The 57,671-nt window shown below is 27.7% G+C and carries 57 protein-coding genes, 4 tRNA genes and 1 pseudogene (1 of these 62 running past the window's edge); 48 read left to right on the top strand and 14 right to left on the bottom strand.

What is annotated here, in order from left to right; all coding sequences use genetic code 11:
* The 7 genes from HGAG_RS04670 to murJ all read left to right on the top strand — a co-directional run.
* On the top strand, positions 1–213 hold the end of the coding sequence (locus tag HGAG_RS04670) for an electron transfer flavoprotein subunit alpha/FixB family protein (RefSeq protein ID WP_019118128.1). The gene continues 792 nt to the left of window position 1, outside the view; 213 of the gene's 1,005 nt are visible here — the last part of the coding sequence; its start codon lies off the left edge, out of view; the stop codon is at positions 211–213.
* A gap of 144 nt (positions 214–357) precedes the next feature.
* The gene (locus tag HGAG_RS04665; protein ID WP_019118127.1) at positions 358–1,695 is read left to right on the top strand and encodes an acetyl-CoA hydrolase/transferase C-terminal domain-containing protein; all 1,338 of its coding nucleotides are present in this window, start codon (positions 358–360) and stop codon (positions 1,693–1,695) included.
* 114 nt (positions 1,696–1,809) lie between these two features.
* Entirely contained in the window at positions 1,810–2,652 is an 843-nt protein-coding gene (locus tag HGAG_RS04660) for a 3-hydroxybutyryl-CoA dehydrogenase (protein ID WP_019118126.1), read from the top strand.
* A 115-nt stretch (positions 2,653–2,767) separates the two neighbouring features.
* Positions 2,768–3,610: a 4-(cytidine 5'-diphospho)-2-C-methyl-D-erythritol kinase gene (ispE, locus tag HGAG_RS04655; protein ID WP_019118125.1), complete on the top strand. Its 843-nt coding sequence runs from the start codon at positions 2,768–2,770 to the stop codon at positions 3,608–3,610.
* Positions 3,603–4,352, top strand: coding sequence for a glutamate racemase (murI, locus tag HGAG_RS04650; RefSeq protein ID WP_019118124.1), 750 nt, complete (start codon positions 3,603–3,605; stop codon positions 4,350–4,352). The genes ispE and murI overlap by 8 nt, the downstream gene beginning before the upstream one ends.
* A gap of 320 nt (positions 4,353–4,672) precedes the next feature.
* The gene (locus HGAG_RS04645; RefSeq protein WP_019118123.1) at positions 4,673–5,680 is read left to right on the top strand and encodes a M15 family metallopeptidase; all 1,008 of its coding nucleotides are present in this window, start codon (positions 4,673–4,675) and stop codon (positions 5,678–5,680) included.
* A 213-nt stretch (positions 5,681–5,893) separates the two neighbouring features.
* On the top strand, positions 5,894–7,420 hold the full coding sequence (gene murJ, locus HGAG_RS04640; RefSeq protein WP_019118122.1) for a murein biosynthesis integral membrane protein MurJ: 1,527 nt from the start codon (positions 5,894–5,896) through the stop codon (positions 7,418–7,420).
* A gap of 66 nt (positions 7,421–7,486) precedes the next feature.
* On the opposite strand, the gene HGAG_RS04635 is transcribed toward murJ, so the two are convergent.
* The 3 genes from HGAG_RS04635 to HGAG_RS04625 all read right to left on the bottom strand — a co-directional run bounded on the left by HGAG_RS04635 (position 7,487) and on the right by HGAG_RS04625 (position 12,233).
* The gene (locus tag HGAG_RS04635) at positions 7,487–9,214 is read right to left on the bottom strand and encodes a vWA domain-containing protein (RefSeq protein WP_019118121.1); all 1,728 of its coding nucleotides are present in this window, start codon (positions 9,212–9,214) and stop codon (positions 7,487–7,489) included.
* Positions 9,207–10,115 (bottom strand): AAA family ATPase, encoded by a 909-nt coding sequence (locus HGAG_RS04630; RefSeq protein WP_019118120.1) that lies wholly within the window; start codon positions 10,113–10,115, stop codon positions 9,207–9,209. The genes HGAG_RS04635 and HGAG_RS04630 overlap by 8 nt, the downstream gene beginning before the upstream one ends.
* A 195-nt stretch (positions 10,116–10,310) precedes the next feature.
* Complete coding sequence (locus tag HGAG_RS04625; protein ID WP_019118119.1) at positions 10,311–12,233, bottom strand: acyltransferase family protein; 1,923 nt, start codon at positions 12,231–12,233, stop codon at positions 10,311–10,313.
* 353 nt (positions 12,234–12,586) lie between these two features.
* Here HGAG_RS04625 and HGAG_RS04620 point away from each other — a divergent pair, with 353 nt between their 5' ends.
* Genes HGAG_RS04620 through HGAG_RS04600 form a run of 5 tightly spaced genes read left to right on the top strand, consistent with a single transcriptional unit; the run spans position 12,587 to position 17,160 of the window.
* Positions 12,587–13,753 (top strand): ABC transporter substrate-binding protein, encoded by a 1,167-nt coding sequence (locus HGAG_RS04620; RefSeq protein WP_019118118.1) that lies wholly within the window; start codon positions 12,587–12,589, stop codon positions 13,751–13,753.
* A 53-nt stretch (positions 13,754–13,806) separates the two neighbouring features.
* A complete protein-coding gene (locus HGAG_RS04615; protein ID WP_019118117.1) occupies positions 13,807–14,694 on the top strand; it encodes a branched-chain amino acid ABC transporter permease in 888 nt (295 codons plus the stop codon).
* 1 nt (position 14,695) lies between these two features.
* Entirely contained in the window at positions 14,696–15,676 is a 981-nt protein-coding gene (locus tag HGAG_RS04610) for a branched-chain amino acid ABC transporter permease (RefSeq protein ID WP_004838209.1), read from the top strand.
* Positions 15,669–16,451 carry an ABC transporter ATP-binding protein gene (locus HGAG_RS04605; RefSeq protein ID WP_004838210.1) on the top strand — a complete coding sequence of 261 codons (783 nt, stop codon included), beginning with the start codon at positions 15,669–15,671 and terminating at the stop codon, positions 16,449–16,451. Before HGAG_RS04610 ends, HGAG_RS04605 begins: the two co-directional genes overlap by 8 nt.
* Before the next feature lies 1 nt (position 16,452).
* Complete coding sequence (locus tag HGAG_RS04600; RefSeq protein WP_004838212.1) at positions 16,453–17,160, top strand: ABC transporter ATP-binding protein; 708 nt, start codon at positions 16,453–16,455, stop codon at positions 17,158–17,160.
* 92 nt (positions 17,161–17,252) lie between these two features.
* Here the strand turns inward: HGAG_RS04600 and HGAG_RS04590 are convergent, their stop codons facing one another.
* On the bottom strand, positions 17,253–17,834 hold the full coding sequence (locus HGAG_RS04590; protein ID WP_019118115.1) for a DUF1700 domain-containing protein: 582 nt from the start codon (positions 17,832–17,834) through the stop codon (positions 17,253–17,255).
* Positions 17,831–18,166, bottom strand: coding sequence for a PadR family transcriptional regulator (locus HGAG_RS04585; RefSeq protein WP_004838217.1), 336 nt, complete (start codon positions 18,164–18,166; stop codon positions 17,831–17,833). Before HGAG_RS04585 ends, HGAG_RS04590 begins: the two co-directional genes overlap by 4 nt.
* 166 nt (positions 18,167–18,332) lie before the next feature.
* Here HGAG_RS04585 and trmB point away from each other — a divergent pair, with 166 nt between their 5' ends.
* Both trmB and rlmH read left to right on the top strand, forming a co-directional pair.
* Positions 18,333–18,965 carry a tRNA (guanosine(46)-N7)-methyltransferase TrmB gene (gene trmB / locus HGAG_RS04580; RefSeq protein WP_019118114.1) on the top strand — a complete coding sequence of 211 codons (633 nt, stop codon included), beginning with the start codon at positions 18,333–18,335 and terminating at the stop codon, positions 18,963–18,965.
* Positions 18,962–19,444, top strand: a complete 483-nt coding sequence (rlmH, locus tag HGAG_RS04575; RefSeq protein WP_019118113.1) for a 23S rRNA (pseudouridine(1915)-N(3))-methyltransferase RlmH — start codon at positions 18,962–18,964, stop codon at positions 19,442–19,444. Before trmB ends, rlmH begins: the two co-directional genes overlap by 4 nt.
* A gap of 52 nt (positions 19,445–19,496) precedes the next feature.
* Here the strand turns inward: rlmH and HGAG_RS04570 are convergent, their stop codons facing one another.
* A complete protein-coding gene (locus HGAG_RS04570) occupies positions 19,497–19,877 on the bottom strand; it encodes a VOC family protein (protein WP_004838221.1) in 381 nt (126 codons plus the stop codon).
* 314 nt (positions 19,878–20,191) lie between these two features.
* Between HGAG_RS04570 and HGAG_RS04565 the strand changes: the two genes are divergently transcribed.
* The 7 genes from HGAG_RS04565 (at position 20,192) to HGAG_RS04535 (ending at position 24,267) form a co-directional block, all read left to right on the top strand.
* Positions 20,192–20,267 (top strand) — tRNA-Phe (locus tag HGAG_RS04565).
* 8 nt (positions 20,268–20,275) lie between these two features.
* Positions 20,276–20,350: transfer RNA gene (locus tag HGAG_RS04560), tRNA-Gly, on the top strand.
* 4 nt (positions 20,351–20,354) lie between these two features.
* A tRNA-Cys gene (locus HGAG_RS04555) sits at positions 20,355–20,428 on the top strand.
* Positions 20,429–20,477: 49 nt separating this feature from the next.
* The gene (locus HGAG_RS04550) at positions 20,478–21,155 is read left to right on the top strand and encodes a DUF6873 family GME fold protein (RefSeq protein ID WP_019118112.1); all 678 of its coding nucleotides are present in this window, start codon (positions 20,478–20,480) and stop codon (positions 21,153–21,155) included.
* Between the two features lie 13 nt (positions 21,156–21,168).
* Entirely contained in the window at positions 21,169–22,467 is a 1,299-nt protein-coding gene (hisS, locus tag HGAG_RS04545) for a histidine--tRNA ligase (protein ID WP_019118111.1), read from the top strand.
* Positions 22,468–22,475: 8 nt separating this feature from the next.
* Entirely contained in the window at positions 22,476–23,342 is an 867-nt protein-coding gene (locus tag HGAG_RS04540; protein ID WP_019118110.1) for a DegV family protein, read from the top strand.
* 7 nt (positions 23,343–23,349) lie between these two features.
* The gene (locus HGAG_RS04535; protein WP_019118109.1) at positions 23,350–24,267 is read left to right on the top strand and encodes a DMT family transporter; all 918 of its coding nucleotides are present in this window, start codon (positions 23,350–23,352) and stop codon (positions 24,265–24,267) included.
* A 2-nt stretch (positions 24,268–24,269) separates the two neighbouring features.
* On the opposite strand, the gene HGAG_RS04530 is transcribed toward HGAG_RS04535, so the two are convergent.
* Positions 24,270–24,968: a hypothetical protein gene (locus HGAG_RS04530; protein ID WP_019118108.1), complete on the bottom strand. Its 699-nt coding sequence runs from the start codon at positions 24,966–24,968 to the stop codon at positions 24,270–24,272.
* Entirely contained in the window at positions 24,965–25,441 is a 477-nt protein-coding gene (locus HGAG_RS04525; RefSeq protein ID WP_004838245.1) for a YbaK/EbsC family protein, read from the bottom strand. Before HGAG_RS04525 ends, HGAG_RS04530 begins: the two co-directional genes overlap by 4 nt.
* Positions 25,442–25,543: 102 nt before the next feature.
* Between HGAG_RS04525 and HGAG_RS04520 the strand changes: the two genes are divergently transcribed.
* Together HGAG_RS04520 and HGAG_RS04515 are read left to right on the top strand one after the other, a co-directional pair.
* Positions 25,544–26,317, top strand: a complete 774-nt coding sequence (locus tag HGAG_RS04520; RefSeq protein ID WP_019118107.1) for an MBL fold metallo-hydrolase — start codon at positions 25,544–25,546, stop codon at positions 26,315–26,317.
* Between the two features lie 4 nt (positions 26,318–26,321).
* Positions 26,322–27,176 carry a DegV family protein gene (locus HGAG_RS04515; protein WP_019118106.1) on the top strand — a complete coding sequence of 285 codons (855 nt, stop codon included), beginning with the start codon at positions 26,322–26,324 and terminating at the stop codon, positions 27,174–27,176.
* A 124-nt stretch (positions 27,177–27,300) separates the two neighbouring features.
* Here the strand turns inward: HGAG_RS04515 and HGAG_RS04510 are convergent, their stop codons facing one another.
* The 4 genes from HGAG_RS04510 to HGAG_RS04495 all read right to left on the bottom strand — a co-directional run bounded on the left by HGAG_RS04510 (position 27,301) and on the right by HGAG_RS04495 (position 30,216).
* Positions 27,301–27,792: a hypothetical protein gene (locus HGAG_RS04510; protein WP_019118105.1), complete on the bottom strand. Its 492-nt coding sequence runs from the start codon at positions 27,790–27,792 to the stop codon at positions 27,301–27,303.
* Positions 27,793–27,934: 142 nt separating this feature from the next.
* On the bottom strand, positions 27,935–28,768 hold the full coding sequence (locus HGAG_RS04505; RefSeq protein WP_244263819.1) for a sensor histidine kinase: 834 nt from the start codon (positions 28,766–28,768) through the stop codon (positions 27,935–27,937).
* 223 nt (positions 28,769–28,991) lie between these two features.
* Positions 28,992–29,684 (bottom strand): VanR-ABDEGLN family response regulator transcription factor, encoded by a 693-nt coding sequence (vanR, locus tag HGAG_RS04500; RefSeq protein WP_019118103.1) that lies wholly within the window; start codon positions 29,682–29,684, stop codon positions 28,992–28,994.
* A gap of 172 nt (positions 29,685–29,856) precedes the next feature.
* The gene (locus tag HGAG_RS04495; RefSeq protein ID WP_019118102.1) at positions 29,857–30,216 is read right to left on the bottom strand and encodes a desulfoferrodoxin family protein; all 360 of its coding nucleotides are present in this window, start codon (positions 30,214–30,216) and stop codon (positions 29,857–29,859) included.
* Between the two features lie 110 nt (positions 30,217–30,326).
* Here HGAG_RS04495 and HGAG_RS10600 point away from each other — a divergent pair.
* From HGAG_RS10600 to recQ, 9 genes and pseudogenes are all read left to right on the top strand, one after another.
* Positions 30,327–31,456 (top strand): annotated as a pseudogene (locus tag HGAG_RS10600) (THUMP domain-containing class I SAM-dependent RNA methyltransferase).
* A 41-nt stretch (positions 31,457–31,497) separates the two neighbouring features.
* Entirely contained in the window at positions 31,498–32,916 is a 1,419-nt protein-coding gene (locus HGAG_RS04485) for a L,D-transpeptidase family protein (protein WP_019118101.1), read from the top strand.
* Between the two features lie 71 nt (positions 32,917–32,987).
* The gene (locus HGAG_RS04480; protein WP_019118100.1) at positions 32,988–33,821 is read left to right on the top strand and encodes an energy-coupling factor transporter ATPase; all 834 of its coding nucleotides are present in this window, start codon (positions 32,988–32,990) and stop codon (positions 33,819–33,821) included.
* Positions 33,818–34,675: an energy-coupling factor transporter ATPase gene (locus HGAG_RS04475; RefSeq protein WP_019118099.1), complete on the top strand. Its 858-nt coding sequence runs from the start codon at positions 33,818–33,820 to the stop codon at positions 34,673–34,675. The genes HGAG_RS04480 and HGAG_RS04475 overlap by 4 nt, the downstream gene beginning before the upstream one ends.
* Positions 34,668–35,462, top strand: coding sequence for an energy-coupling factor transporter transmembrane component T family protein (locus HGAG_RS04470; RefSeq protein WP_019118098.1), 795 nt, complete (start codon positions 34,668–34,670; stop codon positions 35,460–35,462). Before HGAG_RS04475 ends, HGAG_RS04470 begins: the two co-directional genes overlap by 8 nt.
* The gene (gene truA, locus HGAG_RS04465) at positions 35,459–36,217 is read left to right on the top strand and encodes a tRNA pseudouridine(38-40) synthase TruA (RefSeq protein ID WP_019118097.1); all 759 of its coding nucleotides are present in this window, start codon (positions 35,459–35,461) and stop codon (positions 36,215–36,217) included. The genes HGAG_RS04470 and truA overlap by 4 nt, the downstream gene beginning before the upstream one ends.
* Before the next feature lie 68 nt (positions 36,218–36,285).
* A complete protein-coding gene (locus HGAG_RS10595) occupies positions 36,286–37,071 on the top strand; it encodes a DUF4097 family beta strand repeat-containing protein (protein WP_019118096.1) in 786 nt (261 codons plus the stop codon).
* A gap of 26 nt (positions 37,072–37,097) precedes the next feature.
* Entirely contained in the window at positions 37,098–37,238 is a 141-nt protein-coding gene (locus HGAG_RS12015; protein ID WP_019118095.1) for a hypothetical protein, read from the top strand.
* Positions 37,239–37,278: 40 nt separating this feature from the next.
* On the top strand, positions 37,279–39,066 hold the full coding sequence (recQ, locus tag HGAG_RS04455; protein ID WP_019118094.1) for a DNA helicase RecQ: 1,788 nt from the start codon (positions 37,279–37,281) through the stop codon (positions 39,064–39,066).
* Positions 39,067–39,129: 63 nt separating this feature from the next.
* Here recQ and asnA read toward each other — a convergent pair whose 3' ends face one another.
* Positions 39,130–40,143, bottom strand: coding sequence for an aspartate--ammonia ligase (asnA, locus tag HGAG_RS04450; RefSeq protein WP_019118093.1), 1,014 nt, complete (start codon positions 40,141–40,143; stop codon positions 39,130–39,132).
* 166 nt (positions 40,144–40,309) lie between these two features.
* Between asnA and HGAG_RS04445 the strand changes: the two genes are divergently transcribed.
* The 11 genes from HGAG_RS04445 (at position 40,310) to HGAG_RS04400 (ending at position 49,581) form a co-directional block, all read left to right on the top strand.
* Positions 40,310–41,263 carry a substrate-binding domain-containing protein gene (locus HGAG_RS04445; RefSeq protein ID WP_019118092.1) on the top strand — a complete coding sequence of 318 codons (954 nt, stop codon included), beginning with the start codon at positions 40,310–40,312 and terminating at the stop codon, positions 41,261–41,263.
* A 146-nt stretch (positions 41,264–41,409) separates the two neighbouring features.
* Positions 41,410–42,270: a substrate-binding domain-containing protein gene (locus HGAG_RS04440; protein WP_019118091.1), complete on the top strand. Its 861-nt coding sequence runs from the start codon at positions 41,410–41,412 to the stop codon at positions 42,268–42,270.
* Positions 42,271–43,131 carry a phosphate ABC transporter permease subunit PstC gene (gene pstC, locus HGAG_RS04435; protein ID WP_019118090.1) on the top strand — a complete coding sequence of 287 codons (861 nt, stop codon included), beginning with the start codon at positions 42,271–42,273 and terminating at the stop codon, positions 43,129–43,131.
* Between the two features lie 9 nt (positions 43,132–43,140).
* Entirely contained in the window at positions 43,141–43,941 is an 801-nt protein-coding gene (pstA, locus tag HGAG_RS04430; protein ID WP_019118089.1) for a phosphate ABC transporter permease PstA, read from the top strand.
* 10 nt (positions 43,942–43,951) lie between these two features.
* Positions 43,952–44,803, top strand: a complete 852-nt coding sequence (pstB, locus tag HGAG_RS04425) for a phosphate ABC transporter ATP-binding protein PstB (RefSeq protein WP_019118088.1) — start codon at positions 43,952–43,954, stop codon at positions 44,801–44,803.
* Between the two features lies 1 nt (position 44,804).
* Positions 44,805–45,422 (top strand): phosphate signaling complex PhoU family protein, encoded by a 618-nt coding sequence (locus HGAG_RS04420; RefSeq protein WP_019118087.1) that lies wholly within the window; start codon positions 44,805–44,807, stop codon positions 45,420–45,422.
* Positions 45,419–46,078 carry a response regulator transcription factor gene (locus HGAG_RS04415; RefSeq protein WP_019118086.1) on the top strand — a complete coding sequence of 220 codons (660 nt, stop codon included), beginning with the start codon at positions 45,419–45,421 and terminating at the stop codon, positions 46,076–46,078. Before HGAG_RS04420 ends, HGAG_RS04415 begins: the two co-directional genes overlap by 4 nt.
* The gene (locus HGAG_RS12010) at positions 46,075–46,908 is read left to right on the top strand and encodes a PAS domain-containing protein (protein WP_244263818.1); all 834 of its coding nucleotides are present in this window, start codon (positions 46,075–46,077) and stop codon (positions 46,906–46,908) included. Before HGAG_RS04415 ends, HGAG_RS12010 begins: the two co-directional genes overlap by 4 nt.
* A gap of 2 nt (positions 46,909–46,910) precedes the next feature.
* A complete protein-coding gene (locus tag HGAG_RS12005; RefSeq protein WP_244263817.1) occupies positions 46,911–47,693 on the top strand; it encodes a sensor histidine kinase in 783 nt (260 codons plus the stop codon).
* A 65-nt stretch (positions 47,694–47,758) separates the two neighbouring features.
* Complete coding sequence (locus HGAG_RS04405; RefSeq protein ID WP_004838280.1) at positions 47,759–48,049, top strand: (2Fe-2S) ferredoxin domain-containing protein; 291 nt, start codon at positions 47,759–47,761, stop codon at positions 48,047–48,049.
* A 23-nt stretch (positions 48,050–48,072) separates the two neighbouring features.
* The gene (locus HGAG_RS04400) at positions 48,073–49,581 is read left to right on the top strand and encodes a 4Fe-4S dicluster domain-containing protein (protein WP_019118085.1); all 1,509 of its coding nucleotides are present in this window, start codon (positions 48,073–48,075) and stop codon (positions 49,579–49,581) included.
* Positions 49,582–49,999: 418 nt separating this feature from the next.
* On the opposite strand, the gene HGAG_RS04395 is transcribed toward HGAG_RS04400, so the two are convergent.
* Positions 50,000–51,214 (bottom strand): FprA family A-type flavoprotein, encoded by a 1,215-nt coding sequence (locus HGAG_RS04395; protein WP_019118084.1) that lies wholly within the window; start codon positions 51,212–51,214, stop codon positions 50,000–50,002.
* A gap of 366 nt (positions 51,215–51,580) precedes the next feature.
* On the opposite strand from HGAG_RS04395, the gene HGAG_RS11295 reads away from it, so the two are divergent.
* The 5 genes from HGAG_RS11295 to HGAG_RS04370 all read left to right on the top strand — a co-directional run bounded on the left by HGAG_RS11295 (position 51,581) and on the right by HGAG_RS04370 (position 57,519).
* The gene (locus HGAG_RS11295) at positions 51,581–53,512 is read left to right on the top strand and encodes an acyl-CoA dehydrogenase family protein (protein WP_004838285.1); all 1,932 of its coding nucleotides are present in this window, start codon (positions 51,581–51,583) and stop codon (positions 53,510–53,512) included.
* 12 nt (positions 53,513–53,524) lie between these two features.
* Positions 53,525–54,763, top strand: a complete 1,239-nt coding sequence (locus HGAG_RS04385; RefSeq protein WP_004838286.1) for an FprA family A-type flavoprotein — start codon at positions 53,525–53,527, stop codon at positions 54,761–54,763.
* Positions 54,764–54,856: 93 nt separating this feature from the next.
* Positions 54,857–56,671 (top strand): NAD(+) synthase, encoded by a 1,815-nt coding sequence (gene nadE, locus HGAG_RS04380; RefSeq protein ID WP_019118083.1) that lies wholly within the window; start codon positions 54,857–54,859, stop codon positions 56,669–56,671.
* Positions 56,664–57,455, top strand: coding sequence for a metallophosphoesterase (locus tag HGAG_RS11110; RefSeq protein WP_026074049.1), 792 nt, complete (start codon positions 56,664–56,666; stop codon positions 57,453–57,455). The genes nadE and HGAG_RS11110 overlap by 8 nt, the downstream gene beginning before the upstream one ends.
* Positions 57,446–57,519: transfer RNA gene (locus HGAG_RS04370), tRNA-Arg, on the top strand. The genes HGAG_RS11110 and HGAG_RS04370 overlap by 10 nt, the downstream gene beginning before the upstream one ends.
* Positions 57,520–57,671 lie beyond the last annotated feature (152 nt).

Genomic DNA, 57,671 nt, shown 5'->3' with positions numbered 1-57,671 from the left:
GGAAAAACTGTAGGACCAAGAGTTTATATAGCTGTAGGAATTTCTGGAGCTATTCAACACTTGGCAGGTATAAATGCTGCTGATAAAGTTATAGCTATAAACAAAGATCCAGATGCTCCAATATTTGGAAGAGCTGATTATGGTATAGTTGGGGACTTATTTGAAGTAGTACCAAAACTTACTGAAGCAATCAATAAGAAAAAAGGAAAATAATTAAATTAAATTTATAAATTTGGGTATATCATTATTAGTATCTCAAATTGATTTTAAGGATGAGATTACTCTCATCCTTAATTTTTATTAAAGATAAGATAAATTTTTCTATATTTTAAAATATAAAAGCAAATGGAGGATGATATGGACTATAGTAAGCTTTATAAGGAAAAACTAATAAGTGCAGAGGATGCTGCAAAACTTGTAAAGGACGGCGATTATGTAGATTATTCATGGGGAATAGTTTCACCACATGATTTTGACGAAGCTTTGGCAAAAGAAATTACTAATCTTAATGACATCGTTGTCAGGGGTGGAGTGGAGCTTGAAAAATTCAAAATATTTGATGCTGATCCAACAAATGAACATTTTGTTTATAACTCTTGGCATTCATTAGGACCTATAAGAAAATTAGCAGGAGAAGGAAGAGCATTTTATTCACCATTAAAATATTCAGAGCTTCCAAAATATTACAGAACATCAATAAAAAAACCAAATATTTTTGTAACTCAAGCAACTCCAATGGATGAGCACGGATTTTTTAACTTCGGAGCTTCAGCATCACATCTTTATGCTGCAATCGAAAATTCGGATATAGTAATAATTGAAGTGAACAAAAATGTACCAAGAGGACTTGGTGGATATGAAAATTGTGTTCATATTAAAGAAGTTGATTATATTATTGAAGGATCAAATCCTGAAATGATAGCTTTAGGAAAAGCACAACCAAGCGATTTAGATAAGGAAGTTGCAAAATTTGTAGTAGAAGAATTAGTTGATGGGGCATGTCTTCAAATTGGAATTGGTGGACTTCCTACAGCAATCGGAAAAGAAATTGCAAATTCTGATTTAAAAGACCTGGGCGTTCATACAGAAATGTATGTAGATTCTTTTGTTGAATTATCAAAGGCTGGAAAAATTACAGGTAAAAAGAAAAGCATTGATAGGGGAAGACAAGTTTATGCTTTTGCAGCTGGAAGCAAGGAATTATATGATTTTATAGATAATAATGAAGAACTTTGTGCAGCACCAGTAGATTATTGTAATGGTATTGAACAAATTTCTGCTTTAGATAATTTCATGTCAATAAATTCAGCCCTTGAAGTTGATTTGAATGGTACAGTTTCTGCAGAAAGTTCTGGAATAAAACACATTTCAGGTTCAGGTGGAGCTTTAGATTTTATGCTTGGTGCTTATAATTCAAAAGGTGGAAAATCTTTTGTAACCCTACACTCATCAAGAGTTGATAAAAAAGGAGTAAGACATTCAAATATAGTTCCAAGATTAATTGAAGGAACACAACCAACAGGTTGTAGAGCAAATACTCATTTTGTTGCAACAGAATTTGGAATGGTTAATCTTAAAGGACAATCATTGTGGGAAAGAACTGAGAAATTGATTTCAATTGCTCACCCAGAATTTAGAGATGATTTGATAAAAGAAGCTGAAAAAATGAGAATTTGGAGAAAATCTAATAAATAGTTAAAAAAAAGTCAATATTTCTTGATAAAACGGGAAAACAATGTTATAATATATGTATAAGTTATTAATTTAACAAACAAACGAAACTTTTTTAAAACACACAAAGGAGTAAATATGAAAATTGGTGTAATTGGATCAGGAATTATGGGTGGAGGAATTGTAGAAGTTGCTGCAAAATTCCACGAAGTAGTAGTAAGAGATATTAAAGATGAATTCTTAGAAAATGCAAAAGCTAGAATTGAAAAAGATTATGCTAAACAAGTTTCTAAGGGAAGAATGGAAGAAGATGCTAAAGAAAAAGCAATCAAAAACATTTCCTACACAACAGAAGTAAAAGACTTAGCTTATTGTGATATAGTTATAGAAGCTGCAACAGAAAATCCAAAACTTAAAAAAGAAATTTTCAAAGAATTAGATGAAGTAGTTAAAGAAGGAGCAATTCTTGCTTCAAATACATCTTCACTTTCTATTACTGACATAGCTGCATCAACAAATAGACCAGAAAATGTAATAGGAATGCATTTCTTCAATCCAGTTCCAGTAATGAAACTTGTAGAAGTTATCAGAGGACTTCACACAAGCGACGAAACAAACAAAAAAGTATTTGAACTTGCTGAAGAATTTGGAAAACAACCAATAGAAGTAAAAGAAGGTCCAGGATTTGTTGTAAACAGACTTTTAATTCCAATGATTAACGAAGGAATCGGAGTTTTATATGATGGACTTGCAAGTGTTGAAGATATTGATAAGGGAATGCAACTTGGAGCAAACCATCCAATGGGACCTCTAGCATTAGCTGACCTTATAGGACTTGATACATGTCTTGCAATTATGGAAGTATTATTCAATGAATTTGGTGATAGCAAATATCGTCCAAATCCATTATTAAGACAAATGGTAAGAGCAGGAGATCTTGGTAGAAAAACTGGTAAAGGATTCTACGATTATTCTAAATAAATTTAAATTTACAAATAGACTTTGCGAAAGCAAGGTCTATTTTTTGATTAAAATTTTTTATTTTTAAATTTTATTTTCAACAAATTCCTTATGGTATAATTGTAGTGAGGTAATTATGGAAAGAAAATGCTATGGAAAAATTAATCTTAGTTTAGATTCTTTGTATAAAAGAGATGACGGTTATCATGAAATTGATACTATTATGACTAGGATTTCTTTGTTTGATAAATTAAAAATTGAAAAAAATAATACTAATGAAATTAAAATTAAAACAAATAGCCAAATTTTATCAAAGGAAAATATTGAAAATAATTTGATTTACAAGGCTTGGGCTATATTAAAAGATAGAGTTAAATCATGTGGAGTAGATGTGTTTTTGGAAAAAAATATTCCCATAGCTGCAGGGCTTGCTGGTGGTTCTACAAATTGTGCTGAAATGATTTTGGCTTTAAATGAGCTTTGGAATTTAAATTTGGGTGATGATGAGATTTTTAAAATTGGGAAAAGTTTAGGAGCTGATATTCCGTTTTTTTTCTTGAAAAAATCTGCGAGGGCTCAAGGTATTGGAGAAATTTTATCGCCTTTTGATATAAATTTAGATATGAAAATTCTTTTGGTAAATGATGGGACAAGTATTTCTTCAAATTTTGTATATAAAAGATTAAAGGATTATGGAAATATTGAAACTGAAAAAATAATTGAGGGATTAAAATCTTCTGATAAAAATATTGTAAAATATTTTTCTAATGTTATGGAAGATGTGGTATATGAAAATTTTCCTCATCTTTATAAAATAAAAAATAGACTTGAAAATCTAGGGGCAGCCAAAGCACTTCTTAGTGGTAGCGGTGCAAGTATTTTTGCTGTATTTTTTGATGAAGAAAAAATCAATTATGCATTAAATGAAATAAAAAATGATTATAAATTTGTTGAAAGGGTGAATTTAATAGATGACTAATATTGGTGTATTTGATTCAGGACTTGGAGGACTTACTGTTCTTAAAGAATTGTCTAAAAAACACAAGGCAAATTATTTTTACCTTGGAGATAATAAAAATGTTCCTTATGGAGATAAGTCAAATGAAGAAATAATTGAGCTTTCAAAAAAAATAGTAAAATTTTTATTAAAGAAAGATATTGACTTTTTTGTGATAGCTTGTAATACAATTTCTACTGTTGCAATAGAATATCTTAGAAAAGAATTTGATAAAAAATTTATTTCAATTACAGACCAAGCAATAAAAAAATCCTTAGAATGTGAAGGGGATATTTTTGTTATGGCTACAAAGGCAACGTGCTTACAACATACTTATAAAATTAAAATTGAAAAAATTTCTAATAAAAAAGTTTTTGAAAAAGCTTGTCCATTACTTGTTTCCCTTATAGAAAAAGGAATAGTAAGTGGAGATGAGGTGGATAAGGCTTTAAAAGATTATTTAGAACTTGCAAATGAGAAAAAAATTGAAAATATAGTTTTAGGTTGTACCCACTATCCTATAGTAGAAGATGAAATTTTTAAAAATTTAAACTACAAAGCAAATATTATTGACCCTGCTAAGGTTTTGGCAAAAAATATAAAATTTGATGAGACCGAAAAAAAATATATAGAAATATATATGACAGATGTAAATGAAATTTCTCAAAAAATGACAAATAAAATAATGGGAGAAAAAATTAAAATCCAAAAAGCTAGTTTATAGTTAATTAATTAGCTTAAAAAATTTATTATAAAAACTTATAAGGTTTTAAAAAAGAGTAAAAAATTTTATAAAAATGTATTAAAAAAATCGCTAAAATTAAAAAAATTAATTTTTAGCGATTTTTTTCTAATATTTTACAAAAAAAATCATTTATACTATACATATTTTTTTATACTTGTGTTATAATGGAGTTAAGAAAATATTAAAAAGTTTTGTAAAGTCTTTTATTATAGATTGAAATACATTTATATGATTTTACAAACTATCCCACAGACGTAAATTTAGTTATATTGAAATAGATTTAAGGAAGAAAACTAAAAATGGCAAACAAAAGTATTAGAGATTTAAGACGTAAAAAGGTAAAAGAAAGAAAAATAAAAAGAAGAAATAATTTAATAAAAGTTGGAATTTGTGCTCTTTTGATAACAGGAGCTTTGAATATAGATTTTAAAAAAAGTAGTGATGATTTTCAAATTAGAAAACCAATAGAAAACAGATATGCCCAAGCTAATAAAAAACAAGAAAATGAAGTGCTTAAAGAAGAACTAAAAAATGCAAAAACTCAAGTAGCAACTCCTATTGGTTTTGAAAATGTAGTAATTAGTGATGGGGAAAAAATTGATGATGATGGATATAGTGATACTATGAAATCCTATGTCAAATCTCTTAAAAGTCAATATTGCTACCAAGAACCAAGCGATTTTACAAAAACTGATGTAAGCATTAATAATAACCAATACATAGAATATTTTGGTACAGAAAATTCTTTTTCAAAAATTAAAATTAATGATGAATTTTATTATGTAAATAAATATGGTCTTGGAAAGCTTAAAGATAGCGAAAATATTAGTGTAGTGAAGGGAGTTGTTTTTGTAAATGAATCAAATCCTTTGCCTAAAGATTTTAATCCTGGCGTTGATTCTACAAGCAAAAAAGCTTTTGATACTATGCTTATTGATATGCAAAGAGAAGGCTTGGATATAAAAATTGCATCTGATTTTAGGATGGGACAAAGTGAAGAAAAATTGGTAGATCAAAATAATCCTGATGCTGATTTGCCTTATACAAGTGACCACCAAACAGGAACAAGTTTTGATTTTTATACTGACCAAACAAAATATTCAGATAAATTTAAAGATACAAATGAATATAAGTGGCTAAAGGAAAATTCTTATAAATATGGATTTATTCAAAGATACACCAAAGAAAAAGAAGAAATTACTGGCAAAAAAGAAAGGTGCTGGGAATTTAGATATGTTGGTGTAGAAAATGCAAAATCTATGTATGAGAACGATCTTTCTTTGGAAGAATACTTGAAAATAAAATAATAAATTATAGCACAAGTGATAGCTTTATTTCTTGTGCTTATTTTTATTTTTAATTTTTTTAAACAATAAATAAGATTAAAGAAAAATAAAGAGTTTATAAAATTATCGTAAAATTTTCTAAGATAATAGACTTATTTATGGATAAATTTATCCATTGAAAGAAGATTTTTTACAGATATAATAAAATTTATAAATTAAAAAAGAGAGGTAATTATGGGACAAACTGCTTTTATGTTAATGCTTGTAACAATTCTTTCTAAAGTTTTTGGATTTTTGAGAGAATCTGTTATGGCTTATTTTTATGGAGCGGGGGATATAGTTGCAATTTATGCTGTTGCTAATACTCTTCCTGTAGTAATAGCAAATTTTGTTGCGTCGGGTATCATTTATGGTTTTATTCCAATTTATACCAAGGCAAAAAATGAAGAAGGCGAAGAGGTTGCTGAAGAATTCACATCAAATATTTTTAATATCTTGATGGTATTTGGTCTTTTAGCAGTTATTTTTGGTTTTATTTTTGCTGGAGCATTTTGTAAATTATTTTCACCAGATTTAAAAGGCGAACTTTTACATACTGCCATAGTTTTTACAAGAATTATAATGTTTGCAATATTTGCATATTTATATTCAGCTGTTTTTAGGGGATATTTAAATTTAAAAGGCAATTTTTTTATTCCAGCTGTAACTGGCTTGATTATGAATATAATTATAATTACATTTACAATTATAAGTGGACTTGCCAAAAATCCTTACCTACTTGCTATAGGTTGTTTGTTGGGAAATGTTTTGCAATATATAATGTTTCCTAAGGCAAATAGGGAGCATGGATATAAATACAAGAAAAAAATAGATATTCACAATAAATATATTAAATCTTTAATTATGATTGCAATTCCTGTTATAGTTTCATCAGCTGCAGGAGAGATAGCTCTTACAGTAGATAATTCTATGGCATCATACTTTTTTGGAAATGCATCAATATCATTTTTGAGATATTCAAAAACACTTTTGGCACTGATTACAGGAGTAATAACAGTTTCAGTTACAACTTCAATATTTCCTACCATTTCACATTTGGGACAAAAAGGCGATATAGAAAATATGAAAATTCAAATAAATTCAGCTATAGTTTTGACTATGCTTTTGGTAATACCAGCAACAATTGGAATGATGTCTTTGGCAGAGCCAATAATAAAATTGGTTTATCAAAGGGGAGCTTTTGATAATAAATCTGTAGTAGTTACAGCATCCATGCTAATTGCCTATGCGCCATTTGTTATTTTTCAATCATTTTCTGATGTAATCGACAAGGGATTTTATGCAGTTGGAGATTCAAAATCGCCAGTAATAATTGTAGTTATCCAACAAATAATAAATGTAATATTGAATTTTATATTGATACAATTTTTTGACATTCAAGGTCTTGCCCTAGCAACTGCAATTTCTGCTGCGGCTGGTGCAATTATGATGTTAATAAAATTTAGGAAAAATTTTGGAAGAATTAATTTTAAAAGTTCTTTAAAATCTTTGATAAAAATTACAGTTTTATCAATTTTAATGGGACTAATTGCAAGTGCAATTTATGGAAATTTGAGTGGGAAATTGTCATATCTTCTGGCTATGTTTATTGCAATAATAATAGCAGCAATATTTTATGCGCTTACAATTTTATTTGCAAGAATTCCTGAAGTTATGAAAATGGTAAATCGTCTTTACCATAAATTTTCTAAGAAAAAATAAAAAATAATTTAAAAGGCTGGTAAAAATTATAAATTATTATAGTTTATAATTTTTTGCCAGCCAATTTTAATTTGCTATTAAATTTTTCATATAAATTGAAACAATTTTGGAGAAATTGTCTAAATTTTTTATCCTACAAAAATCTGCTCCATAGATTAATTTTGCATTTTCTATATCTTCATCTTCTCCAGTAAAAACTCCCAAAACTTGGATTCCATCGCTTTTTAATGCTCTTATTTCTTTTGCAGTATCATCAACCGCCTTTTTGTCTATATATTGATCTTTGATTTTTGCGTTTACTGTATTTATATTGTGTTTTTCATCGTTTGGGCGACCGTCTGATAAAATTATTAAAATTTTTCTTACGCTTTCATTTTTATCTTCATTGATTAATTTGTGGATTGTTTTAAAGGCAAGTCCATCTCTGTTTGCACCGGAAGCGAAAAAATTATAAATACTTTCATTATTGCCCTTGTCTTTAAAATCTCTGTACATATTAAAAACTGTATAATCTCTCAAAGTAGAAAATGAAGAAACTCTTATTGGAATATTTACCTTATCCATGGCATTTGCAATTATAAAAGCCTGGTTTGCTACGAGATTTTGCCTTTGAATTTGGCTTGCTGATCCATCAATTAGTAAATCCATTTGAAATTTTGGTTTTGGGTCTTTGTTATTTGAAAAAAACACTTTGGATTCATTTAATACAGGAGCTCTCCAAACATTAACAGAATCTAAAAGTCCATAATTTTTTCTGTAAAGTTCATCTTCTTCGTGATTTGCCAAAGAATTTTCTATAGTTCTTGTAAGCTCATTTACAGCTCTGTTGTTTATTGAAAGATTATTTTCAATATATTCTTTTGTTTTTTCCTTTTGTTTTTTTCTGACTTTCTGATTGAATTTTGCATTTGGAGAATCGGTGTATTCTCCCTTGGTAAAATATAATTTTTTTGACTTATGGATACCCTTGGCAAGTTCTTTTTCCAAAAGTTCTTGTCTTTTTTTGCTTATAGAAAGTTTTCCATAAAAATCCTCTATAAAGGAATCTTCTCTTTTTTCTTTTTCCTTATCGGATTTTTCAAAGATAAATATATCCTTGTTCATATCTTCTTTTTTTTCTTCGAAATAAATATAACCATTAAATTCTGCAGATTGGATTTGAAATTGGTCTTCAATATTTTTTTCAATATCAGCATCTTCCAAATCATCATGGTCAAAATTTTTAGGTTTTTCTTCCTTTACCATTTGATCAAAAAGTTCGTTGTATTGGTCAAATCTTTCAAAAAGAAAATATTTTTTAAAAAGTTCATTAAGTTTGTCAATTATTTCACTTGATTTATAGGTATCAATAGAAAAAAGTTCAGCATAAAAATCTCTTACAAGTTTAGCTTCTGTTATGGGTTTATTAAAAATTTTCCCATAGTAGGCCTTTTCAATTTGTTCGGAAACATTGTCGGTTTCTTTTTTGTATTGGTATTTGTCGAGAATTTTTTTGGCGTAAGATTTTCTTAAATCTTTTATTACAAGATTAGTTTTTTCTAATTTTCTGTAGGCTAAATCTTCCAACAAAAGAAGGGTGATTGCCTTAAATTCTTCAAAAAAAGGGTTGTCTTTTTTTAAATAAGAAAAAAATGAAGAAAATAAATCAAGCCTAAAATTTTTAAACTTGTATCCTTCAATTATATTTTTGTAATTTTTATCCATGGGATAGTAGGATTTTGGAAAAATTTTATAATCATCAGCAAAATCCCAAATCACATTCATAGCCCTTAACTTTTCAAAAGTATCAGTCATCAAATACACTCTCTTTGATTTCTTTTGGAAGTTTTGAGTCAACGCTATCTCTTACAAGCTCTCTTTCAAATTCATCAAAAGATTTATTGATAAGTCCCATTTCAATTGCATCATATGGATTAAGTCCAATTTCCATAGTTTCAATTGCAGAAATTAGTCCCCTAAGGTCGACTGATTTTGTAGAAATTTCTGAATTTTCACTTTTTTCTTGGAGAGATTCAAAAATGTCTATAAAAGTATTCATATATTTTTCCTTTAATTTTGGAAATTTATCCTTTAGTAAATGTTTTAAATTTTCTCTCGTAATATTTGGCATATTTATAACCATAAATCTTGATGCAAGTGCCTCATTTACTTCTCTTGTTCCAACATAACCATAATTCATTGTTGCAATAAATCTTGTCTTATCGTCAAGTTTTATTTTGTCATAGCCTGGGATATCAATAACACGTCTGTGGTCTAAGCTTGCATGAAGGACAGAAATCGCTTCATTTTTTGCCATATTTATTTCATCTAAAACTCCAAATCCACCTTTTTTTGCACATTCATAAACAGGACCCTTTCTAAAAACAACTTTTCCGTCTTTAAAAGTGTCGGCTCCAACCAAGGAATTGTAATCAGTATTTACATGAAAAGAAATATCCCATGATGGACGATTAAAAATATAAGAAAGATTTTGAGCAAGAACATTTTTTCCTGTAGCTTTTGGGCCAGAAAGTAAAATATTTTTTCCAGAAAGAATAGCAGTGATTGCTTTTTTCAAAACATCTTCTCCATAATATTTAAATTCTGGTTTAACAATCCTATCCTTGTCTTCTTCATCTATATTTGCTTTTCTAAATTCTATTATTTTATCTATTAAATTTTGATCTAAATTTATTTCTTTTAAATAATCTATCATAATTCACCTCATTTGCTATTATACGACAAAAATATTCTTAGGCTATTGATAAAGTCCATTTTAAATTTGTAAATTATTTCAAATAATTTTTTTATTAAAAAAGTATAGAGATTTTAAAATGAAAATTTTCAAAAAAATAAAAGCGAAGAAAGTCATCTAAGACTTCTACGCTTTTAGATCTACATTATTTAATTGTTACTTAGCAAAAGAATTTATTATTTCTCTTTCAATTAGATTTCTATAAGCTTTTGCACCTTCAACTTCTGGATGAACCATATCTTTTGCAAATAAATTTGCTTTTTCCTTTGCAAATTTATACCAATCAACCATGTAGGCATTTTGGTTTTCATCGCAGAATTTTTTGATTTTAGAATTAATAGTCATCTCCCAAGATTGACTATTTACAGTATTTACAAAATAAACTTTTCTTCCTTCAGAAATATTTAAAATATCTACCATGTTTTGCTCGCTTAAAGTTCCGTTAGAACCAAGGCTTACAAGAACAATATTGCCAAGGCCGTTTTTATTTTTTATATCCTGCAATACTTTTGGACCATCGGTCATTTGTCTGCCAACTTCTCCATCAAGGTAAAGATTTGGATTAAATTCTCTCAAAAAAGGATCAATATTAATCAAAACAGAATCGCCAACAGCAGTAATAGAAGTATTTTTTAAAAATTCTTTTTCCTTATCGGTAAAGTTGAAATCATCATAAGCTTTCTTTTCAAAAGCAGGCTCTTTATTTTCTTCTTTATTTTTATTTTCATCTTCTTTGTTACTTTCATTTTGCTTTGGCTCTGTTTCTTTATTTTCGTTTGAAAGCTGATTTTTAGATTTTTCTAAATTTTCTTTATTCTCTTTTTTCTTTTGTTCTTTTACATATTTCTCATTGTTTTTCTTTATATTATCTTGATTTTCACTAATTCTTTTTTCAAGCTCTTTCATATCTTTTTCCTTAGGATTTGGAATAAAAAATGCCAAAGCATTTAATCCTAAAATAAGAGCAGATGTGATAATAAAATATTTTTTAAAATCAAATTTTCTATTTAAAATAACGTAAGTTAGCTCTGATAAAATCAAAACAATAATTATTTCCAAAATATAAGCTATAATCCTACTTTTGCTTGTGTGGGCAAAAGCATAAGAAAGAAAAGTGCTTATTATATATTGCCACAAATAAATGTAATAAGATCTAAGACCTATATAATAAAGGAAAGTTTTGAAAATTCCCATTTCTTTTTTATTTATTACAAATTTATTTTCCTTTTCATAAGAGTATAACACGCCAATTAACAATGCTTGAATAAGAGTGTAGATTGGGATTATTATTCTGTAAGTATATAAGTTTTCACCCCTTACAAAAAAGTAAGCAAGCAAAGTTAAAAACAAAAGAGCATACAAAATATATTTTTCAGAAAAATTTTTCTCCTTAGCAAATTCAAAAATTTTTGAAAAATAATCTATCAAAAGATAAGCAAGTGCTCCAATAAAAATAGCATTTATTCTAGCGTCAGGTCCATAATAAATTCTTGAAATATTATTTTTATCAAAAGAAAAAATAATCATCAACAAAATACTTATTGCAGAAATAAGAGCAAAAACATAAATTTTTACATTTTTACTTTCAAATTTTTCCTTATATTTATTGAGCAAATAATTTACCAAGTAGAAAATAAGGATAAATTGAACTTGCATGGATATATACCAAAAATGTGTAAACATATCAAAATATCCATTTTTTGTAAAATATGAACCACCCTTAAAAATTTGGTATAAATTTTGAATAGAAAGGGCTGTAGGTAAAGATGATTTTATAGAATCATGAAATATTATTCTTGAAAAAATCAAAGCAAAAACCAAAGATAGGCTTATAACAAAATATAAACTTGGCAATAGCTTTTTGAATCTTTTTTTAATAATTGATTTAAATTCATTAAAATCATAATCATCTATAGTATTTAATTTTTTCATCATTAAAAATCCACTCATTACAAAAAAGCCAATTACTGCCATAAAACCACCAGGAAGAAATTGTACTGATGAATGAAATATGGAAATAGCAATAATAAAAATAGCTCTTAAAAAAGTAAATGAATCAATTTGTTTTTGTTTTCTCATGTGTCCCCCAATGAATTTTATTATAGGCGAAAAAATAAAAAATATCAAGAAAAGTGCGAAATTGTAACCTTTGTAAACTATCGTAAAATAAATATTTTAAAATAAAATCACATAAATAAACCATAAAGCATTATTTAACATTAAATAAATAATAAATATACCTTTGCATAAAATTATAAATAAATATTCATTTTAAAAATCAAAAAATAATAACAAGATAAGCGTTGAAAAAAAGACAATAAAATAATCAAGCAAAAAACATTTGACAAGATGAAAATCCTGTGCCATAATTATTATTATAAATTTTAATCTTTATTTATACTTAATTATTAAAAAAATATGTGGAGGAAAAAATGAAAAAAACAAAAAAATTAATGACCTTAGCTTTTGCATCAATATTTGCATTTGCAGGATGTCAAGCAAAAAATGGAGAAAATAAAAAATCTGAGAATTCTGACACAATTAAAATTGGAGCAATAATACCACAAACTGGTCCAGTTTCAAATTATGGAAATTCATCAGAAAAAGGAGCTTTGTTAGCTGTTGATGAGATAAATAAAAATGGTGGAATTAATGGCAAAAAAATTGAATGGATTTCTTATGATGATAAGGGAGAAATAACAGATTCAACAACTGCATACAATAAATTAAAAGGAGAAAAAGTAACAGCAATTGTAGGGCCTATTACATCAAAACCTGCTCTAGCAGTTTCTGAAATTGCAAAAAAAGATGGAATTGCTATGATAACACCAACAGGAACTCAAGGAAATATTACAGAAGGAAAGGATAATGTATTTAGAACTTGCTTTACTGATCCTTATCAAGGAAAATTATTGGCAAAATTTGCAGCAGAAAATCAAAAAGCAAAAAAAGTAGCTATCCTTAGAAATACTTCTTCAGATTATTCAAATGGAATTGCTAATGAATTTAAAAAAGAAGTAGACAAATTAAAACTTGATTTAGTTGCTGATGAATCTTATGGAGATAATGACAATGATTTTAAGGCACAACTTACAAAAATTGCAAAAGCAAAACCAGATGTATTATTAGTTCCGGATTATTACGAAAAAGTTGCTCTTATAGCTCCACAAGCAAGAGATGCTGGAATTGATGCAAAATTTATTGGTTCTGATGGTTGGGATGGAGTTGTAAATGTAATGGATAAATCTCAATTAGGATTGGTAGAAGGCTCATGTTTTTCAAATCACTTTGCTTTAGATAGTGATGACCAAAGAGTAAAAGATTTTGTAAAAAAATATAAAGAAGAAAATAAAGAAGATCCTTCAGCTTTTTCTGCTTTGTCATACGATACAATTTATTTATTAAAACAAGCTATTGAACAAGCGAAAAGCGAAGAAAGTGATAAGATTATAGAAAAAATTAAAGCTATAGAATTTGATGGAATAACCGGCAAATTTAAATTTAATGAAAATCATAATCCAATCAAATCAGCATCAATGATGGAAATAAAAGATGGAACATATAAATTTAATTCAACAGTAACAGCTGATGAAAATTAATAAAAAAGGGGGATTGCGAATTAGCAAAACCCCTTAAATTTTAAGGAGATTTTATGGATTTTTTAATTCAACTTTTTAATGGTCTACAATTAGGATCAATATACGCTTTAATAGCCTTGGGTTATACAATGGTTTATGGCGTAGCAAAATTAATAAATTTTGCCCATGGAGATATTATAATGGTAGGCGCTTATACAATATTTTTTGTTGTTCAAACAAGTCTTTTCAGAAGTGGTTTACCATTATATTTAGCGATAATACCAGCGATTATTGCTTGTACACTTTTGGGAGTTGTAATAGAAAGAATTGCTTACAAACCTTTGAGGAATTCTTCATCAATTTCAATTTTAATTACTGCTATAGGAGTATCTTTATTTTTGGAAAATTTATTTGTAAAAGTTTTTACTGCTAACGCAAGACCTGTTCCAAGTTTATTTAATCAAGCTAGCTTAAATATTTTTGGAATAAGATTATCTTTTCAAACAATTTTTACAATAGTTTTAACTATTATTCTTACAATAATTTTGCAAATTTTTATTTCTAAAACAAAATATGGCAAGATGATGCTTGCGGTTAGCGAAGATTATAAGGCGTCAAGTCTTGTTGGAATAAATGTAGATAATATTATGACTATGACTTTCGCAATTGGCTCTGCACTTGCTGGAGTTGCATCTTTATTGTATGTTTCATCATATCCTCAAATAACTCCTTTTATAGGTTCTATGCTAGGAATAAAAGCTTTTACAGCAGCAGTTGTTGGAGGAATAGGTTCAATACCAGGAGCTGTAATTGGTGGATTTATTTTGGGAATGATAGAAGTTATGACTAGAGCATATCTTTCAAGCTCATACGCAGATGCAATAGTATTTTTGGTATTAATTTTAGTTTTAATAGTAAAACCAACAGGAATTTTAGGAAATATGGAAAAGGAGAAAGTATAAAATGGATAAAAATAAAAAAACATCATATCTAGTTAGCTTTGTCCTTGTATTAGTTTCATTTGCAATTATTCAAATATTAATTTTAAGTGGAATAATCGATTCTTATTGGCAATCAATTTTATTTTTGCTATGCATTAATATAATTCTTTCAATTTCACTAAATATAACCGTAGGAAATTTGGGACAAATAACCTTGGGACATGCGGGTTTTATGTCAATAGGTGCATATAGTGCAGGAATTTTTTTGAAAACTGGAATAATAGAAGGAATACCAGGATTTTTTATAGCCTTATTAATTGGAGGGCTGTTTGCATTTTTATTTTCTCTTGCAATAGGAATACCAGTATTGAGGTTAAATGGAGATTATCTTGCTATAGTAACCTTGGCTTTTGGAGAAATAATTAGGGTTGTTGTAGAAAATTTATCTATTACTGGTGGAGCTCAAGGAATGGCAGGAATACCTACAGTTGATTCTTTTGCTTTAGTATTTTTTGTTACAGTTTTGTGCGTTGTATTTATGTATTCAATTATGACATCAAGATTTGGTAGATCAGTTTTGGCAATAAAAGATAATGAGCTTGCCGCTGAAAGCTGTGGAATAAATACAACAAAATCTAAAATATTTGCCTTTACTTTATCAGCGCTTTTTGCTGGAGTTGCAGGAGCAATATACGCTCAAACAACTGGAGTAATAGCAGCCGATGTATTTAATTATAATAAAAGTTTTGATATTTTAGTAATGGTTGTTTTAGGAGGAATGGGTTCATTTACAGGTTCAGTCATTTCAACTATAACATTAACCATAGTTCCAGAAATATTAAGAGCATTCGCAGAATATAGGATGATAATTTATTCTGTAATCTTAGTAATTGTTATGATATTTAGACCGCAAGGCTTAATGGGAAGAGAAGAATTTTCTATTTCAAGACAAATTGCAAAATTTAAAAGAAAAATCAACAAAGAAGGAGTAAAAAATGGATAAAAGAAGATCTGTATTAAAATGTGATAATATTTCCATCTCCTTTGGAGGATTGAAGGCAGTAAATGGATTTAATCTTGATGTAAAAGAAAAAGATTTAATTGGTTTAATTGGGCCAAATGGAGCAGGAAAAACTACAGTTTTTAATATGCTAAGTGGAGTTTATGAGCCAACAGAAGGAGCGATTTATTTAGATGGAGAAAATATAACAGGCTTACCTGTTCACAAACTAAGTCAAAAAGGTATAGCAAGAACTTTTCAAAATATAAGATTATTTGATTACTTATCAGTTGTAGATAATGTAAAAGTATCTATGAACAGAGATATGAGGTATAAAATTGTTGACGGAATGCTTAGGCTTAAAAATTATTGGAAAGAAGAAAGAGAAGCAACAAAAAAAGCCTTGGATATTTTAAAAATTTTGGGACTTGCAGCTTATGCAAATGATAGCGCAGGAAATTTATCCTATGGAGCCCAAAGAAAATTAGAAATAGCAAGAGCTCTTGCGACAAATCCAAAATTATTATTATTAGACGAGCCAGCTGCAGGTATGAATGCAATTGAAACAGAGTCATTGATGGATACAATTAGAATGATAAGAGATAATTTTAATTTATCAATTGTTTTGATAGAACATGACATGAAATTGGTCTTGGGAATTTGCGAAAAACTTTACGTATTAAATCACGGAATAGTAATAGCAAAAGGAAAACCAGAAGAAGTTGTTAAAAAAGATGACGTAGTAAGCGCCTATTTGGGAAGTGGATATGGAGAATAAAATGCTTAATGTAGAAAATTTAAATGTATATTATGGAAATATCCACGCTATAAAGGATGTTTCCTTAAAAGTAAATAAAAAAGAAGTAGTTTCATTAATTGGAGCAAATGGAGCAGGAAAAACTACAACCCTTCAAGCAATATCTTCTTTGCTTGAAAAAAGAAGCGGAAAAATCACTTTTGAAAATGAAGATATAACAAATAAAAAAGCATACAAAATAACAAGGCTTGGAATTGCACAAGTTCCAGAAGGAAGGAGAGTTTTTTCAAATCTTTCAGTCGTAGATAATATAAATTTAGGTTCAGTTGCAACAAATTTAAAAGACAAAGAAAGAGAAGAAAAAATTGAGAGAATATATGAGCTTTTTCCAGTTTTAAAAGATAGGAGAAATCAAAAAGCAGGAACTTTGTCAGGAGGAGAACAACAAATGCTTGCTATGGCAAGAGCTATAATGACAAATCCAAAATTGCTTTTATTAGACGAACCATCAATGGGACTTTCGCCTCTTTATGTAGAAAAAATATTCGAAACGATAAAAGTTTTAAAAGAAGAAGGCTCAACGATTTTGCTTGTAGAACAAAATGCTAATCTTGCCCTAGATATATCAGATAGGGCTTATGTAATAGAAACAGGAAAAATTGTAAAAGAAGATAAGGCAGAAAACCTTAAAAATGATCCTGCCGTAAGAAGTGCATATTTAGGAATTTAAAAAACTAGGAATTAGTTTTAAGCTAATTCCTAGTTTTTTTAAAAAAATTTTTATAAGCTAAATTTATAATTTTTGCAAGTTTTTTTGGATTATCAATTTCCATTATTTAATTTTCTTTTTTGATTTTTTAAAAATTTAATTGTAGCAATTGTAGCTTTCCAAAATAAAATTCCAATTATAAAAAATATCAAGGCTAAAATAAGACCTGCAATTAAAGCGAAAATCCCTTTTAATTCAAAGCCAAAAAAGATAAATTTTAATTCATCGATTGGTTTAATGTGAATTATTCCTTTAAAAAGTCCCATTACACCTGCAAATATGCTAATTCCACTAGAAAAGAAAAAAGATATGGAAAGTATTGCAAGAGTTGGTATAAGACAAATCCACGCTAATGAAGCGTAAGAATAAAATCCTATAGCCATAATTAAATTTTTAAAGGAAAAATCTTTACTTTTTACAATACTATCGCTCATATAAGAAAATGCTAAGTCTTTTGGACTTTCCATTTGAGAGATTATGTACTCAGAACTTTGCCCATCATTAAGCCTTTCATAAAATGAATTTTTAAGTTCACTTAAAATATCAGTTTTTTCAGAAATAGACATATATTTTAAATTGCTGTCTACTTTTGATAAATATTTTTCTAAATTGTTATCAATTTTACTATTTTTCATTTTTCTTCCTCACTAAGATCTGAAATATTTTTTACAAGAATCATCCAATCTCTTTTCAAAGCATTTAAATAAAAATTTCCAAGCTCTGTAATTTTATAATATTTTCTTGGAGGAGTGCCTTCTTCTATATTTTTCCAATAAGCTTCTAAATAATTATTTTTTAGAAGTCTTCGAAGTAGTGGGTAAACAGTGCTCTCCTTTGTTTGTAACATTGGATATTTTTCAAGAGTTTGAATTAAATCATAGCCATATCTATCCTTTTTTTTAATTAAAATTAAGATAGCATATTCTAAAGTTCCACGTTTAATTTGAGAAATCCAATCTTCATTCATAACAATCCTTTCCAATAATAATTTAATCCATCTTATTGATATATACATTGTACAGCATAGTATATTAATGTCAATAGGTATATTGGATTTTAAAATTTTAAATTTTATTTTCCTTGTTTTTATAACAAATATTTTGTAAACTAATACTTAATAGAAAGGATGAGAAATGAGATTAAGATTTAAAGAAAATGCAATTCCAGAAATGAAAGAAAATCCTTTGATTTATTTTGATGGAAAAGAAAACAAGGGGAAATGGAAAGAAATTTTTGGAAATGATAATGAAATATATTTGGAAATTGGATCTGGCAGGGGAGATTTTTTAATTGAAATTGCTAAGGATAATCCTGCTATAAATTTTATAGGACTTGAAGTAAATACAAATGCCTTTGTTGTTGCAAGCAGAAAAATAAAAGAAAATGAACTTACAAATGTTAGAGGGCTTATAGCAGATGCGGAAAATTTGGAAGAAATTTTTGAAAATGAAGAAATTTCAAGAATATATTTGAATTTTTCAACTCCTTGGCCAAAAAGACGTCACCACAAAAGAAGGCTTAGCCACGAGAGATTTTTGAATAGGTACAAAAATATTATAAAAGATAAGGCGATTTTGGAATTAAAGACAGATAATAAAGAATTATATGAGGCTTCAGTTAAATATTTTGAAGAATTTTCTATGGATATAATTGAAAAAGATGAAAATATTTCAGAAGAAAAAAGCAAATATATAAGCGAATATGAAAGAAAATTTAGAAATAAAAATATGCCGATTTATTATATAAAAGCGAGATTTAATAAATGAATATTTCAATAGTAAGTGTGGGAAAAATTAAAGAAAAATATTTTAAAGATGCAATAAGCGAGTACGAAAAACGATTAAAACCATACGTAAAATTAAAAATCATTGAAGTAAATGACGAAAAAGCCCCTGAAAATTTATCAGAAAAAGAATTGGAAATTGTAAAAGATAGGGAAGCTGATAGGATTTTGAAAAAGATTAAAGAAAATTCCTATATTATAAGCCTAGAAATTGAAGGCAAAAGCCTATCATCAGAAAGTTTTTCAAAATTAATTAAAGAGCAAATGACTTATGGAATGGGATGCGATTTAGTTTTTTTAATTGGTGGGTCAAATGGTCTTTCAAAAAAAATAAGCCAAAAGGCTGATTACAAATTATCATTTTCAAAAATGACTTTTCCCCATAAATTAATGAGATTAATTTTAATTGAACAAATTTATAGGGCTTACAAAATTATAAATAATGAACCTTATCACAAATAAAATGGACCCAAAAAGGTCCATTTTTTAAAAAATATAAATTATCAATCAATTATTATTTTTCTTCAATTATTTCTATAGAAAAGCCTTGAGGGTCTTTTATAAAATAAAATTTGTCAGAACCGTCAGAAAGTCCGCCGATTTCTTGACTTACTACTCCCATTTTTTTGTGAAGGTCATAGGATTTTTCAAATTCTTTTGTTTTAAATGCCATGTGACCGTAATATGAGCCGTGCTCATATTTTCTTCCGTCGTGATTAAATGTTAATTCAAGTTCGTAAGCTCCATCTTCTGTTGCCATATAAATTAAAGAAAATTCATCTTCATCGTAATCTTTTCTTCTAGTAATGTGCATATTTAATGCATCTTCATAAAATTTTATACTTTCCTTATCGTTATCTGTGTATATACATGTGTGAATTGATTTAAATTTCATAAAACCTCCTAATTTCTTATATTATATTTTTACCCAAAAAATTTAAAATGAATTTTACTAATATTTTACAAGATAAATTTTTTCTAGGGTATATAAATAAGGGATAAGAAATTTCGCAACCTTATGACCAGAGCTTATGCAATTTATGAAAAATAATTTGTTTTGCAAGGCTCTTTTTTTTTTTGAAAAATTTTATTTACAAATAAAATTGATTTTGTAAATTTAAAAATAAAAAATTGGATTATTTCTTTGTAAAATTTTAAAAAAATTTGACAAGAATTTTAATTTAGCATATACTATAAAAGTAATGTTTAGCCCAGATAGCTCAGTCGGTAGAGCAGGGGACTGAAAATCCCCGTGTCGGTGGTTCGATTCCGCCTCTGGGCACCAGAAAAAATGCGGAAGTGGCTCAGTGGTAGAGTATCGCCTTGCCAAGGCGAGGGTCGCGGGTTCGAATCCCGTCTTCCGCTCCAATATGGCGCCATAGCCAAGTGGTAAGGCAGAGGTCTGCAACACCTTTATCCCCAGTTCAAATCTGGGTGGCGCCTCCAAATTTGTCCTCGTTGAGGACTTTTTTTGTACCTAAATTTAAGGAGAATTATGTTAATTATTAGTCACAAATCAAAAAAAGAATTTACAGATTTTTTGGATTTTAAAAATATAAAATATTTAAAAACAATTGATAATCCAAATCTTGACAAAAGAATTTCAGATCATCCTGATCTTTCTTTATTTAAATTGGATGATAAAAATTTAATAGTTGATAAAAATGTCTATGAGTATTACAAAAAAAATATAAAAAATATTAATATTATTAAAGGAGAAGAAGTTTCAAAAAATTATCCTTATGATGCTCTTTATAATATTGTAAAATTTAAAAATTTTTATATCCACAATGATTTTACTGAAAAAAATATAAAATTATTTTTTGAAGAAAAAAATATCAAGCACTTATTTATCAAGCAAGGCTACTCAAGGTGTTCTATGCTTGTTTTTAATGAAAATCTAATGACTTCTGATATGGGAATTTTTAAAAAATTAAAAAATATTTTGCCACTTACTTTATTAAAAGAAGAAAAAATTTCTCTTGACGGATTTGATCAAGGATTTTTGGGTGGATGTTTTGGAAAAATTGATGAAAATACTATATTATTTAATGGAAATATAGAAAGATTAAATTCGTATGATATAATTAAAAATATAGTATATAAGGAAAAATTAAATTTATTATATCCAGACACTAATTTAGTAGATACTGGATCTTTAATATGGATATGATTAGGAGATTAAAATGAATATAGTAAAACCACAAACTATTGCAGGTGTTATGGAATTATTACCAGAAGATCAATTAGCATTTGATTATATAAAAAATATCATTGAAGAAACTTTTTTGTCTTATCAATTTTTACCAATTGATACGCCAGCAATTGAAAAAAATGATATTTTATTTGCAAAAGGCGGCGGAGAAACTGAAAAGCAAATTTTTGGAATTGATTCATCAAAAAAAGATATGTCTTTGAGATTTGATTTAACTGTTCCTCTTGCAAGATATGTTTCTGAACATTTTTCTGATTTGAATTTCCCTTTCAAAAGGTATCAAATTGCAAAAGTTTATAGGGGAGAAAGAAATCAAAAAGGAAGATACAAGGAATTTTACCAATGCGATATTGATATTATTGGAAACAATTCTTTGTCAATACACAATGATGCACTTTTGCCTAAGGTTATTTATGAAATTTTCCAAAAACTTGACTTTAACGGAATAAAGTTCCATATTAATAATAGAAAGCTATTGAATGGATTTTTTGAATCACTTGAAATTTCTGATAAGGAAGAAGTTTTAAGAACAATCGATAAAAAAGCAAAAATCGGTGAAGAAAATACAAGAGAGCTTTTGGTAGAAATTTGTGGGGAAGAAAAAGCAGATAAATTGATGGAGCTTATAAATAATAAAAGAGAAAACAAAGAGCTTTTGACTTATCTTGAATCACTAAATTTAAATGATAATTATAAAATTGGATTAGATGAATTAAAAGAAGTTTATGATTATATGATTAAATTTGGAATTGATGATGATTCAATTATTATTGATTTGTCAATTACTCGTGGTCTTGATTATTATACATCTACAGTTTATGAAACTTTTTTGGATGGTTATGAGTCAATTGGAAGTGTATGCTCTGGTGGAAGATATGAAAATCTTGCAGGAAATTTCTCAAAACAAAATTTACCAGGAGTTGGACTTTCTATTGGTCTTACAAGATTATTTTATCAATTTCAACAGCTTGGTCTTGTAGAAAAATATAAAGCTAAATTTACAGATTGTCTTGTAATTCCTATGGATGAGAAATTAAATTTTTATGCCATAGACATAGCAAATAAATTAAAAGAGCAAGGTCTAAAGGTTGATATATATCTTGAAGACGGAAAATTTAAGAAAAAAATTAATTATGCAGACAAAATTGGCGTAAAAAAAGTCTTAATAATCGGACAAGAAGAATATGAAAACAAAATGGTTTCTGTAAAAAATATGGAAGATGGAAAGCAAGTTAGTGTGAAAATTGAAGAGATTAGAGAATATCTATAAGGAGAATTATGAATTTTAGAATAATAACAGACGGTTCTAGCGATATGAACGTTGATTTTATAAAATCATCGAATATTACCATAGTGCCTATGCAATCAAATATGGAAGATGAAATTTATGAAATTATAGGTACAGATATTGAAAAACTAAATGAATATTATGAATTTATGTTAGAAGATAAAAATGTTTTTACAAGCCAAGTAAACTTAGCTGCTTTTGAAAAATATTTTGAAGAAGTTTTAAAAAATGGAGAAGACGTATTTTATATAGGTATTACTGATGTTCTATCTGGAACTTATAAAAATGCTATGAAAGCAAAGGAAATTTTAGAAAAAAAATATCCAGATAGAAAAATTTATGTTTATGATACAAATCAAGCGTCAACAGGTACTGGTCTTTTGTGCCAAATTATTTGTAAAATGCAAGAAGATGGAAAAAGTATAGATGAAATTGATTCTTTTATAAAAGATAATTCAAAATATATGGTAGCCCAATTTGGAGTAGACAATCTTAAATATTTATATAAAGGTGGAAGGATTTCAAAAACTAGCGCAGGAATAGGAAGTTTTTTGAAAGTGAAGCCAGTTTTACATGTATCTGATGATGGTTCTTTGCAAGTTTTGAAAATTGAAAGAGGAAATAAAAGAGCTATAAAAGTTTTGTTCAATAATTTCAAAAAAAATTGGAAACCAGAAATATCAAAAGAAGTTTTGATAGGATATGCTTACTTTGATGAAAATGCTAAAATATTAAAAGAATTAATAGAAGAAAATTTTAAAGATGCAAAAGTAAGTCTTGCTCCAATTGGATCTTTGATTGGATCTCACGTTGGACCAGGAATGTATTCCTTGTCATATTTTGGAGAAAAAAGATAGGAGAAATATGCTCAAAAATAAAAAAAATGCAGTAATTTTTTCTTTAATAGCAATGTTTTTATGGGGGAGTGCAATCCCCCTTATTAAATCCACTTATGAAGTTTTGCAGATAGAATCATACGACACCTTTGCAAAAGTTTATATAGCTGGAATTAGATTTTTTATGGCAGGGATTTTGGCATTTTTTTATGCCAAAATTTTTGGAAAAAACAAAATTTCATTTTCTAAAGTAAATATAAAATTAGTTATAATTCTTGCAATACTACAAACTTTTTTGCAATATTTTTTCTATTATATAGGACTTTCAAATACAAGCGGAGTAAAATCATCAATCATACAAGCATCAAATTCATTTATGATTGTAATAATTTCACTTTTTCTACTTCCAGAAGATAAAATTTCGATAAATACAATTATAGCCTTAATAATTGGAACAGCAGGAATTATTTTGGTAAATTCAAATCAAAAAATGGGAAGTGGATTTAAACTAACAGGAGAAGGATTCATTTTTACATCAACATTTATTAATGCTTTAGCATCAGTTTTATTAAGAAAATATTCAAAAAATTCAGATCCATATATTTTAAATGGCATGGTGCTTTTATTCGGTTCCTTGCCTTTAATAATACTTGGCAGATTTTTATATATAAATCCAGTTGTTATAAACTTGAAAGCTTTTTTAATGCTTTTTTATGGAGCATTTATTACAGCAACATCATTTACAATTTGGACAATAGTTTTGCAAAATCATAGCGCAAACCAATTTGGAGTATTCAAATTATTTATCCCAATATTCGGCTCGATTTTATCAGTAATAATTTTGGGAGAAAATTTTACAATAAGATTATTTATAGGACTTATTTTAGTTCTAACAGGCTCTTTGGTTTTGATGAAGGGTAAAAATAAAAAAGATAGTTTAGAGTAGAGTTATTCTAAACTATCTTTTTTTATTGGTCTTTTTAAATTGTTTGTTAATTTATAAATTTCATCTATATATAAATACCTATTTTTATCTTTGTACTTTGCAATTCTCATCAAATCTAGTGCCCAATTTACTAAATATTTTGATAAGTAAAAAGCGTAAATGTCGTTTGCAAGTATTGATCTTCTTCCATTTATTACTATGTCATTTCGAATTTCTTTAAAATATCTTATCAAATTTTTTCTATTGTATTTTGAAAAAATTACTTCTATCATTGCTACTAAAGCCAAAAGATATTTATTTTCTAGATAATTAATTTTGAAATCTATGCTCTCATCTTCTTTTAAAATAATATCTTCGATTTTGTCGTGGCTTTTATAAAATTTAAAATATTTTTCTTTAGAAAAATTTTCAAAAAAATTAGGATAGAGTCCATATTCAAAATTTGATTTTTCTAAATTTTTCTTAAAAAATTCTAGGGAAGTGGAATTGTCAAAAATTGTTATAAAAATTGGAGATAAAATCACCAAAAGTCTTAAAATTTCGTTTTCTTTGTCATTTTTAAAATTTATAATTATTTTTTCTTCTTCACTTGTTTTTTCTAATTTAGAAAAGTCTTTATTTTTTAATTTATTATCAAGTTCGAATACGTCTTTTGCATTATATTGATATATTTTTTTATTTTTAAATATTTTAATTATCATTGTCTTATATTTTCAAATTTTCCATTTACTGCTTTTGCCAAATCAAATGGATTTAGTTTTAAACTTACTCCACATTTTCCACCTGATACAATCATTTTATCCAAATCTTTTGCGCTATCATCTATAAAAACTGGATAATCTTTTTTCATTGCAAGGGGAGTGGTTTCGCCTCTTTGATAGCCAACTTTTGCTTTTAAATTTTTGGTTGGAAGGATTGAAATACTTTTAACTCCTGCAACTTTTGCAGCTTTTTTCATATCAATTGAATCATAGCTTCTTAGTAAATAGATTATTATTTCATTTTCTTTTGAAATTGTCGCTATGGTTTTATACATTATATTTAAATCTACGTGGGATTTTTTGCCAGCATCTACGGCTGATTTAAATTCTCCGCCCAAATCGTATTCTATTTCTTCGTATTCTATCTTATTATTTTCCAAAATTCTCATTGCGTTTGTTTTAACTTTTCCCATACTTGCTCCTTTCTTTTTTTATATTACCAGAAAAATATAAAAATTCATTAATTCAAGGCGATTTTGGGTATATTTATTTTATAAGAAATTAGGAGAATTTTGATGATTGAAAAAATTATAATAACTTATATTTATCATTCCTGTTATACTGTAGAAATAGGGGATTATTTTATTATATTTGATTATTATAAAGGAGTTTTAAATATTCCTGAAGATAAAATTGTTATTTTTGTTGCAAGTCATGGACATTCTGACCATTACACTTCAGAAATTTTAAAAATTCCTAATATGAAAAATTATACTTATATTTTATCAAGTGATATTGGACATTTAGAAAGCGATGATAATATTATTTATATAAAGGATAATAAACTTGGCATGGACCAATTGAAATCTTTGTATAATTCTAAAAATGTTTATCTTGTTGATCCTTATCAATTTAAAGAAATTAATATTAATGGAAGAAAAATTTCTATAAAAACTTTCGGCTCAACTGATGAAGGGATTTCTTTAATTTTATATATTGAATCCTTATCAATATTTCATGCGGGCGATTTAAATTATTGGGCTTGGGAAGATTATGATGACAAAAGACTAGAAAAAGAGTATTATGCTTTTATCGACCAAGTAGAAAAAATTAAAAAAGATTCGATAGATATAGCTTTCTTCCCAGTTGATTATAGGCTTGGAGAAAATTATTATAAGGGTGCAAAAATATTTGCAGATACTGTAAAGCCCCAATTGATGTTTCCAATTCATAGTGGAGATCATGAAAGCATAAGCCAAAGATTTGCTAGAGAAATCAAATTAGAAGAAACTGTATTTAGAGCAATTATTGACAAAGGTCAAAAAATTATTGTAGATATAAAGGATTAGAAAAATGGAAAAAATAGCAGTATTAGTAGATTCTGGATCAGATTTAGATTTAGAAAAAGCTAAGGAATTTGGCATTTATATGATGCCATTTTATGTAAATTTAGATGGAAAATTTTATAGAGAGCAAGTAGACTTAAAAGCAGACGAATTTTATAATTGGATTAAAAAGCACGAAAAATTACCAAAAACATCAATTCCATCTCCTGGAGAATTGATAGAAAAACTTGATGAAATAAAAAATGATGGTTTTGAAAAATTAATAATAATAACTATATCAAAAAATTTCACAGGTTTTTATAATTTGTGCTCACAAATAGAATACGACAATTTAGAAATTGAAGTAATAGATTCAAAATCAGTTGCCCTAACCACAGGCTTACTTGCAATTTATGCAAAAGATTTAATCAAAAAAGGCTATGAATTTAAAGAAATTGTAGATAGGTTGGAGGATAAGAAAAAAGAATCAAAAATATTTTTTACAATCGATAGCTTTAAATATCTAGTGGCAGGGGGAAGAGTGCCAAAAGCTTTTGGAAAAGTGGGAGAGCTTTTAAATATCAAACCAATAATTGTTTGTAGTCCAGAAGATGGAAAATATCATATAGAAAAAACTTGCAGAGGAGAGAAAAAAGTTCTTAAAGAAATGGAAAAGATTGCAAGCGAATATTTGGGAAAATTTGACAAATATTATATGATAATTTCAAATGGTGGCTACAAGAAAGGCTCAGAAATTTTAGAAGAAAAATTAAAAGTATTTAAAGAAAAATCCACTTTATTTTTAACTTCACAAATAGCTCCAAGCCTTGGAGCAAATACAGGTCCAGGCTTATTTGGTTTTGGATTTTTGCCACTTGATTAAATATATTGTTCAAGGTTGATTTTTTAATTATATATTTATAAGCAAATAAAAAGGATTCAAGCAATGTTTTTACTTGAATCCTTTTTTTGTTTATAAAAGAGCAATTATAAAATATTTTGTTTTTTTATCTTGGGTCATTTAATTTTAAATTTTCTTCAAAACCAGATGGGTCATTTGCTTTTGCCTTATCTAGTCTATCTTTGAAAAATTTTCTTGTGGCATCATCACAACATTCTTTACTCAAATATCTCATATTTAAAGCTTTTTCTAGCTCTTCAATTGCCATTTGTGCTTTTTGTGGATTAGTTTTGTAATTTTTTAACCATTCCTCTTGCCATGCACATTCCCAATAATTTGATGCCAAGGTATCCCCATATCCTTCTTGATAAACAGCATTTGCATCATCGTCTAATTTTTCAGGAGCCTTGTATCCTTCTGGCCAATTTAATTTATTAACTGTTTCTTTAAATTCTTTTTGAATATCATCATATTTTACAAAATCTTTTGCACCATTTTCTGAATTTGCCGTTGCACTAGACTTTTTGCAAGATGAAAATCCAACCATTAATACCATTACAAACAAAAAACTAAGAACTTTTTTTAAACTTAACTTCATAAAAATCTCCTTTTAAAATAATTCAGATAAGTTTTGCTTAACTGTAAGATTATTATAGCTTGCTTTATAAGCTAGTTTATTTGTTTTTTATGATAATTTCTTAAAGATTCCTATACAAATTCCTATTTTTTTCCTACTTTTTTTATTTTTTAGGAAGAATCACACAAAACTTGACACAATTGTCCTTGCTTTCAGCACTAATTTCTCCCTTGTGTAAAAGTACTATCTCTTTTGCAATAGCTAGACCCAGACCTGAGCCACCTTTTGAATTTCTTGAAAAATCTAGGCGATAGAATTGTTCAAAAATTTTTGATAATTTATCTTCCTCAATATTTTCAGTTTTATTTTCGAAAATTATCTCTACCTTTTCTTTTTTTACATTCAAATCTATATGAATTTCACTATTTTCAAAAGAATATAGGCAAGCATTACGGAGCAAATTATCGAAAACACGAGAAATTTTATTTACATCACAGCTTATCATTACATTTTTTTCTGCCTTAACTTTACAAGTTAGATTTTTTTCTTCAAACATCGGTTTAAATTCAAAAACAAGCTGTTCTAACATCATAGTGAGATTTGTCCTAGAATAATTTATTTTTATTTTTGATAAATTATATTTTGTTATCTCAAAAAATTCATTAATCAAATCCGATAGCTGTTTGGATTTTCTAAGAGCAATACCTAAAAATTTTTTTCTTTGCTCATCATCTAAAGAAATATTCCCATTTAACAACTCCAAATATCCAATAATTGATGCTAGTGGTGTTTTCAAATCATGAGCTAAATTCATTATCAAATCATTTTTTTGCCTTCTATTTTCATTAGCTAGTCGTTCATTTTCTATAGACTGCATTTTTAATTTATTAATTTTAGTGGAAATTTCTGATAATTCATCAGATAGGTGAATGTAATTATTATCTTTGTCAAAAAGTTTGTTTGTTGCTTCTTGTAATTCATCAACATAACTGACCAATTTCTTAAATAGTTTATATGTTTCTAGCATTATCAATAGTGCCCATATAATTATTGTTGGAAATAACAAATATAAGGATCTGTAGAACATATAGGCATTTTCAAAATTATTATAAATGTAATTGTTGATTATAGGAATAAGGATACAGGCTAAAATCGCAACAAAAATTGTTATGACGAAACACTTTTTTAAATAATTTTTAAAAACTGAATTTAGGAGGCGATTATTCGATTTCATATCCTACGCCCCAAACAGTTTTTATAAATTTTGGATTTCTACCAGAATCATTCATCTTATCCCTAATCCTTCCTATATGAGCCATTACAGTATTGTTATTATCAAGATATTTTTCCTTCCAAATATTTTCAAAAAGCTCTTCAGATGAAACAACCTTGCCTTGATTTTTACACAAATACCAAATTATCTCAAATTCTATGGGCGTAAGTTGGATTTGCTTATCATACAAAAAACATTTATGACTTTTTTTATCTATTAATAGACCTCTTATATCATAAGTTTCATCATCTTTTATCTTTTCAGTCTTATTATATTTTTGTGAGCGTCTAAGCTGAGTTTTTACTCTTGCAATAACTTCCAAAGGATTAAAAGGCTTAGTTATATAATCATCTGCTCCCATTGTAAGGCCAAGTATTTTATCATTTGAATCTGTTCTTGAAGTTAACATAATGATTGGAAAATAATGCTTCTCTCGGATTTTTTTACAAACAGAAAATCCATCCATATCTTCAAGCATTATATCCAAAATCATCAAATCAAAATTTTCAGCTTCTACCAAGTCCAGTGCATCCTTTGCATTAAAAGCTTTAGAAACAGAAAATCCGTCATTAGTTAGGTATAAGTCTAACAAATCTGCTATCTCTTTTTCATCATCAACAATAATTATTTTGTCATTCATTTTTTTCACCTTAAAATTTTGATTTAATTTCTTAAAAATATTATATCATTAATTTGCAAAAAAAAGAGGCTGTTGCAGAATGAATAAACAATCACTTCATTAGAGGAAATGAGATGATATTTATTCATAGCCTTGCAACGGCCCTTTTTAATAAAAATCTTTAATAAAAATATTATTTAATTTCTAAAGAACTTTCCCAAAGTCCGTGAATATTACAATAAGATAAGGCAAATAAAGTACCTTTTTTATCTGACTTAAATTCTCCAATAGCTTTTGGAGTTGTAAAAATTTCTCCTTCGCCGTGAGCAGAAAAATTATAATTTGCAACTTCTACTGGCAATTTGCCACCTTCAGGAACAAAGAAAACTTTAATCCAAACAATATGATGTTCTAAAGTATTTGGGTGTGCAATTTCTTTTCCAACAAAAGCAGAAACTTCATATTTTCCTTCGCCAAGTTCTTTATATTCTAATTCTGGTACGTGTTTTTCATTTTTCCAATCGCCTGATTGAACTGTTTGTGTTAATAACATAAAATCCTCCTAAATTTTTATCTACATTTATTTAATACCCTTCCATGATAAAAAATAACAAAATTATAAAAGTTTTTAAAATCCCTTGAATTTGATATAATAAATATATTATGGAAAAAATAATAATAACAACAAGCTTTGGTATGGAAAGCTTAATAAAAAGACAATTAGAAGAAGAAAATTACAAAAAATTTGAAGTTTTAAATGGAAAAATTATTTTAAATGGAAATTTGGATGATATAGGCTATTTAAATTTAAATTTAAGAGAAGCTGATAGGATATTTTTAGAAATTGAATCTTTTACTGCAAAAACTTTTGAAGAATTATTTGAAAATATAAAAAAAATAGACTGGTTTGATTATTTAAAAATCGATGATAATTTTATTGTAAATGCAAGAACTTACAAATCAAAATTGTTTTCTATTCCGTCAATCCAATCAATAAGTGAAAAAGCTATAATTGATTCATTAAAAAGAAAATATAAAATTTTAACTTTTAAAAAATCATCATCTCGTGTTCAAATTGAAATTATGATTGAAAAGGATGTGGTTTCAGTTTGCCTTGATACATCAGGAGATGGTCTTCATAAAAGAGGTTATAGACAAGGAAGTGTAAAAGCCCCTATAAGAGAAAATTTGGCAGCAGGGCTTGTTGATTTATCTTTTTATAAAGATGATAGGTTTTTGTTTGATGGATTTTGTGGTTCAGGTACTATTTTAATTGAGGCTGCAAGAAAAGAAAGAAATATAGCACCAGGACTTGATAGAGATTTTGATTTTACATCTTTTAAATTTTATGACAAAAAAAGATTTGAAAAAATAAAAAAAGAAGCTTATGAAAAAATTGATTATAGGAAAAAATAAATATTCTAGGTTCTGATATATCCAAAAAAGCAATTGAGCTTGCAAAAAATAATGCTTTGAATGCAGGAGTTTATGAAGATATTACTTTTTTAAATAAGGATTTTAAAGAAATAAATTTAAAAGATAATTTTGGAATTTTCATTTCAAATCCACCATACGGAGAAAGATTATCAAGATTCGATAAGGCAAAAATTTCAAAAATGATAAATGAAAAATTTAAAAATTTAAATACTTGGTCAATGTTTATAATATCTTCAGATGAAAATATTGATAAAAATATAAAAAGAAAATTATCCAAAAAAAGAAAATTATATAATGGAGGACAAAAAGTAGATTTATATCAATTTTTCGGCAAAAAACCAAAAAAAGATAGATAAAATTACTTTTAAGTGGTACTATAATTACAGTTATTTAGGAGGTGTTTATTATCGATAATCAACAAACAAGTAACAATACAAAAAAAGTTATTTTAACAATAGGCGGTATTGTTGTAGGAATATATATAATTGGTACTATTTTATTTACATTTGTAAGCTTACCAAATACACACGTAAATGGCAGAGATGTTTCATTTGCTCCAAAAGAATCAGTTATTGGAGATAGCGTTGGAGATTTTGATATAAAAATCAAAGGAATTGATGATAAAGAGCTAGTTTTTAATTCAAAAGATATTGACTACAAGGCAAATATCCCAAAAGGAGCAAGCCTTGACCAAAATCCATTAAAATGGCCTATAAGTTTTTTCTCAAAAGAAAGTTTTGAATTTGATTATAAAGTAAACTATGATGAAAATAAACTTGAAGATATTTTAAAAAATTCTCAGTTTATGAATAAAATAGTAGAACCAGAAGATGCAAAATTAGAATTTGATGGAAAAGAATTTAAAATAAAAGAAGAAATAAAGGGAAATAAAGTAAAATACAATAAATTAAAGGAAGCCCTTGTATCAGCAATAAAAACAAGAAATGCTGATATAGAACTTGATGAATCTTTTTATGAACAACCAAAAGTTTATGCAAAAGATGAAAATTTACAAAAAGCATTAAACCAAGCAAACGAAGCATTAAAATTGAGCTTTAAATTTAATATTAATGGATTTGATTATAAAATTGAAGGCGAAAAATTAGCTGAAATGGTTGATTTTAAAGATGGAAAATTAACTTTAAATCACGAAAAAGTTACAGAATATGTAAGTAAAATGGCAGAAGAAACAAATACTTACGGCAAAAATAGAAAGTTTAAAGCTACTGATCTTGGAGAAATAACTGTAAATCCTGGAGTTTATGGTTATAAACTAAATGAAGAAGAAACAATTAAATCATTTTTAGATGCTTTCGAAAAAGGTAAATCAGCAGAAATCGAGCCTGTTTATTTAAAAGCAGGTCTTAACAGATATGAAGATGGGTCTGATATTAAAGACACATATATAGAAGTAGATTTATCTAGACAACATGTTTGGTATTATAAAAATGGAGAAGTATTATTGTCAACTGACATAGTTACAGGAAGATTATCTGAGGGAGCTTTAACTAATAAAGGTGTAGGGGCTATACTTTCTAAAGAAAAAAATTCTACATTAAAGGGAAAAAATTTTGATGGAAGTGATTACAAAACTCCAGTAAAATATTGGATGCCAATAGGCTGGGATGGCGAAGGATTCCATGATGCTAATTGGAGATATGCTTTTGGTGGAAATATCTATTTATATAATGGATCTCATGGTTGTCTAAATATGCCACCAAGTCAAGCTGAAAAATTATTTAATTTAGTTGAGCATAATACTCCTGTAGTTATATATGAATCATCAACAGATTATTCACCACCAATGTCATATTAATTTTTAAAAAGTGCTATCTATTTTTAGATAGTCGCTTTTTATGTTTAAAAAAGTATTGAAAGGAAGAAAAATTGATTAAAATTGAAAATTTAAATTTTTCTTATAAAAATAATTCAGACGAAAATGAAAATGTAGAATACACAGCAGCTTTAAATGATTTAGATTTGTCAATTAATAAGGGAGAATTTGTAGCTATTTTAGGTCATAATGGATCAGGAAAATCAACTTTGGCAAAGCTTTTGAATGGACAAATATTTCCTACAAGTGGAGATATTTTAATTTGCGGAATGAACACAAAGGATGATAAAAAAATTTGGGAAATTAGGGAAAAATGTTCTATGGTTTTTCAAAATCCTGATAATCAAATGGTGGCAACTACTGTAGAAAATGAAGTTGCATTTGGTCCTGAAAATTTGCAAATTAAAAATCCCGAATTAAGACAAAGAGTAGATGAGGCAATAAAACTTGTAGGTATGCAAGATTATATAAAAAAATCACCTTCAGAGCTTTCAGGCGGTCAAAAACAAAGAGTTTCTATAGCTGGAGTTATAGCTATGTTATCAGACTGTATTATATTTGATGAACCAACAGCTATGCTTGATCCAAAAGGTAGAGCCGATGTTATGAATATAATACACGATTTAAATAAAAAATATAAAAAAACAGTTGTCCATATTACTCATTATATGGAAGAGGCAGCTCTTGCTGATAGGATTATTGTTTTAAACAAAGGGAGAAAAGAGCTTGAAGGAAGTGCTAGGGAAGTTTTTTCAAATGTTAAAGAAATGAAAGAATTAGGACTTACAGTTCCACAAGTGACAGAAATTGCCTATGAGCTTGAAAAAGAAGGCTATAATTTTGATAAGTTGCCCTTAAATATAGAAGAATTTTTGGAGCTAGTATGAAAATTGAATTAAAAAATGTCGATTATATTTATAATGAAGATAGAGAAGAAAAAAGCTACGCTCTAAAAAATATAAATTTAGAGATTGATAAACATGAAATAATTGGTTTAATTGGACAAACTGGTTCTGGGAAATCCACTCTAGTACAACTTTTAAATGGACTTTTGATTCCTACAAATGGAGATGTTTTTGTAGATGGAGTTAATACAAAAGAAAAAAAGACAAGAAGAGATATAAGATTTAAGGTTGGTCTTGTTTTTCAATATCCAGAAAATCAGTTGTTTGAAGAAACTGTTGCAAAGGATATTGCCTTTGGTCCAAAAAATATGGGGCTTTCTGATGAAGAAATTCAAAAAAGAGTAAAAAATTCTATGGAAGCAGTAGGTCTTGATTATGAAACTATAGCAGAAAAATCTCCCTTTGAATTATCTGGAGGTCAACAAAGAAGAGTTGCTCTTTGCGGAATTATTTCTATGAATCCGAAAGTTTTAGTTTTAGATGAGCTTACAGCAGGACTTGATCCAAGGGGACGAGATAATATTTTTGGAGAAATTTTAAAATTATATAACAATGACCCAGAACTTACAATTGTTTTGGTTTCGCATTCAATGGAAGATGTGGCAAAATATGTTGATAGAGTTATTGTTATGAACAAGGGAGAAATATTTTCTGATAAATCAACTTATGACACCTTTACAAAAACAGATTTATTGTCGATAGGATTGGATATTCCTCAAGTTACAAAATTTATGAAAGCCTTAAAAGAAAGAGGCGAAAATGTAAGAGATGATATTTATACTGTTGAAGATGCAGTAATTGAATTAAAAAAGTATTTGGAGGCTAAAAATGAGTAACATAGCTATAGGTCAATATTTGCCATACGATACATTTATTCATAGACTTGATCCAAGAGTAAAATTAATTGCATCTTTGCTTTTTATAATTACAATATTTTTTGTAGAAAGTTTTGTAGGGTATATTCCTTTTGTGATTTTATTAATTGCCATGGTAAGTATTGGGAAAATCCCCGTAAAATCTCTTATAAAAAGTATTAAGCCCTTGATATGGATTTTATTAATAACTGGACTTATAAATTTATTTACAACAAGTGGAAGGACACTTTTTACAATTTTTTCCTTAACGGCAACTTATGAGGGATTGTATAAAACTATTTTTATGTTTGTAAGAATTATAATGATAGTTGTATCAACTTCAGTTTTAACTTTTACAACTTCTCCAATGGAATTAACAGATGGTTTGGAAAAATTATTAGGGCCTTTAAAAAAATTTGGTTTTCCGGCAGGAGAGCTTGCTATGATGGTTTCAATTTCGCTAAGATTTATTCCGACTTTATTTGAAGAAGCTCAAAGAATAAAAATGGCACAAATGGCAAGAGGAGCAGATTTTGAATCTGGAAATATTATTAACAGGGCAAAAAATATGATTCCCTTATTAGTTCCTCTTTTTATAAATTCATTTAAAAGAAGTGATGATCTTGCAACAGCAATGGAGGCAAGGCTTTATAGAATTGGTAGAGAAAGAACAAGGCTAAATGAAATAAAAATGACAAAAACTGATAGTTTAGTTTTGATTTTATTTATTTTATTTTGTAGCATAGTTATTATTAAATTTTTTATATGACAATTCAAAATATTTTATTAAAGATCCAGTATGATGGGTCTTTATTTGAAGGATTTCAAATTCAAAAAAACAAAAGAACAGTACAAAAAGAGTTGGAAGATGCTATTAGGAAAGTTACTGGAGAAGAAAATAGAATTATTGCTAGTGGAAGAACAGATAGTGGTGTTCACGCAAACGAAATGTATATAAATTTTTTGACTGCCAAAAATATTAGGGCGGATAAATTTCATTTTCATCTTAAAAAATATTTACCTGATGATATTTTAGCTCTTGAATCAAAAAAAGTAGACAAAAATTTTCATGCAAGATTTTCAGTAAAAACAAAAACCTATAAGTATGTTATTTCACTTGATAAAATTCTCCATCCAATTTATAGAAATTATATGGAGCAGGTAACTTACAAACTTGATTTTGATAAACTTAGACAAGGAATGGAAATTTTAAAGGGCGAACATGATTTTAAAGCCTTTATGCTTAGTGAAAAAAATGATATAATTAATACAATAAGAAAAATTGATGATTGCTACTTTGTTTTGAATGAAAATAGATTATATTTATATTTTAAGGCTGAAAGTTTTCTTCACAATCAAGTTAGAATTATGGCTGGCTCTTTGATTGAATTAAGTCGTGGGAAAATTAGCCTTGATGATTTTAAATATTACTTTAATGAAAATAATACAAGAAGAGCAAATCCAACTTTAAAAGCTGGAGGGCTTTATCTTGATAGCATAGACTATAGCAATTTAAAAAGTTAGTTATTATTATGGGAGAGTTAAATGAGTAAAAATAAAAAAATAATAGCTTTAAACTTGATAAAAAGCAAATGGCTATAGGCTTTTTTGCCCTTATTGTTTTGGCTTTAATTTTCTTTTTGTCAAGAAATATAGATTTTGCTAGTAAAGAAGGCAAGTCTTCAAAAGAAATTAATGAAAATTCTTATAATTCATCAAAGATTATGAGAGTTGACCTTGATGATCTAAAATCAATTGATTTTGATTTGAATACTTGTGATGTAAGAATTCAAGAGTCTTCTACAAACCCTTACGTAGAATATACAAATCTTTATAAAGATGATTATTCCTATGAAGTAAAAACTAAGTATAAAGATGGTAATTTAAAATTATCTTCTGATATAAAAGGAAGAGAACTTTATATGAAAAATAAAATTCAAATTGTTAGAATTTTTTTGCCAAAAAATAAATATCTAGAAAGTATCAAGGGTAGAGTTGGTGCTGGAGATATAAAAATAAGTGGGCTTTCATGTAAAGATATGGATCTTGATTTAAAAAGCGGAAATATTTCTTTTGAAAATTCAAAAATTTCTGGTGCAGTTAAAAATAAAACTGGCTCTATTATGCTAAAAAAATCTGAAATCAAAAATACTAATTTGACAACAACAAGTGGAAATATTTTGATTTCTGATTGCAAGCTTATGGCAAATGAATCAATGGAAACAGAAAATGGAGATATAAAAATAAAAATTAAAGATCCGATAAATTCTTTTAATATTAATGCAAAATTAAATGTAGGAAATTTTGTTTTGGGAGATGTTTCTTATAGAAATATTTTGGATGGATACCAAACCGGAAAAATAAAAAGAAAATCCTAAATCTTAAAACAAACATAGGAGATATTTTGTTTAATCAAAATGAAAAAGAACAAATAAATGAAGAAGATTTTATAGATGGGCCAGATGAGCAATCTTCAAATGAATCTTCAAATGAATCTTCAAATTCAAATGACGACAATATAAATAATAAAGATGAAAATAATTAAGTGTTAGGCTTAATTATTTTTTTTAGGTAAAAGGTAGGATATGGATATTTTAAAAAGTTTAAAAAAATATTTTGGTTTTGATTCTTTTAGAAAAGGGCAAGATGAATTAGTTGAAAATATATTAAAAGGAAATGACGTTTTGGGAGTTTTGCCGACAGGTGGGGGCAAATCAATTTGCTATCAACTTCCGGCATTAATGCTTGATGGAATTTGCCTTGTGATTTCTCCTTTAATTTCTTTAATGAAAGATCAAGTAGATTCTTTAAAAGAAAATGGAATTAAGGCAGAATTTATAAATTCAAGCCAAGATATTAAAACTTATACACAAACATTAAGAAAAATAAAAAGAAATGAAATAAAAATTTTATATATTTCCCCAGAAAGATTAGAAAATGAATTTTTCATCGATTTTATTGAAGATTTAAATATTTCTTTTATAGCAGTTGATGAGGCACATTGTATTTCTCAGTGGGGACATGATTTTAGACCATCATATAAATTAATTCCCCAAATTTATGATTTGTTTGATAAAAAAATACAAATAGCAGCCTTCACTGCAACAGCTACAAAATCAGTTAGAGAAGATATAATAAATAATTTAAAATTATCTAATCCTTTTGTAAAAGTCACAGGATTTGATAGGGAAAATCTTTTGTTTGAAGTAAGAAAGCCAAAAGATAAATTGGCATTTCTTTCGAATTATTTATCAGATAAAAAAGATTTATCGGGAATAATTTATGCCTCAACTAGAAAAAGGGTTGAAACTTCTTATAAATATTTGAAAAAATTATCTTATAATGTAACTTTGTACCATGCAGGACTAAGCGATAAGGAAAAAAAGAAAAATCAAGAAGATTTTATTTATGACAGAAAAAATATAATTGTTGCAACAAATGCTTTTGGAATGGGAATTGATAAATCTGATGTAAGATATGTAATTCACATGAATATGCCAAAGGATATGGAATCTTATTACCAAGAAGCGGGCAGAGCTGGAAGAGATGGCGAAAAATCTGATGCAATTTTACTTTATTCAACCCAAGATATAGTTATAAATAAATATTTAATTTCTCAATCTTCTAACAGAGCTTATCAATTGGTAAAATTAGAAAAACTTCAAACAATAATAAATTATGTAAATACAAATAAGTGTTTGAGAGCATTTATTTTGGAATATTTTGGTCAAGATGCAAAAGAAAAATGTAATAATTGTTCGAATTGCCTAGATGATTATGAAAAAATTGACGTAAGCCTTGATAGTCAAAAAATTTTATCTTGTATTTATAGGTTAGGACAAAGATATGGGATTTCTACAATTGTCGATTGTTTGAAAGGGTCAAATAACAAAAATTCCAAAGAAAAAAATTTAAAAAATATATCAACTTTTGCTTTGATGAAAGAAAATAATACAAAATATATAAAGGATTTGATAGGAGTTTTGATTGCAGATGGTTATATAAAAGTTTCTGGTTTTAAATATCCAATTTTAAAATTAAATGAAAAATCAAAAGAAGTTTTATTTTCTAAAAAGAAAGTTTATATTAGGGATTTGAAAGAAGAAAATAAAAAAGAAAAAATTGATAAATTTAATGGAAATTTTGATTATGACATAGATTTATTTAATAATTTGAAAAAATTAAGGCTAGAAATTTCTAAAAAAAGAAATATTCCGCCTTTTATAGTTTTCTCTGACGCATCTTTAATAGATATGGCAAGATTAAAACCAAAAAATGAAAGAGATTTTTTGAAAATAAAAGGAGTAGGCGAAAAAAAATTAAGCCAATATGGGGACTTGTTTATTGGCAAAATTATAGAATTTGATAATTAAAAAATAAAAAAGGATTAGAATACCTATTCAAAAACTCTTAGGTATAAAAATCCTTTTTTTAATTTATAATAATATAACTGAATTTTTCTTTAATTCTTCTCTCATTTCATCTGGCCAATAGGATACTTGAACTTCTCCAATGTGGGCTTTTTGTAAAAAGAACATACAAAGTCTTGATTGACCGATTCCACCTCCTATTGTTTGTGGAAGTTCATTATTTACAAGTAATTTGTGATACTTATAATTTAATCTTTCTTCGCAATCAGAAATTTTTAATTGTTCTTTTAGTGTTTTTGCATCAACTCTTATTCCCATTGATGATAGTTCTAATTGGTCATCTAAAACTGGATTGTAAACTAAAATATCTCCATTTAAATTCCAATCGTCATAATCTGGAGATCTTAAATCGTGAACTTCTCCATTTGATAAAACTTTTCCAATTTGCATTAAAAATATTGCCTTATATTTTTTGCAAGCAGCTTTTTCTCTTTCCTTACTGTCTTTACATTCTGGAAATTCATCTATTAATTCTTGGCTTGTCATAAATTTTATATTATTTGGCAACAATTTAACTCTTTTTGGAATTAGATGACAAAGATATTCGTCTAGGGCTCTTAGGGTATTAAAAATTGTAATAACTGTTGCTTTTAAATAATCTACATTTCTATCGCTAGGCTCAATTACTTTTTCCCAATCCCATTGGTCAACATAAAATGAGTGAGTATTATCTGGCACTTCACATCTTCTAATTGCGTTCATGTCAGTGTAAAGTCCTTCATACATTGCAAAATTATATTCTTTTAGAGCATATCTTTTCCATTTTGCAAGTGAGTGAACAATTTCCATTTTTTCATTATTTGCTTCAGGAAGTGTGAATTTAACAGGTTCCTCAACACCAGATAGGTTATCATTTAAACCAGTAGAATTTTCTACAAATAAAGGTGCTGAAACTCTTTTTAAATTCAAATTATTTGATAAATTTATTTGGAAAAAATCTTTTATTTCTTTTATTAACATTTGTGTCTTATATAAATTTTTATCGCTTTGATAATTTTCTGGTATTTTTATTTCTTGCATATTCTCTCCTAATTCTTTTTCTATTTTTACTATTAGATTATATAGTTTTTTATATTAATTACAAGATTTTAAAATAATTAACATAAATTTTACATTTGCCTAATCATTTCAAAACAAAAAGGATTTATTATTCATAATGAAGTTACAAATATTAAAGGAGAAAATAATGAAAATTAAAAATTCAAAAATTATAGTTGCGGCACTTTCCTTATCAATGATTTTATCAGCTTGTGGAAATAAGGATAATTCTAATGATGGATCAAACGGATCAAATCCAACTGAAAATGCAAGTACTGCAAGTGAGAAAAAAGAAGGCGAAAATACTAAAGCTAATGAAGAAGATTTTGATATAAGTGTTGTATCAAGAGAAGATGGTTCAGGAACAAGGGGAGCTTTTATTGAACTTGTTGGTCTTGAAGAAGAAAAAGATGGAGAGAAAAAAGATTTAACAACTGATGAGGCTGTAGTTCAAAATTCTACAAATGGAGTTATGCAAACTGTATCTCAAGATCCATCTGCAATTGGTTATGTTTCTTTGGGAAGTGTAAATGATAATGTAAAAAAAGTAAAAGTTGATGGAGCAGAAGCAACAGAAGAAAATATTGAATCTGGAGCTTATACTTTACAAAGACCATTTAATCTTGCTTTCAAAGAAGATAAACTTGACGATTTGGCAAAAGACTTCTTGGCATTTGTTTTGAGCAAAGACGCTCAAGATATTGTTGAAAAAGAAGGATATATAAAAGTTGAAGCAAAAGATTACAAGGGCAAAAAAATCAAAGGAGATTTAACAATTGCAGGTTCTACATCTGTTACTCCTCTTATGGAAAAACTTGTAGAAAAATATAAAGATGTAAATCCAGATGCAAATATAGAAATTCAATCAACAGGATCATCTTCAGGAATTGAATCAACAATTTCTGATGTAAGTCAAATTGCTATGGCATCAAGAGAATTAAAAGATGATGAAAAAGATAAACTTCAAGTAGAAGTTTTGGCAAAAGATGGAATTGCAGTAATTGTTAACAAAGAAGATTCTAAAATAAATGATTTAACAAAAGATGAGTTAAAAGAAATTTTTTCTGGCAAACTTAAAAATACCTCTAATATAAATAAATAAAAATTTCAAATAGGCTCTTAGGTAAAATTCCTATGAGCTTATTTTTTTGAATTTTTTTATAAACTTTACATAGATTTTACATAAGATTTATCAAATCAATACAAGGATTTAATATTATTATGTAAAGAAAATGAGAAGGAGTTTTTATGGCAAAAAAAATATTGTTGCTTATTTCTACTTTGCTTTTACTTACATCATGCACTGGTAAAAAAACAAATGTAAATAAGAGCAAAAATTTCGACCTTACTGTTACAAGTAGGGAAGATGGTTCAGGAACGAGAAAAAGTTTTATCGAACAAGTTGGTTTGATAAAAGAAGATAAAAATGGAAATTATAAAGATTTGACAACAGATAATTCTATGGTTATAAATTCGACAAGCGGAGTTTTGAAAGCCGTTGGAGTTGATAAAACTGCAATAGCTTATGTATCTTTAACTGCTTTGGATGATTCAGTTAAAGCTATTAAAATTGATGGAGTAAGTCCAAATAAAAATACAATTGAAAGTGGCGAATATAAGTTGCAAAGACCATTTGGACTTGCCTACAAAAAAGATTCAGCCAAAGACTTATCCAAAGATTTTTTGGAATATGTTAAAAGCAAAAGTGCAAAAAAATTAATTGAAGATGAAGGACTTCTTGCTATTACAAATGAAAAAGAATATAAATCAAAAAATCTCAAAGGCAAATTAACAATTACAGGTTCATCATCACTAAGTTCAATTGTAGAAAAACTTGCTGAAAATTATGAAAAATTAAATAAAAATGTTGAAGTAGAAGTCTTATCCAACGAATCTTTGACAGGTTTAAAAAATGTAAAAGATAATGTTGTAGATATTGCTATGGTTTCAAATAAATTACAAGATGAAAATCTTTTTTCAGAAATTTTTGCCATTGATGGCATAGCAATAATTGTAAATAAAGATAACACTCAAATTAATGATTTGACAATGGAACAATTGAGAGATATTTATAGGGGAGAGATAAAAAATACAGGAGAGTTAAAATAAATGAAATCATTTAAGGAAAAATTTGGAGAAATTGTATTTTTAATTTCTGCTATTATGTCTATTTTATTAATAATTCTTATTACTTTTTTTATTTTTAGGTCAGGGATAGATTTTGTTAATAAATATGGACTTATAAAATTTATTACAGGAAATAAATGGGCGCCAACCGCAAAACCAGCATTTTTTGGAATAGGGCCAATGATTGTCGGCTCAATTATTGTAACAGTTTTATCAGCAATAATTGCAATTCCATTTGGACTTGCTGTATCAATTTTTATGGCTTATTATTCAAAAAAATCTTACAATTTTTTGAACGGACTTATTAATTTGATGGCAGCAATTCCTTCAATTATTTATGGATTTTTTGCTATGATGGTTTTGGTTCCATTTATTTCAAAAACTTTTAAAACTGGTGGAATGAATATGCTAACCGCATCAATTTTATTAGCAATTATGATCCTTCCAACCATGGTAAATATTTCAAAAAATTCCTTAGAGCAAGTTCCAGAAGTTTTTTATACAGGCTCTCTTGCTCTCGGTGCTACAAAAGAAGAAACAATTAGAAAAGTCATGGTGCCTTATGCAAAAAGCGGAATTTATTCTTCAATAATTCTTGCTATTGGAAGATCAATCGGAGAAACTATGGCAGTGTATTTGGTAATTGGGAATCAACCAAGAATGCCTGATAGTCTTTTTGATGGAGTAAGAACTCTTACAACAAATATAGTTTTGGAAATGGGCTATGCATCTGGTCTTCACAGAGAGTCCCTCATTGCCACAGGCATGGTTTTATTTGTATTTATTCTTTTGATAAATATAATATTTAATTTTATAAGAAATAAAGATCAATCAAGAATGTAGAGGTAGAAGATGAAAAAATCTTTTAAAATAATAATTTATATCTTATCACTTTTGGGATTTGCTGCAGGTGGAATTGTTATTGCATATATTTTATTAAATGGAATTCCAAATATTTCGCCGTCACTTTTTGAATTTAAATATTCATCCCAAAATGTTTCAATAATTCCAGCTCTTGTTACAACATTTTTATCAATTTTGATAAGTCTACTTGTAACTTTGCCAATAGGAATTTTTACTGCAATTTATTTGTCCCAATATGCAAAAAATAAATTTATAATTAAATCTGTAAGATTTGCTACAGAAATTTTATCATCAATCCCATCAATCGTTTATGGTTTGTTTGGATATTTATTTTTTGTTGATGCCCTTCATTTGGGATATTCCTTAATCGCTGGTTGCTTGACAGTTTCAATTATGATTCTTCCAACTATAATTAGAACAACAGAAGAGGCGATTTTAAATGTAAATCCTCTCCAAGCTCACGCATCACTTGCTCTCGGAGCTACAAAAATTCAAACAATTTTTAAAATAGTAATACCAGAAGCAATTAATGGAATTTTGGGAGGAATATTTTTATCAACAGGAAGAATAGTTGGTGAATCTGCTGCATTGATTTACACAATGGGAACAGTAGCAAAGACACCTACATCAATATTAGATTCTGCAAGAACAATGGCAGTTCATATGTATGTCCTATCGACAGAAGGTTTCCACGTAAAAGAAGCCTATGCAACGGCAGTATTACTTTTAGTTTTTGTAATACTATTAAATTTTGTATCAGCAAAAATTTCTAAGGCTATAGTAAAATAAGGAGAGAATAATGGAAAAAACAAAAGATAAAAATAAACATTTATCTAATGATAAAAGAAGGATAGAAACATTTTTTGGAAATAAAGAATCAGAAAATTCAGCTAATAATAAAACCATAATAAATGTAAAAGATTTAGATTTATATTATGGAGATTTTCAAGCTCTAAAAAAAATAAATATGGAAATAAAAGAAAATGAAATTACAGCTTTTATTGGACCAAGTGGTTGTGGAAAATCTACAACTTTAAAATGTTTTAATAGGATGAATGATTTAATTGATGATTGCAAAATCGAAGGTTTAATTGAAATTGATGGAAAAGATATAAATAAAAAAGATGTTGATGTAGTTAGTCTTAGAAGAAATGTAGGAATGGTTTTTCAAACACCAAATCCTTTTTCAAAATCAGTTTATGACAATATAACCTACGGGCCAAGAATTGATGGAATAAAAGATAAGGATGAGCTTGATGCAATTGTAGAAAAATCTTTGAAAGCTGCAAGTGTTTGGGATGAAGTAAAAGATAAATTAGACAGAAATGCTCTATCATTTTCTGGTGGACAACAACAAAGAATTTGTATAGCAAGAACTCTTTCTGTAAATCCAGAAATAATTTTGATGGACGAGCCAACAAGTGCCCTTGATCCAATTTCTACTGCATCAATTGAAGAATTATTAGAAGATTTAAGGGGTAAATATACTATAGTAATAGTTACTCATAATATGCAACAAGCAGCAAGAATTTCTGATAAAACGGCATTTTTCTTGACTGGAGAAGTTATTGAAATGGATCAAACAAAAAAAATATTTAATGATCCAAAAGATAAAAGAACTGAAGATTATATAACAGGAAGGTTCGGTTGATATGAGAACAAGATATATTGAAGATTTAAATAATATTAGGGAAATGGAAAAAAATATTTCGGAGCTAATCGAGGTGTCATACGATAGATTTATTTTATATGTTGAAAATAATCAAAAAAATAATCTCGAAGAAATAATTGACCTTGATCATGATATTAGACAATATGGCGCAGATATAGAAAGATTTTGCTATGATCTTTTGGCTTTGCAACAACCAGTTGCAAGAGATTTGAGATTTTTACAAATGTCTATTAAACTTGCATCAACCTACAAAAGAATTTCAAATCATTTGGCACAAGCTGCTGCAATTATTTTAGAATTTCCATTAAGAGATGAAGAAAGAGAATTTGTAAAAGAATTTATAAAAAATCAAAAAGATATGAATATTAATAGCATTCAAAGTTTCGAAGACAATGATAATGAGCTTGCCCTAAGAACAATAGAAGATGACCAAATTAATAATAAATTATTTGAAAATTGCCTTCATTATCTAGTAAAACTTACAAAAACAGACCAAATAACACCTATGGAATTGTCTGAAAAAGTACTTTTCTATAAATATTTTGAAAGAGTAGGAGATAGGCTAGCAAAAATAGCTGATTATTCAACAAGATTATGATTTATGTTGTAGAAGATGACAAGGCAATAAGAAATTTAGTTTTATATGCTTTAAAAGAAAAAAATTATCAAGTTAGAGGCTTTGAAGATGGTCTGAATGTTGTAGAATCTTTGAAAAATGAAAATGTAGATTTGTTAATTTTGGATATAATGTTGCCAGAAAAAGACGGAATAGAAATTTTGAAAGAAGTTAGAGAATTTTCAGATATTCCTATAATAATGCTTACAGCAAAAAATGATGAATATGATAAAGTTTTGGGACTTGAAAGCGGAGCGGATGATTATATTACCAAACCATTTTCTATTTTAGAATTAATTTCAAGAATTAAGGCTGTTTTAAGAAGAAGCGAAAAGAAAGATAGCGAGCATTTATCTTATAAAAACATAAGAGTAAATATCAAAAAAAGAACAGCAAAAATTGATGGAGAAAAAATCGACTTAACCTATAAGGAATTTGAAATGCTCTTGTTATTTTTATCAAATATTGGTAATGTTATAACAAGAGAAGATTTTCTACTAAAAATTTGGGGCTATGATTATGAGGGCGAAACAAGAACAGTTGACGTTCACATAGCAAGTCTTAGAAATAAATTAAAATCTGCAGGTCTTCACATAAAAACTGTAAGAAATTTAGGATATAAACTTGGAGAAATATGAAAAAAATAATTGAGAAAAATATTAATATTATAACAAGTTCATTAATTATTGTTATTTTTATAATTTTCTCTTTATTTTCATACCAAAGACAAACAAAAGCTCAAGATGAATTTGTAGAAAATTCCTTGAGCTTTTTTGCTTTTGGAGAAATTGATGAAAATAAAGTTGAAAATTTTAAAAAATCCTACAAATATGATTTGCTAATAAAAGATGAAAAAGAAAAAGTCATCTATAATACTGGGATAGATAAAAATATAATAAAAAATTATGAGTTTGAAGATATTGATATAGTAAAAAAATCCAAAAAAAATTACCTAGGCTATGAAAGAAAAATTTTTGCGAAAAAATCTCATGACAAAATATTTGCCATAGAATTTTATAATACTTCTTTTCTTTTTTATCTTTTTAAAAGAATTTATATGTTAATATTTGCAATAATTATTGCTTTAATAATAAATAAATTTTTCACAAATTCCCTATACGAAAAACTTATAAATCAATTCAAAGAAAAAATAAATGATAAAAAAGATTTTGAAGATTTAAAAGACAATCCCAAAAAATATTTGGACAAATTAATAAATGAAAAAAGAAAAATTGAAGATGAAAATTTAAAATTAAAAACAAGAATAGCCAATATTGAAAAAATAACATCAAATATGGAAGAAGGCTTTATATATTTCGACAAAGATGGAAATATTGTAATAATTAACGATGCTGCAAAAAATTTATTAAATATCAACAGAGAAAATATACTAGATAATTTAATTGACAATGAAGACTTTAAACTTGCCCTAAGACAAACAAGACTTCTAAAAAAGGAAAAAATTTAGACTTGGATCTTGATGAAATTTCAGTAAAAATATTTTTGGATCCTGTAATAGATGAATATATTGTTTCTTATATTGTAATTGTAATTGACAATTCAAAAAACAAAAAAGCAGAAGCAATGCGAAGAGAATTTAGCTCAAATGTAAGCCATGAATTAAAATCTCCTCTTACAAGTATAAATGGTTATGCAGAGCTAATAGCCACAGGTCTTGCAAAAGATGATGATATAAAAAAATTTGGACAAATTATAAATGAAGAAGGAAAAAGACTTTTAAATATTATTGACGATATATTAAAACTTTCAAAACTTGATGAAGAAAATTTACAAGAAGGAAAAACCATAGTAAATATAAAAAATGTCGTCGATCAAAGTATAAATAGATTTAAAAGGATTTCTGAAATGAAAAATATAAAAGTCGAAAACAAAGTTTGTGATATAAATATAAAAACTCACGAATCACTTTTTACAGACTTAGTTACAAATATTTATGAAAATGCAATAAAGTACAACAAAACAAACGGACAAATTACAATAAAATGTGAAAAAAATAAAAAAAATATAAAATTAATAATTGAAGATAGGGGAATTGGCATAAAAAAAGAAGATTTGCCAAGAATTTTTGAAAGATTTTATGTAGCTGACAAACAAAGAACGAGAACATTAAAATCAACAGGACTTGGCTTATCAATCGTAAAACATATTTGTGATTATTTAAATTACGATATAAAAGTAGAAAGCAAATATGGATATGGTAGTAAATTTATAATTTCAATTCCAGCTTTGTAATTTTATTTTTTAATTTTATTTGATATAATTATTATGAGTAATTATTAAAATTTTAAGGAGTAGATATGAAAATACAAGTTTGTGCAGGCGCAAGATGTACTATGCTAGGATCTGACATAATTTATAATAGGTTATCAGATTTTGTAGAAGAATTTAACGACAGAATATATAAGGGCGATTTAGATGTACAAGAAATTGAACTTGAAATAGAAATGGTAACTTGCAATGATGTTTGCAAAAAAAATAAAAAAAATTCCCCAGTGGTAATTGTTGATGGAAAAATTTTTACAAATGCAAAAACACAAGTTATCATGGAGTACATATTAGATAAGGCTTTTGAAGAAAATTTTAAATAAAATATTTAAGGAAAGAATAAATAATGAAAGAAACATACATAAACATATTAAATATTAGAAGAATGGCCTTTGAACATATAGCAAAAATTGCTTTTGAAAATAGGCCAATATATGACATAGCTACAGAAGTATTTGATATACTTCCAGGAGAAGAAGCATCTTATAGGGAAAATATTTTTAGAGAAAGAGCAGTAATGGGCGAAAGACTAAGAATGGGAGTTGGTCTTCACGCAAGAACAGCCGATAATACTGGGGCTATTACTGATGGTTTGGATGACGAAGATTTTGATATAAAAAAATATGAACCACCACTCGTCTCAGTAATAAAAATAGCTTGCGAAGCATGTCCTGAAAATAGGGTTGAAGTTACAAATACTTGTAGAGCATGTATTGCCCATCCATGCGTAAATGTTTGTCCCAAAAATGCTATCACCTACACATCAAAAGGTTCAATAATCGACCAAGATAAATGTATAAAATGTGGAAAATGCGTAGAAGCTTGTCCATACAATGCCATTGCTCATACAAAAAGACCATGCGCAGAATCTTGTGGAGTTAAGGCGATAAAAAGTGATAAATTAGGAAGGGCAGAAATTGACGATGACAAATGTGTAGCTTGTGGAAGATGTATAACATCTTGTCCATTTGGAGCAATTTCAGATAAAACAGAAATTTACCAATTGGCAAAAGCATTAAATACAGATAAACACGTTTACGCAATTGTTGCACCATCATTTGTAAGACAATTTGGTCAAATGGCATCTCCTGTTCAAATAAAAGAAGCAATTAGAAAATTAGGTTTTAGAGATGTAATAGAAGTAGGACTTGGAGCAGACCTTACAACATTAAATGAAGCCCACGAATACGTAGAAAGCGTGCCAGAAAAAATTCCATTTATGGGAACATCATGCTGTTATTCTTGGAAATTGATGGTAAAGAAAAAATTCCCAGAAATAAATGACAAAATTTCAGAATCATCAACACCAATGATTTATTCAGGAAAACACATCAAAAAAATGGATGAAAAAGCACAAGTGGCATTTATTGGGCCATGCATTTCAAAAAAACTTGAAGCAAGAAGACCAGAAGTTGCAGAAACAATTGATTATGTAATAACTTATGAAGAATTAATGGGAATGTTCTTGGCAAAAGATATAGACCCAGCAGAAATAAAAATTGAAGAAGATTGGCAAGATGCATCAGAAACAGGAAGAAATTATGCAGTAAGCGGAGGAGTAGCAGAAGCTGTAAAAAGAAGAATTGCAGAAATAAATCCTGATTTAGAAGTAAACGTAGAAAAGGCAGAAGGACTTGCCGACTGCGTAAAACTTGCCCAAATGGCAAAACTAGGAAGAAAAGACGGACTATTATTAGAAGGAATGGCATGCGTTGGAGGATGCGTAGGAGGACCTGGAACCTTAATTTCAGAATTAAAAACAGGCAAAGCAGTAAAACAATTTGCCAAAGAATCAATCTACAAATCTCCATACGACAACAAAAACATCCCAGAAGAAGATAAACCAAAAGACTGAAAAAATTAAGAGCAAAGAAGTATGCTCTCAGAGCGTAGACAAACCCTCAAGCACGAATATCTGACTCCAAAAATTGTTGATTTCTAAATTTTAAAATTCTAAAATCGCAAACTCGCTAACGCGATGACAGATAAATAGCTTAAAATTGTGCCAGTGGCACGATTTTAATATTTATCCCTCGGAATAAAACGAAGAATTAAAATTTAATTGAATTTAATTTATTTAATAAAAAATCATAGCTTTAAATTTTAGAATGCGATTTTTGACGAATTTTAAAATTTGAAATCAAATCAATTTTTTCCGTATGATATTCTTAGCATGAGGGGTTTGTATACTTTGTCAACAGTCTGAGAGCATAGAAATATGCTCTTTTTTTTGTACAAAAAAGATGAGAATTTTCGCATCTTTTTAATATTTTTTACTTATCTAAATCTTCTTTAATAGCCTTAGCTAAATTTTCAAGAGTTTTTTCTTGGTCATCTTTCATTGAAGAATTTATTATGAAATCTTCTCCAACGTATTCGTGTTTTCCTTTTTCAAGAATTTCTTTTGCTTGTTCAAGAGATTTTCCGCCCCATGAATAATTGTGAATGAATGAGATGTGTCTGTTTTGGTAGCCTGTTCCAACTAATTCTCTAAGTAAAGCATCCATCTTATGGTATAAACCTGCATTATAATTCATTGCTACAAAAACTTGGTTTGAATATTTGTGGCTATCAGCAATTATATATGAAAAATCATTGTCAGAAACATCATATAATTTTATATTTTCAACTCCAAGTTCATCAAGTTTTGAAGCTAAAATATCAGCTGCTAATTCTGTGTTTCCATACATTGAAGAAAATACTATATTTACACCCTTAACTTCTGGTTTAAAATTTGCCCACTTATCATATTTATCTAAAATAAATTCTATTGATTCTTTGTCATCATAAATAGGTCCATGAAGAGGCAAGATTGCATTGATTTCAAAATCTGAAACTTTTTTAAGAAGATTTGTAACCATTTTTCCTTGTTTTCCAACTATATTTATATAATATCTTCTATTTTCATCTACCCAAGCTTGTTTTTTGATATAGTGTTTTGCAGAAATATGTCCTTCAATAACGTCAAATGAACCAAAAGCATCAGCTGAGAAGAATAAACCTTCTGTTGTTTCGTAAGTCATAAAAACTTCTGGCCAGTGAACCATTGGAGCAAAAACAAATTTTAAATTTCTTTTACCAATATTTAATTCATCGCCATCTTTAATTTCTAAAAATCTATCTTCATTGTATTTGTCATTTGGATAAAATTGATGGAAAAATTTTATGGTTTTTTGATTTCCTACAAATTTACAATTTGGATATTTGTCCAAAATAAAATCAATTGATCCACAATGGTCAGGTTCCATGTGTTGAACGATAATATAATCTAAATCTTCTCCGTCAAGAGCTTTTTCAACATTATCAAGATAAGTTCTTATTACAGAAGAATCAGAGCCGTCCATCAAAACATTTTTTTCATCTTTTATAATATATGAATTGTAAGTTACGCCATTTGGAAGGGTAAACATATTTTCAAATCTTTTTAAGTCCCTATCATTGGCACCCACCCAATATATATTGTCATAAACTTTTTTTATAAATTGCATATAACCTCCAAAGTTTTATTTTTCTTAAAACCTATTATACCTTAATAAGTATAAAATTAAATAAAAAATAAAGCTATCATTATTTAAATTTTAATATTTTCACTAGAAAACTTTTTCATAAGCAAAGTTTTTAAATATATATTTTTATTACAAAAAAATATTTGGAAAAATTCTAAAAAATTTGATTAAATAAAGAATTTTAGGATATATAATAAGTGTAGATGTTTTACATATTCATATATTGCAATTTAATTTTATCATTATTTTTAATCTTTATAAAAATAAATTGTGTTGACAAAAAAACATTTTCAGTATAGAATTATATTGTAAAACAAAAATGGATATTATATTTTTTAGGAGGAATATATGCTTTTTAAAACAACAGATGAGCATGAAGCTTTACGTAAAAAAGTCAGAGAATTTGCTGAAGAAAAAGTAAAACCAATTGCTTTTGAGCTTGATCAAAACAACGAATTTCCTGACGAAATTGTAAAGGAAATGGGAGAATTAGGATTTTTAGGAATTCCTTATCCTAAGAAATACGGTGGTCAAGGTTTAGACGTAATGAGCTATGCGATCACAGTTGAAGAATTATCAAGAGTTGATGGTGGTGTTGGAGTTATTTGTTCTGCACATACATCTTTGGGTTCATGGCCTATTTATGCTTTTGGTACAGAAGAACAAAAGAAAAAATATTTAACACCATTAGCTAAAGGTGAAAAAATTGGTGCATTTGGTCTTACAGAAGAAAATGCTGGATCTGATGCAGGTGGAACAGAAACAACAGCTGAATTAGATTTGGATGGAAAAAGATATATTTTAAATGGTAAAAAAATCTTTATTACTAACGCACCAAAAGCAGATACATACGTAGTATTTGCGGTAACAACTCCAGGAATTGGAACTCATGGTATTTCAGCATTCATAGTTGAAAAAGGAATGGAAGGATTCACATGTTCTGATCACTATGACAAATTAGGTATTAGATCTTCATGTACTGCTGAATTACATTTTGATAATGTAAAAGTTCCTAAAGAAAATCTTTTGGGAAAAGAAGGTCAAGGATTTAAGATTGCTATGGCAACTCTTGACGGTGGTAGAATTGGTATTGCATCTCAAGCTTTAGGTATTGGACAAGGTGCTTATGAATCAGCTCTTGCTTATGCTAAAGAAAGAGAACAATTTGGTATGCCAATTGCTCATCTTCAAGCAAATACATTTAAACTTGCTGACATGGCAACAAATTTAAAAGCTGCAAGACTTATGATTTATTCTGCAGCAGAATTAAAAGAAAATCACGAAAGATATTCAGCAGATGCAGCTATGGCAAAACAATTTGCATCTGATCTTGCATCAAAGATAACTAATGAAGCTTTACAATTGTACGGTGGATCTGGATTTATTAAAGGTATCGATGTTGAAAGATTCTATAGAGATTCTAAGATTACACAAATCTATGAAGGTACAAATGAAATTATGAGAGTTGTTGTTGGAGCTAATACAGTAGGTAGAGCTCCAAAGGTTAAAGCTGTTGGATCAAATAAAAAATCTGGCCCTATTGCAGGAGTTAGAAAAGGCGAAATCTATGAAGGAGATCCAAAAGAAGCAGTTAAAAATCTTGTAGCAGCACTTAAAAAAGACGGATATGACTTTACTGTAGGAATTGATCCTTACACACCAATTGCAGATTCTCAAAGAATTGTTGTAGCAGGCCGTGGTATAGGCGAAAAGAAAAATATGAAATTGATTGAAGATTTAGCTTATCAAGCTGGAGCATCTATTTCATCATCAAGACCAGTTGCAGAAACACTTAAATATGTAGACATCAATAGATACGTTGGTATGAGTGGTCAAACATTCAAAGGAAATCTTTATATAGGTGTAGGTGTATCTGGAGCAGGACAACACTTAAAGGGAATCAAAAACGCATCAACAATAGTTGCAATTAACAATTCTAAAAATGCACCAATTTTCAACAACTGTGATTATGGTATAGTTGGAGATGCTATGGTAATTCTTCCACTTCTAATCAAAGAATTAGACAATGGAGAAGCTAAGAAACCAGCACCACCAATGAAGAAAATAAAAAGATCTAAACCAAGAAAAATGGCTCCTACAAATCCAATTTATGTAGATTTAGGTTCTGGATATGAATACAATCCTGAACTTGGAGATCCAGAAAATGGAATTGAACCAGGAACACCATTCGATAAATTACCAGATTCTTGGGTATCACCAGTATCAGGCGAAGCAAAAGATCAATTCATTAAAATGGATGTACCAGAAGACAGAAAGTAGTAGGAGGAATATATGTATACAGTTAGAAAAGTTACAGACGACTTATTTTATGTAGGTGGAGATGACAGAAGACTTGCTCTATTTGAAAATATTTTTCCTATAGACGGAGTTTCATACAACTCATACCTTTTAATGGATGAAAAAACAGTTTTAATAGATTCAGTTGACTGGTCTATTACTAGAGAATATATATTAAACGTATCTAGAGTTCTTGGAGATCGTGATCTTGATTATATGTTAATTCAACACATGGAACCAGACCACTGTTCTGCAATCGAATTAATGTTACATTACTATCCAAACGTAAAAATTATAGCAAGTGAAAAAGCTATATTATTTATGAGACAATTCGGTTATCACGTAGATGATAGATACATTGAAGTAAAAGAAGGAGATTCAATCTCATTTGGTAAACACGAATTTACATTCGTAGAAGCTCCAATGGTTCACTGGCCAGAAGTTTTAATGACCTATGATTTAACAGATAAAGTTTTATTCTCAGCAGATGCTTTTGGTTCATTTAAATCTAATGACGGAAGACTTTTTGCCGATGAAGTAAATTGGGATAGAGATTGGCTAGATGAAGGAAGAAGATATTTCACAAATATAGTTGGTAAATATGGTACATTTGTACAAGCAGTTCTTAAAAAAGCAGCAGGACTTGATATTAAATATATCTGCCCACTTCACGGACTTGTTTGGAGAAAAGACTTCGGTTATATCTTAGATAAATATAACAAATGGTCAAGCTATGAACCAGAAGAAGAAGGTGTATTGATAGCTTATGCATCAATGTATGGAAATACAGAATATGCAGCTCAAGCTCTAGCATCAAAACTTGCTGAAAGAGGAATGACAAATATTTCTCTAAGAGATGTCTCAAGCACAGATGTATCTTACCTAATTGCAGATGCATTTAAATATTCAAATATCGTTCTTGCATCAGTAACATACAACCTTGGAATATATCCAAAAATGAAAGACTTCATCCATGATATGGCAGCACTTAACGTACAAAATAGAGCAGTATCATTAATGGATAATGGTACTTGGGCTCCAACAGCTGCAGATAAAATGGAAGAATTCTTAGATAATGAAATGAAATTAATAGACGTTCTACCAGAACAAGTAAATATAGTTTCATCATTAAAATCTGCAAAAGAACCAGATATGGATGCTTTAGTTGACGGAATTTTTGAATCAATGAAGAAAAGAAGAGAAGAAGTTCAAAAAGCTAAAGATCAAAAATAAAAAAATAAATTCAAAACTGTCACAGGAAACTGTGGCAGTTTTTTTGTAAATCTTATATAATAATTTTATAGTTTAAAAAGATTTGAGGTTTATATGAAAAAAAATTTAAAATTAAGAGCAGAAAATTTTAAAATTAAAATTGGAAATATATCTTACAACAAGAAAAAAATAAAAGAAACGATAAAAAAAGCAAATGATGATTTAGTAAATATTTTGCTTTTGCCAGAACTTTGTATTACTGGAGCAAGTTTGTATGATGGATTTGCGAATGATGATATTTTAGAAGAATGCCTTGATGCTTTATTTGATTTGAAAAAATTTTCAAAAAATATTGATACTTTGTTTTCTGTTGGACTTCCTGTAAAAGAGGGAAGAAAAATAATTGATATGGTATTTTTATTAAAAGAAGGCGATATTATTGGAGGATTTTTTAAAGATAATTTTAAAGACCACGAAAAATATGTTTTTGACACTCCAGAAGAAGATGAATTTATTAAGATAAAAGATGAATATGTTCATCTCTATAATAAATCATATATAGAAATTAACGATATAAAAATAACTGTAAGCATAGGAGAAAATGAGGAGAAAAATATTCCCGATTCATTAATTTCTAAGTCGAAAAATAACATAGATATAATTTTAAATCCGTCAGCAAAAACTAGATATATAGGATCAAAAAAAGATATAGAAGATAAAATTAAATTTTTATCAAAAGATACAATTTATCTCTATTCAAGTACAGGACTTGGAGAAAGTTCAACCGATTTTGTATATGAAGGCTTAAATATTATTGGAGAAAATGGAAAAATTAAAGAAAGTAAGAGAGATGAATTTGCTGATTTGTGTTCATATTTTGATATAAGTCAAAATACTATAGAAGAATTTTTTGATTTTAAAAATAAGCCAAGTCTTTCATATTGGGATAAATTTCCTTATTTGCTTGATGATAAAAAAATCTATGTAGAAGATGCTTTTGATATAGTAACAAGAGCTTTAATTCAAAGAATAGAGGCGATTTCTTGTAAAAAAGTAGTCTTGGGACTAAGTGGCGGACTTGATTCAACCATGGCACTTTTATTTATAGTAAAAGCATTCGAAAAAATGAGTCTTCCAAAAGAAAATATTCTTTTATACACAATGCCAGCATTTGGCACAAGCAAGAGAACAAAATCAAATGCCTTTAAGCTTGCAGAAGCTTTTGAAATAAAATTAAATGAAATTGTAATAAAAGATGCAGTAAATATTCATCTAAAGGATATTGGCCATGATGGAAAAACTCAAGATATAGCCTACGAAAATGCTCAAGCAAGGGAAAGAACTCAAATTTTATTTGATATAGGAAATATGGAAAATGCTCTAGTAATAGGAACTGGAGATAAGTCAGAAATTTCCCAAGGCTTTGCAACCTACAACGGTGATCACATGTCATCCTATGCAGTTAATGCCTCTTTGACAAAGACCGAATTAAGATATATTGTTTCCTATCTTGTAGAAAATACAAAAAATCAAAAATTAAAAGAAGTTTTGGACGATATATTAAAAACTCCAATTTCTCCAGAGCTAAAAAATGAAAATGAAGAAAAAATCAGCCAAAAAACTGAAGATATAATAGGCCCTTATGAATTAATAGACTTTTTCACATTTGAATTTTTGGAAAATTCATCAGTAGAAGAAATATATGAAAAAGCAAAAGTTGCCTTCAAAGACGACTATGACAAAAAAACCATAAAAAAATGGCTCAAATCATTTTATAAAAGACTAATTACAAGTCAATTTAAAAGATCAGTTTCAGTAGACGGCCCAGCCTTATCACAAAAATCATTCTCCCCAAGAAGAGGATACTTGTTAGCCTCAGACATGTCTGCAGAAGTTTTTCTAGAAAGAATAGAAAATTTAGATGAATAAAATAATAATTTTTATAATATTTTGCCTAATTTTACTTCTTTTCTCATACATTTACTATCAATGCAAGTGGGCAAAAGAAGTAAAGCAAGATATATACAGCAAAAAAATAAAAAATAAAATAAAAATAACACAAATTAGTGATTTTCATTCGAATAAATTAAAAAATATGGAATATTTTAAGGGAAAAATCCTAGAATTTAATCCAGATTTTATAATTTTGACAGGAGATATAAATGATTATGGAGAAGAAAAGAAATTTAATAGGGCAATAGACTTTCTAGAAAAGCTTTCAAAATTAGAAATAAAAACCTATTATATAACAGGAAATCACGAAGAAGCAGGTCCTATGCTTGATGAATTTATAGAAAAAATCAAAAGGCTTGGTATAAAATATTTAAAAAATGAGGGAGAATATTTAAAAATTAGGGAAGAAAATATTTATATTTATGGAGTAAGCTATAATAATTTTTCATTAAAAAATTACAAAACAAAAGATGAAAATTTAAATATAATATTAAGTCATTTTTCTAAAAACATAAGAGATAATTTAGACGATACAATGGATATGATTTTTTCAGGTCATACCCACGGAGGACAAGTTAGATTTCCATTTTTGGGAGCTTTGCTAGCACCTGGAGAAGGATATTTTCCAAAATTTGATAAAGGATTATTTAAATATAAAAATTCACAAATTTATATAGATTCAGGACTAGGAAATACCTTTATGGATTTGAGATTTTTAAATAGGATACAGTTTTCCAATATCACTATCATGCGCCAATAGTTTAATGGTAAAACAAAAGTGTCCGAAGCTTAAGATAGGGGTTCAATTCCTCTTTGGCGTGCCAAAAAATAGACTGAAGTAAATTTACTTCAGCCTATTTTTTATTAAAAATTATTTGAAAATTTTCAAATTTTATTTTATGGATAAATATTTAAAATATTTGACAATATATATATATATATATAATGTTTAGTAGAAAGAATAATTTAAAAAAAT

This window comes from Anaerococcus obesiensis ph10 (assembly GCF_000311745.1).
GTDB lineage: Bacteria > Bacillota > Clostridia > Tissierellales > Peptoniphilaceae > Anaerococcus > Anaerococcus vaginalis.
Note: the sequence above shows the minus strand (reverse complement) of the source record. Positions and strands in the feature narration are given on the sequence as shown.

What these genes read in the sequence shown, in the direction of transcription:
- HGAG_RS04515 (WP_019118106.1), top strand. Translation starts at nt 26,322, where the DNA reads ATGGAAAAAATAGCAGTATTAGTAGATTCTGGATCAGATTTAGATTTA.
- pstB (WP_019118088.1), top strand. Translation starts at nt 43,952, where the DNA reads ATGGAAAAAACAAAAGATAAAAATAAACATTTATCTAATGATAAAAGA.
- HGAG_RS12010 (WP_244263818.1), top strand. Translation starts at nt 46,075, where the DNA reads ATGAAAAAAATAATTGAGAAAAATATTAATATTATAACAAGTTCATTA.
- HGAG_RS04590 (WP_019118115.1), bottom strand. Translation starts at nt 17,834, where the DNA reads ATGAAAAATAGTAAAATTGATAACAATTTAGAAAAATATTTATCAAAA.
- HGAG_RS04415 (WP_019118086.1), top strand. Translation starts at nt 45,419, where the DNA reads ATGATTTATGTTGTAGAAGATGACAAGGCAATAAGAAATTTAGTTTTA.
- HGAG_RS04625 (WP_019118119.1), bottom strand. Translation starts at nt 12,233, where the DNA reads ATGAGAAAACAAAAACAAATTGATTCATTTACTTTTTTAAGAGCTATT.
- pstA (WP_019118089.1), top strand. Translation starts at nt 43,141, where the DNA reads ATGAAAAAATCTTTTAAAATAATAATTTATATCTTATCACTTTTGGGA.
- HGAG_RS10595 (WP_019118096.1), top strand. Translation starts at nt 36,286, where the DNA reads ATGGCTATAGGCTTTTTTGCCCTTATTGTTTTGGCTTTAATTTTCTTT.
- truA (WP_019118097.1), top strand. Translation starts at nt 35,459, where the DNA reads ATGACAATTCAAAATATTTTATTAAAGATCCAGTATGATGGGTCTTTA.
- HGAG_RS04645 (WP_019118123.1), top strand. Translation starts at nt 4,673, where the DNA reads ATGGCAAACAAAAGTATTAGAGATTTAAGACGTAAAAAGGTAAAAGAA.
- HGAG_RS04420 (WP_019118087.1), top strand. Translation starts at nt 44,805, where the DNA reads ATGAGAACAAGATATATTGAAGATTTAAATAATATTAGGGAAATGGAA.
- HGAG_RS04445 (WP_019118092.1), top strand. Translation starts at nt 40,310, where the DNA reads ATGAAAATTAAAAATTCAAAAATTATAGTTGCGGCACTTTCCTTATCA.
- HGAG_RS04665 (WP_019118127.1), top strand. Translation starts at nt 358, where the DNA reads ATGGACTATAGTAAGCTTTATAAGGAAAAACTAATAAGTGCAGAGGAT.
- pstC (WP_019118090.1), top strand. Translation starts at nt 42,271, where the DNA reads ATGAAATCATTTAAGGAAAAATTTGGAGAAATTGTATTTTTAATTTCT.
- HGAG_RS04610 (WP_004838209.1), top strand. Translation starts at nt 14,696, where the DNA reads ATGGATAAAAATAAAAAAACATCATATCTAGTTAGCTTTGTCCTTGTA.
- HGAG_RS04530 (WP_019118108.1), bottom strand. Translation starts at nt 24,968, where the DNA reads ATGATAATTAAAATATTTAAAAATAAAAAAATATATCAATATAATGCA.
- HGAG_RS04395 (WP_019118084.1), bottom strand. Translation starts at nt 51,214, where the DNA reads ATGCAATTTATAAAAAAAGTTTATGACAATATATATTGGGTGGGTGCC.
- vanR (WP_019118103.1), bottom strand. Translation starts at nt 29,684, where the DNA reads ATGAATGACAAAATAATTATTGTTGATGATGAAAAAGAGATAGCAGAT.
- HGAG_RS04525 (WP_004838245.1), bottom strand. Translation starts at nt 25,441, where the DNA reads ATGGGAAAAGTTAAAACAAACGCAATGAGAATTTTGGAAAATAATAAG.
- HGAG_RS04405 (WP_004838280.1), top strand. Translation starts at nt 47,759, where the DNA reads ATGAAAATACAAGTTTGTGCAGGCGCAAGATGTACTATGCTAGGATCT.
- HGAG_RS04540 (WP_019118110.1), top strand. Translation starts at nt 22,476, where the DNA reads ATGAATTTTAGAATAATAACAGACGGTTCTAGCGATATGAACGTTGAT.
- HGAG_RS04605 (WP_004838210.1), top strand. Translation starts at nt 15,669, where the DNA reads ATGGATAAAAGAAGATCTGTATTAAAATGTGATAATATTTCCATCTCC.
- HGAG_RS04585 (WP_004838217.1), bottom strand. Translation starts at nt 18,166, where the DNA reads ATGAATGAAGATTGGATTTCTCAAATTAAACGTGGAACTTTAGAATAT.
- HGAG_RS04570 (WP_004838221.1), bottom strand. Translation starts at nt 19,877, where the DNA reads ATGAAATTTAAATCAATTCACACATGTATATACACAGATAACGATAAG.
- recQ (WP_019118094.1), top strand. Translation starts at nt 37,279, where the DNA reads ATGGATATTTTAAAAAGTTTAAAAAAATATTTTGGTTTTGATTCTTTT.
- HGAG_RS04660 (WP_019118126.1), top strand. Translation starts at nt 1,810, where the DNA reads ATGAAAATTGGTGTAATTGGATCAGGAATTATGGGTGGAGGAATTGTA.
- trmB (WP_019118114.1), top strand. Translation starts at nt 18,333, where the DNA reads ATGAGATTAAGATTTAAAGAAAATGCAATTCCAGAAATGAAAGAAAAT.
- HGAG_RS04550 (WP_019118112.1), top strand. Translation starts at nt 20,478, where the DNA reads ATGTTAATTATTAGTCACAAATCAAAAAAAGAATTTACAGATTTTTTG.
- HGAG_RS04510 (WP_019118105.1), bottom strand. Translation starts at nt 27,792, where the DNA reads ATGAAGTTAAGTTTAAAAAAAGTTCTTAGTTTTTTGTTTGTAATGGTA.
- HGAG_RS04535 (WP_019118109.1), top strand. Translation starts at nt 23,350, where the DNA reads ATGCTCAAAAATAAAAAAAATGCAGTAATTTTTTCTTTAATAGCAATG.
- murI (WP_019118124.1), top strand. Translation starts at nt 3,603, where the DNA reads ATGACTAATATTGGTGTATTTGATTCAGGACTTGGAGGACTTACTGTT.
- HGAG_RS04470 (WP_019118098.1), top strand. Translation starts at nt 34,668, where the DNA reads ATGAGTAACATAGCTATAGGTCAATATTTGCCATACGATACATTTATT.
- HGAG_RS04600 (WP_004838212.1), top strand. Translation starts at nt 16,453, where the DNA reads ATGCTTAATGTAGAAAATTTAAATGTATATTATGGAAATATCCACGCT.
- HGAG_RS04400 (WP_019118085.1), top strand. Translation starts at nt 48,073, where the DNA reads ATGAAAGAAACATACATAAACATATTAAATATTAGAAGAATGGCCTTT.
- HGAG_RS04620 (WP_019118118.1), top strand. Translation starts at nt 12,587, where the DNA reads ATGAAAAAAACAAAAAAATTAATGACCTTAGCTTTTGCATCAATATTT.
- HGAG_RS11110 (WP_026074049.1), top strand. Translation starts at nt 56,664, where the DNA reads ATGAATAAAATAATAATTTTTATAATATTTTGCCTAATTTTACTTCTT.
- HGAG_RS04440 (WP_019118091.1), top strand. Translation starts at nt 41,410, where the DNA reads ATGGCAAAAAAAATATTGTTGCTTATTTCTACTTTGCTTTTACTTACA.
- HGAG_RS04630 (WP_019118120.1), bottom strand. Translation starts at nt 10,115, where the DNA reads ATGATAGATTATTTAAAAGAAATAAATTTAGATCAAAATTTAATAGAT.
- hisS (WP_019118111.1), top strand. Translation starts at nt 21,169, where the DNA reads ATGAATATAGTAAAACCACAAACTATTGCAGGTGTTATGGAATTATTA.
- HGAG_RS04475 (WP_019118099.1), top strand. Translation starts at nt 33,818, where the DNA reads ATGAAAATTGAATTAAAAAATGTCGATTATATTTATAATGAAGATAGA.
- HGAG_RS11295 (WP_004838285.1), top strand. Translation starts at nt 51,581, where the DNA reads ATGCTTTTTAAAACAACAGATGAGCATGAAGCTTTACGTAAAAAAGTC.
- HGAG_RS04520 (WP_019118107.1), top strand. Translation starts at nt 25,544, where the DNA reads ATGATTGAAAAAATTATAATAACTTATATTTATCATTCCTGTTATACT.
- ispE (WP_019118125.1), top strand. Translation starts at nt 2,768, where the DNA reads ATGGAAAGAAAATGCTATGGAAAAATTAATCTTAGTTTAGATTCTTTG.
- murJ (WP_019118122.1), top strand. Translation starts at nt 5,894, where the DNA reads ATGGGACAAACTGCTTTTATGTTAATGCTTGTAACAATTCTTTCTAAA.
- HGAG_RS04385 (WP_004838286.1), top strand. Translation starts at nt 53,525, where the DNA reads ATGTATACAGTTAGAAAAGTTACAGACGACTTATTTTATGTAGGTGGA.
- rlmH (WP_019118113.1), top strand. Translation starts at nt 18,962, where the DNA reads ATGAATATTTCAATAGTAAGTGTGGGAAAAATTAAAGAAAAATATTTT.
- asnA (WP_019118093.1), bottom strand. Translation starts at nt 40,143, where the DNA reads ATGCAAGAAATAAAAATACCAGAAAATTATCAAAGCGATAAAAATTTA.
- HGAG_RS04495 (WP_019118102.1), bottom strand. Translation starts at nt 30,216, where the DNA reads ATGTTATTAACACAAACAGTTCAATCAGGCGATTGGAAAAATGAAAAA.
- nadE (WP_019118083.1), top strand. Translation starts at nt 54,857, where the DNA reads ATGAAAAAAAATTTAAAATTAAGAGCAGAAAATTTTAAAATTAAAATT.
- HGAG_RS04615 (WP_019118117.1), top strand. Translation starts at nt 13,807, where the DNA reads ATGGATTTTTTAATTCAACTTTTTAATGGTCTACAATTAGGATCAATA.
- HGAG_RS04635 (WP_019118121.1), bottom strand. Translation starts at nt 9,214, where the DNA reads ATGACTGATACTTTTGAAAAGTTAAGGGCTATGAATGTGATTTGGGAT.